The organism is Asticcacaulis benevestitus DSM 16100 = ATCC BAA-896, assembly GCF_000376105.1.
Lineage (GTDB): Bacteria > Pseudomonadota > Alphaproteobacteria > Caulobacterales > Caulobacteraceae > Asticcacaulis > Asticcacaulis benevestitus.
This window is the reverse complement of the sequence record NZ_AQWM01000009.1, coordinates 57,672-113,925: the sequence shown is the minus strand read 5'-3', so window position 1 is coordinate 113,925 and position 56,254 is coordinate 57,672. Positions and strand designations below refer to the sequence as shown.

Genomic DNA, 56,254 nt, shown 5'->3' with positions numbered 1-56,254 from the left:
CATGGGAAACAGGGTGACGTTGGTGTTCGGCCAGGCCACGCAGGTGGTAATAGTCGACATCGAGGATTTCGCAGGCGCGCCCGGCGATGATGGCGGTACCGCGAACACCCGGACGATCGGCCGACAGTTCGATGGTCATTTGGTCTTCGACGACATCGACGATCTCGTCGACGGCGAGGCCCATGGCGTAACCCTCGCCGGTGAAGACGAGCAGCGGCTGGACGTGGGCTTCTTCGCGCGAAGAGGACAGCAGGCCCGAGAAATCGCTGCTGACGGTTAGGATCGGCATGAGCTTGCCGCGATATTGCAGGGCGGCGCGGCCTTCCATCATTTCGATCTTGTCGGATTCGATGTGTTCGAGGCGCGTGATGTGGGCCAGCTCGACCGCCTTCGGCGCGCCGGAGCCCGCCCTGAAGAGCAGCATGGCAACCTTTTCGCTGCCGGCATGGGCGGTGGTGTCTTCGGTGTCTTCCGAGGCTTTTTCCTCCAGCATATTGCCGGCGCGCTCACTCATGGCGTTCGGATCGAGGATCAGAACGACCGAGCCATCGCCCAGGATGGTGGCGCCCGAGAAGACATTGACATCGCGCAGGATGGTGGCCAGCGGCTTGACGACGATTTCCTCGGTATCGAGCACATCGTTGACAACGAGGCCGTAACGGCGCTCACCGACCTGGATGACCATGACGAAGGTGGCGTCTTCATCCTTGGCGGCTTCGAGTTGGAGCGTTGGGCCAAGCTGAACCAGCGGCAGAAGCTTGTTGCGCAGACGCAGGACGAGGGCGTCGTTGATCTTTTCAATCTTGTGCTCGGCGTTCTGGCCGGTGCGAACCAGTTCCATCACCGAGGTTTGTGGCACGGCGAATTTCTGGCCGCCGGCGCCGACGATCAGGGCCGAGACGATGGCCAGGGTCAGCGGGATCTTGATGGTGAAGGTGGTGCCGGAGCCCGGCACCGACAGCAGATCGATCTGGCCGCCGATCTGTTCGATATTGGTGCGCACCACGTCCATGCCGACGCCGCGGCCGGACAGGTTGGTGACCGCCGCCGCCGTCGAGAAGCCCGGTGCGAAGATATAGCGCTGAACCTGCTGGTCGCTCAGGGTGTCCAGCTCGTTGCGGGTAACCAGACCCTTTTCGAGCAGCTTTTCGCGGATGCGTGGGGTATTGAGGCCGCGACCGTTGTCGGAAATGCGGATGACGATATAGCCGCCTTCGTGGAAGGCCGACAGCTTGACGGTGCCGGTGGCGGGCTTGCCGAGGTCGATGCGCTCCTGGGTGCCTTCGAGGCCGTGATCGGCGGAGTTGCGCACCATGTGGGTCAGCGGATCGCGGATCAGTTCGAGCACCTGACGGTCGAGTTCGGTGCCTTCGCCTTCCATGACGAGGTCGATCTTCTTGCCCAGTTCGTAGGAGAGGTCGCGCACCAGGCGGGGCAACTTCTTCCATGCGGCGCCGATCGGCTGCATGCGGGTCTTCATCACGCTGTCCTGCAGTTCGCCGGTCAGGGTGGACAGGCGTTGCAGCGGGGTGGCGAAGGCGGAATCTTCACGGGTGCGGCTGATCTGCAGGAGCTGGTTGCGGGTCAGCACCATTTCCGAGACGAGCGTCATGAGGCCTTCGAGCACATCGACCGAAACGCGGATGGACTGGGTTGTGGCGATGCCCTGGGCATCTTCGCCGCCGAGGCCGGCCATGGGCTCCGGTGCTTTGGCGGGGGGAGTGGGGACGGCAGGTTTTATGGCGGTAACGGGCGGCGCGCTCGGGGCCACCGGCTGGCTGACTTCCACGTCGGACGTCGCCTCATTCATCCAGTCCGGTGATTCGGCGGCGGCGAAGGCGGCTTCGAGATCGGCTTCTGAGACTTCACCGAGGCGCAGAGCGCGACCGGTGGCGGGGTCGATATCGCCGGCTTGCAAGGTTGTCGGGGTGTCGTCGGGGCCATCGGCGGCGGCAAAGGCGGCTTCGAGATCGGCTTCGGCGACTTCGCCGGGGCGCAGGGCGCGGCCGGTGGCGGGGTCGATATCGCCAACGCCCAAAGCGCCAGCACCGAGCGCGGGGCCATTAAATACAGCGGGTTCGATTTCGCCATTGATCGGGCGATCGGGCACTTCGACGGCTTTCACGGTCGACAGATCGACGGCCTGGCCCTCGGCCATGGCTTCCAGTTGGGCGATCAGGTCGTGATCGTCGCCATCGGGTTCGTTACCGGTAGCTTCCAGACCAGCCAGGATGACCTTGATGCGGTCGATCGAATGCAGGACGAGGGTCACGGCGACGGGGGTCACGTCGAGCTTGCCATCGCGGAAACGACCGAGCAGGGTTTCACCGGCGTGGGCCACGGCCTCAAGGCGCGACAGGCCTAAGAAGCCGCAGGTGCCTTTTACAGTATGGACGAGGCGGAAAATATTATCGAGCGTCTTCCGTTCATTCGGATTTGCTTCAAACCTGACCAGTTCGCTATCGACGACCTCAAGGCTTTCGGCGGTTTCGGTCAGGAATTCGGAAATTAAGTCGTCCACAATATACCCCGTTGTACTAAGGGTCCGCACCAGAATCGGGATTCCGGGCAGGACCTGTCTTGGGACATACTGAACGGCTTTGGTTAAGGGGCCGTTGCTAAAACCTTACCAAAGTCTGAATTTTGCAATTAATGCGGGAAGTGGCTGGCGGTGGTGTCTGACGTCACAAAGGTAAGGCGCACAAGGAAAAGCGAGGATGCGCATCGCCATTATGCCGACTTATCTATGTGCCCTGCCAGACAGGACGCGTTTTTTTTAGCAACAGAAAGCGTGTCAGGCGTGTCGTGTCTATAAAAGCGCGCAAAACATCCGCACCTTATTCCTGTTCCGGCTTTGCGCCTATTGGCGGCCGACCGGCAGCGGATTGGCTTTTTTCGCCGCCGGTTTCAGCGTCGTCGGCGCACCCTGTTCGCGGGCATCTGACATGACGTCGGCGCAGTTGGCATTCTTGGCGTAATCGAGATTGACGAACGGCAAGATTGTATTGAGCGCCACGGCCAGCCCGCCCTGCACCACAGCCGCGCCGGGATCGACGCCAATTTTCGGCGCCGACAGATGGCCGCCCACCACGATAGGTACATTGACACGGATCAGGCGGAACTTTTTCGGCTTGCCCTTGAAAGCCAGTTTCAGGCTCTCATCCTGCAGATTTATGCGGCCTGAGCCATTCACCCGCACCACGCCGGTATCGAACACGATGTTCTGGCCCCGCATGACGCCATTCTGCACACGGAAATCGGCGATGGCGCAGCGCACATCGGTCTCGTGTCTGTCCTTCGACAGCAGCATGAACACGCCCTTGGTGGCATTGACGCCCATCAGTTCGGCGAAGCTCTGGCGGATCGTGCCGCCGGGCATGACCAGCGTCATCTGGCCGTCGGCGGTCGAGGCCGCCTTGTGGACCGAGTTGCCGGTGCCGGTGGCGCGCACCCGCGCATTGAGAATGCCCTCGAGCGGCTTCGATCCGCCGACCGTCGGCAGGAAGTCCTGCACCGCCAGGCCGGTCAGGCGCATATCGATGGTGTTGATCTGGACGTCTTTGCGGGCATCGATGCGCGCCGTGCCCTGCAGGCGGCCACGCGGGAAGCTGAAATCGATCGGGTCAAGGATCAGCAGGCCGTGGTCGAGATTGACGTTCAGGCTAACCTCACGCAGCGGCATGTCGCTATGGGTTTTAACCGACATAGCGCGATAACGCACCTTGGCGTCCATATTGCGCACGCGCTCGATATCGAGCGTGGCGTCGGGCAGCAGGCGGCGCGCCACGGCAGCGGCGGTCGGGGCGGCGGAAAGTTCGGCCTTTTGCGGCGTATTGGCGGAGGTGGCGCCGAACAGCGAGCCGAGATCCTTGAAATCGAGCCGGCGCGAACGTAGATCGCCGGTCAGATAGGGGCGGCCTTTGGTGCGGGTATCGACCTTCATAGTCCCTTCGAGATCGCTGCCGCCGACGCGACCCTTGATAGCCTTGACGTCGTAGATCAGCGCATTGCGCGTCACCTGGGCGGCGATCTTGTAGGCCGGTGTATTGGGCAGGGTCAGGCCAGTCAGATCGTAGAGGTCTGCCAGATTGCGGCCGCTGACCGTCACGGCGCCGTCAATCTGACCGAGATTGAAGGGATGCAACACGCGGCCTTTCGCCGTGACGCGGGTATCGCCTGCGCGCACGACCATGTCGAACGGGTAGGGCACGTGGGTGCGGACATTGAGCAGCGGTCCGCCGGTGGCGCTGAGGTCAAAGGCGCGGCCGTTCAGCTTGCCGTCGCCGGTCAGATCGAACGCCTGACGCCCGCCTGCCGCCTTTTCATGGGCATTGATTGTACCGGTGAAGTTGAACCGGCTCTTCGCATGGGTGACGGTCAGCTTGCCGTCATTGATGATGAAATCCTTGATCGGTGGCAGCTTGGCCGGCTGGCTTTTGGCCTTGCCGTCACCGAAGTTCCAGTTGGCGCGGCCGGTCTTGTCCGAATAGAGAATGAGGTTGGGTCGGTCGATCTGCAGGCGCGGCAGCACGATGCGGCCGATAAAGACCGGCATCAACTCGGCGGTGACCGCGACCGTGTCGATCTCGGCGAGATTGCCTTTCAAGCCGGCGCTGGCGCCCCAGTCCGGCTGGCCGATACGGAGACCGCCTATCGTGGCGCTGGGGGCGAAGCTGAACAGATGGACGCGCAGATTGCCATCGATATGCACCGGGCGATACAAACGGCCGGAGGCGATGGAGGCCACCATCGGTCGCGCCCAGTTCCAGTTCGGCTGCGCCAGGAATAGGATTATGACACCCAGCACCAGCACGACGGCGGCGAGCACGCCCTGAACCCAACCGGGCAGATGACGCAGACGTCTCCACAGGGCATGGCTGAGGCGATTCGTGCCCGCTATAAAAGCCTGCCAGCAGGCAGTGATCGCCGTCTTCGCGCGCTCTAAATGGGATGGTGGCGAAGCGTCAGGCGCCGGTTGCGGCGCCTGTGTTTCCGGCTCATCTGGTTGTTTTGGCTCGTTCCGCAAACGCAGGTCCCGTCAGAAGCATCATGATGCTCCCCCGAGCCTGGCTGTCACAGCGTAGGATGGCGGCTGTTAGGAATCGATGTGAATCGCGCCGCGGCCTGATCAGGCCGGGAGGAAGATTTTGAACGACAGCGAATCGACATCGGTGGTGTAGTCGAGCGTGCCGCGGGCTTCGTGAACCACGCTGTAAAGCCAGTGCGGCTGAATCCACTGGCCGTTGAGGCCATCGCCCAGCGGCAGGCCGGTCAGGCCTTCGATGGCTTCGGCCTTGAGGCGGGCACGCGGGCCACGTGATTCGGCGGTGATGGTCATGCCGTCATCGCTCTTGACGGCTTCCAGCTTCGCCTTGCCGCCGGTCGGCAGCGAATTACCTGCCAGCAGGCCCAGATTGAGCAGGGCGCGCGAGGCCGGCTTGTCGAACAGCATCTGCGGGTCGATGGCGAAGTCGAGTTCGGCGCGCATGGTCGAATACATGTCGCCGAGGATTTTCTCCAGTTGGCTGCCGCTGAAGGCTTCCGAGCTGGTGGCGGCGCCGAAAGCGACGCGGGCGAAATGGACCAGGGTCACCATCTTCTTGGCCGAGGCAGCGATCAGGTTGAGCGCCTCCTGCTTCATATCCTGCGCGGAAGGATCTTCGAGCAGGTCGAGGCCCGACATGATGGCGCCGGCCGGTGAGATGAAATCATGACACAGCTTGGCGACCAGTTGGGTGGCCAGATCGTGCGAACTGATATTGGCCGACGCCGGTGCGGTATCCACATCTGTCTCGACGGGTGCGCTGGTTTGCGCTGTCGCTTCGCTGTCAGAACGCGTAAGGTTCGGTGTTGACAGATCATCCATGCTCATCATCTTATCCCGTCTCGTCGGTATCGGCTTCAGTTTAGCGTGTCTCACCCGAACTGTGAGGTGATTTGCCTTAACGGGGAAGCCAGGAAGCGCTAAGATGTTTTTATAAGTCTTAACGAGAGGTTAACCAGAGCGCACGCGCGCAGGTTCGATCCCTTAGAAACCGTCATTTATAACAAAAAGCCTAACCGGAGACTCCCTCATGGCTGATGCAACCAACCCGCTTGCCCGCAAAGGTCGCGGCAAGATTTTTGATTCGATTCTCGACACCATGGGCGATACGCCCCTGATCCGTCTGCCGCGCCTGTCGGCTGAATATGGCGCGAAAGCCACCGTGCTGGCCAAGCTCGAATTCTTCAACCCGATGGCCTCGGTGAAAGACCGCATCGGCGTCTCCATGATCGAGGCGCTGGAAAAGTCCGGCAAGCTGAAGCCGGGCGGCACCATCATCGAGCCGACCTCGGGCAATACCGGCATCGCCCTGGCCTTCGTGGCCGCCGCCAAGGGCTACAAGATCACCCTCGTCATGCCGGAATCGATGTCGATCGAGCGCCGCAAGATGCTGCTGCTGTTGGGCGCCAAGCTCGAACTGACCCCCGCTGAAAAGGGCATGCGCGGCGCGGTCAACCGCGCGCAGGAATTGCTGGCCGAAATGCCGGAAGCGGTGATCCCGCAGCAGTTCGAGAACGAAGCCAACCCCTATATCCATGAAATCTCGACCGCCGAGGAAATCTGGAACGATACCGATGGCGCGGTCGATGTGGTCGTGTCGGGCGTTGGCACCGGCGGTTCGATCAGCGGCATCGGTCATGCGCTGAAAAAGAAGAAGCCTGCGGTGAAGATGATCGCCATCGAACCGGAAGCCTCGCCGATCCTGTCGGGTGGCGAGCCCGGTCCGCACAAGATTCAGGGTATCGGCGCCGGCTTCATTCCGGGGATTCTTGACCGCGGCATCATCGATGGCATCGAAACCGTGTCGAACGACGCGGCGTTTGCCATGGCGCGTAAGTCGGCCCGTGTCGAAGGCCTGCCGGTCGGTATCTCCTCCGGCGCGGCGCTCGAAGTGGCTTTCCGCCTGGCCAGTCAACCGGAATACGCCGGTAAGACGATCGTGGCGATCATTCCGAGCTTTGCGGAACGCTACCTCAGCACGGCTTTGTTTGACGGGCTTTAAGTAAGTCAGACACCCCACCACCCCAGTAAATTGGGGCGGGTAAGATATGAAACCCTTATACCTCCCCATCTCTGATGGGGAGGGGGGCCGCAAGCTCTTGCGCAGCGGTGGTGGGGTTTCTTAGTTTTCATCGCACGGCCGGTTGTTATACAAATGATTAACGGATGACGGCCATGATGCCGTCATGTCGAACGCCGTGCTCTCACCCCGTATCCATCAAGACGCCGTTGCCGAGGCGGAAGCCGGTGTGGCGGGCGAAGGCGCTGAGGGCGCCGGATCCGCTGAGCTGGTCAGAATTTTCGACGACATCATCGCCGAAGCACCCCAGCCGGACTTCAAGGCGCGCCATGTGCTGCTGCGCCGTCTGGCCGACGTCGTTTGCCTGCCGGAAAGCCGAATCAACGCCTTTGAACGCGCCGTCACGGCGGATTTGCTGGTCGAAATGCTGCGCGAATCCGCGCTGGTCGACCGTATCCGCGTGGCGAAGCGCGTCAGCATCCTGGCGGAAATTCCCAATTCTCTGATCCGTATGCTGATCATCGACGACGCCGAGGCCGCGCGTCCGCTGATCGAGGACTGCGAATCCCTGACCACGGCCGACCTGCATTACTGCGCCCGCTTCGGCAATCGCCAGCACCATCTGATCCTGGCCACGCGCAAGGAACTGGACAGCATCCTGTGCGAATTTCTTGTCGATACCGAGGACGTGTCGATCATCGAGGCCCTGCTGAAGAACCTGCGCGCCAGGTTATCGCAACCGGCGCTGGAAGCCGCCGTGGCCATGAGCCAGAACCATCCGCAGCTCATCCCGCTGATCATGCGTCGCGCCGAATTGCGCCCGTCATCGGCCTATGTGCTGTTCTGGTGGGCGGAAACCGATGTGCGCCGCCTGATCCTGACCCGCTTCGGCGTCAACCGCGAAATCATGCAGGATATGGCGGGCGACGTCTTCGCCATGATGGCCACCGAAAAATGGCAGGACCCGTTGGCGCGCAAGGCTCTGCAGTTTATCGAGCGCCGCCAGCGTAATCGCGAGGCGCTGGAAAAAAGCCCCTACAGTTCATTGGAAGCCGCCATCGCCGAGGCTGCGAAGCTGGGCATGACGCGCCATATGGCCGAGGAAATATCCTACATGGCGGGCATCAAGCCCTCGACCGGCGCCAAGCTGATGCGCGATCGGGGCGGCGAAGGTCTGGCGGTCCTGTGCAAGGCCACTGGCCTGTCGAAGAAGGCGCTGCGGGCGCTGTGGAAAGCCCTGCGCCGTCCGTTGCGCAATGCCGAAGGCCAGATGCACCCGCATCTTGCCGAGGTTCTGATCACCTACGATATCCTGGCGGTCGATCGCGCCCAGACGGTGCTGCGTTACTGGAACTGGGCGCTGTCATCGGCCCTGACCCACGTCATGCTACGCGCGATCTCCAGCGGCGAAGACGTTGATCTGGAAGCGCTCAGCGTGCCCCAGCGCGCGGCCATGCTGGCTTTCGCTCAGGATCTTAAAAGTTAAACCAGGAACGCATGGCCGTATTTTTAGCGCTATCGCTGTCGCTGCTTGAGCGCAGGCGGCTTTCACGCAGGCCCCAAAGGTTAAGCCAACAGCAAGAGCTGATTCGTTTATTGGGCGAGCTGTATTGCCCTTTATAACATTCAAAGGGCCATTTTCAGGTTTCCGGTAAGTAATTATACAGCCTTAACTGCACAGCCTCGCTTTTTTTTGAAATGAAGGCTTGAATATTGCAAGACGGTGGCTTAGGTAAAGAGCACATATTTCAAAGGATGAATGAATGGAAAGCAAGACTGATACCTTGGACATGACGGCGGACATCGTTTCTGCGTTTGTCGGTAATAATTCGGTGCCGGCCAGCGAATTGCCTTCGCTGATTCAGAGCGTCTATGCTGCATTGAACTCCATTTCTTCCGGTGAAGAAACCAAGATCGAAGCACCGAAAGAGCCGGCTGTTTCGGTCAAGAAGTCGATTTCTTCTGACTACATTGTCTGCCTTGAAGACGGCCGCAAGTTCAAGTCGCTGAAGCGCCACCTGCGCACCAAGTACGGCATGAGCCCCGAAGACTACCGCGCCAAGTGGAACCTGCCGAAGGATTACCCGATGGTCGCCCCGAACTACGCCAAGGCCCGTTCGGACCTGGCCAAGCAGATGGGCCTGGGCCAGGGTGGCCGTCAGGTGACCCGCAAGCCGCGCGCCGCCAAGGTTTAAGCCTTTTCCGGTTACGTTTTATAAAAAAGCCTCGGTCGCAAGACCGGGGCTTTTTGTTTGCCTGATGCGGTCCCTCTGCCGACAAGCGGGGAGCTCACTTTATTCTTGTGCCTCCCCGCTTGTCGGTGAGGGGGCATTGCGTAGCGATGGTGGTGGGGGTTCTTTACTTTTCCCTGCTCCAATTTTTTGATTCAACTCGTTTTTTTATGACGCTACCGGTATTATTTCCTGTGGCCAATTTGACTCTGTAAGGTAGCGTTAACCCTTTTTTGCTTGCCAAGGAATCACCAGTTAAGAGAAGGTGAATTTGGGTGATTCGCGGGCCGGGACTGTTTTTTTACAGACTCGATTCAAGTGTTCGCGTCTTGTTCCATTTTTGAGTTGTATACGCGAAATGTTGTTTTCTTGGCTTCCCAAGTGAAACCTGATTTGGCGAAGGGGCAGACGAACTTATACTGATGGCTGGATTAGCTTCCGAAATGTTAGCGGCCTTACGCTCCCATGAGGACATCTTTCGTTATTGGAAGGGTTTGCGTCGTCGCGGCAAGTTGCCATCGCGCCAGGATCTCGATCCGGTGGCGATCAAGCGCCGCCTGCCCACCATCAGCCTGATCGACGTGCTCGAGCCCCATCCTCACAATCGCCCCGAACTTTTCCGTCAGCGTCTGGCCGGCACTGAGCTGTTCAGCGCCTATGGCGAAGAGATCACCGGCAAGATGCTCGATAACATCTATACCGAACCCGAGGCGCAATACTGGGCCGAACACCTGACCTTCGTGGTCGAAACCGGCAAGCCCAATGTCGGCCTGCATTCGATGGCGTGGCGTGGCGCGCGCGGTCTCAGCCTGTTCTGGCTGCGCCTGCCGTTGGCGTCCGATGGCGTCAATGTCGATATGATCCTGGGGCACGACGCCCTGATCGGCAAGATCGATCTCCTGCAATCGGGCATACGCTCCGCCTCCTGATCCAGGCTGTTGCCCCTTTTCCTCCCCCTTTTTCGCATCACGGCCCTTTTATCCCCGCCTTGCCGGTATCTCAATGGGAGCGCAACCTTTGAGGCTTAATAAATTTATAACGCCGTATGCGTGTTTAAAAAAAGAAATAAAGCCTATTTATATTTTCTAATAGGAAAGTTATCCTCTCATTTTGGAGCCCGCCTATCCTGTGTCCGTGGCCTGACCACAGGCAGATGAGGAAGGGAAAATGCGATGATAAAAGCTCAAGCAACGACCATGATGACGGCCGTGACGGCGGGAAACGGCAGCAGCGTACAGCCGCTCTGCACCGCCGGGATGGGTCAGATCCGGGCGCAATTCATCATGGATCTGGTGGCGCTGGCCACCGGTGTGCCGGCGGCGCAGATCCGCTCGGAAACCCGCAACAATGCCCGTGCGGCGCGGGCGCGCCAGATTGCCATGTATCTGGCCTATGTCAGTTTTCAGTGGCCGCTGGCGCGCATCGGCGCCGCCTTTGGCCGTGGTCGCACCACGGCCGGTTACGCTTGCCGCCTGGTCGAGGACCTGCGCGATGATCGTGGTTTTGATAGCCGTCTCGATCGTCTCGAAACCTGTCTGAAAAACGCCCCGGACCCGTTCGACGTCAAACTGCTCGGCACCAACCTTATGGAGATGGTGGCCTAAGGGAGATGTTTTGAATCTCTCTTGCGGCCTCTTCAAGATGTGCCAGATGGGTCTCGACAATGTTCCAGATGATCAGAGCTTCGACGCGCTGGTAATCGTGTCGCAGCACATTGCCAATGCCGGCGATTTCCGTCCACGGTACATTCGCCATCATCAGCTTGGTCTCAGCCGGAATGTGCCGGCTGGCTTCTGAAATGATCTCAAGGCCGCGCTCTGTCGCCTTTTGCAGGTGCCAGGTCGCGGCAAAGCTCTCAAAGCTATGGCCTGCCAAGGTTTGGCGGATGCCTTCGATGGCGTCGAGAATGTCCTGCAGACGCGCATCGAGTGTTCTGGCCATGGTTTGACGCTCAAAAAACCTGGAGGGCGGACTGCTCGATGCCGGCCCGCAAGGCGGGGTGCAAACTGCCGCGCGTCATGACATCGGCTGGATTTTGCAGCAGATGGCTCAGGTGGTTTTGTACACTGATCAACTCGATCAAACTGAATTTGGGATCGTTAAAATCAAAAAACAGATCAATATCGCTATGCGCTTCGGCTTCATCGCGCGATACGGATCCGAACAGATACAGGCGCTCAACGCCGAGCTTTTTGAGCTCAGCCTCATGGTTGCGCAGGGTATGAAGAACTGCGTCGCGTTTCATGCCGCCATATTAGGGCAAATTGCGCCCGTCGCCTAGCTTTTCGGCGGGCGGATAACGAAATCGCTGAAGCTCGACAGGCCTTCGGGCGTGTGGTGGATATCTTCCAGCGGATTGTGGCTGAGCGTGGCGTTCTGCGCCGCGCGCACAAAGGCTTCCAGCGATTGCACCACGCCCGCCGGCTCCGGCTGAACCGGCACCGGCATGGGTAGTTCAGGCTGTTCCTCAGGTTTTACGACCGGCAGGCTGACCCGCACGGTGGTGCCTTCGCCAAGCTGGCTGCTGAGCGTCATGGTGCCGCCCAACAGGTGCGCCATCGACTTGACGATGGAGAGCCCAAGCCCGGTGCCCATGGCGCGCTGCTCAGGCGTGCCCGATTGCTCATAGGGCTGGCCGATACGGCTGAGATCGTCGGGTGCGATGCCGATGCCGGTATCAGCGATCAGGATGTCGACACCTGCTTCGGTCGGGCTCAGGGTCAGCGTCACATGGCCGCCCTGGGGGGTGAATTTCACGGCGTTCGACAGCAGGTTAAGGCAGATCTGCTTGATGGCGCGCTTGTCGGCGGTCACCATCACCGGCATCTGCGGCATATGGCTGATGATGTCGATGGCCTTTTCATGCGCCTGTCCGCGGATCAGCCGCAGCGCCGCCGACACCGACTCGCGCATGTCGAACCCTTCCAGCGTCAGCTCGTATTTCTGCGCTTCAATCTTCGACATATCGAGCACGTCATTGATCATATCGAGCACATGCTGGCCGGATTCCCAGATAAGCTGGGCGTATTCGGCATATTTCGGCGGCATCTCGCCGAAAAGCTGCATGCGCATGATATCCGAGAAACCAATTACCGCGTTGAGCGGCGTGCGCAGTTCGTGGCTCATGCTGGCGAGAAATTGCGTCTTGCCCTGGTTGAGGCTCTCGGCCTCGACGCGCGCCGCCTCCAGCGAAGCCTCATGGGCATGCGACAGCGAGCCATCTTTCATCACACCATAGAGTCGGTTGTCCTGGCCCCGGCGCAAACTCAGCAGCACATAGTGGTCCATGGCGGCGTGAGGGGTGAAGCCGATATCGGCGCGGCCTTCCATAATGGCCTGTTCGATGGCCGCCTTGACGACGATACGATCGGGCACATGGGCCGAGGCCGACAGGCCCAGTTGCAGCAGGGCTTTCAGATCGAGACCCGCCGGCGCCTCGCCATAGGCGGAGACGACGCGGCCATCACCATCGACACAGATGAGCAGGCCCGGTTGCTCGGTCAGCATGTTGAGCAGGCGGGCGCGGGCGTCTTCGGCGTCAATGGCGCGTTCCGAACGCATACGCAGGGCGGGCAGCACGGCCAGACCGAGGCCCGCCACCATCGAGACATTGGCGATGACCGACAGCCAGAAGCCTTCCTGATCATCGGGCAGGCGGATGCCATGCCACATGCTGACCATGATGGCGAACAGCGTGACGCCAAAGGCCAGCGATGCGCCGAGCGTAATCAGGGTGCGCTGGTTGAGCACCACGGCGGCCAGCAGGGGCAGGGCGCACCACGCCGCCAAAGGCCCGGCAATGCCGCCGGTCAGGGCCACGGCGATAAAGGCGCAGCCGGCCCACAGCCACATCAGCCCCTGGCGCATCACCTGGCTGTCGCGGCTGAGCAGCATGACGCAGGCCGCGCCCGGCACGGTGATGGCCACCATGGCGCCGACGACGAACAGCGAGGCCGGCAGGAACAGCAACCCCAGAAGGCCGAGCAGCGTATAGCCCGACCAGCACAGGTGCCAGACCATGACGCTCAGGCGCAGGGACTGCAGGCCGCCCTGGGCGGGCGGGGCTTCGTCCTGAAAATAGGCGTTGAGCGACACGCGGAGAGTTGTCCTTTGAGCTGTGAGACGCCCCCACAGGAGTGATGAGCGGTAAACCTTTGGATTTTAGCCATAAATGCTGAAATGCCCAAACCTATCTCTTGATACGGGAAGAATCGTTTCCAAGATGCTGCCAGCCGGGTCTTTTTCACAGCTATCGTCGTCCGTGTAACCTATACTTAAGACCGTGCGGCTAGACTGCAAGCTTAAGTTCGCGTCATGAGCCGCGCGAAGTTCAGGGTACTTTTTATGTCTTTCCAGACGTCCATATCAGGGGCGTCCGCTCAAGGCCAGACCGCGGAAACGCCGAACTGGAACCTTGAGGCGGCGCAGCAGGCCGACAAGGATGTCGCCAAGCGCGCCTTCCTGCGCATGGTCAGCCACGAACTGCGCACCCCGCTCAACAGCATCATCGGCTTTTCGGATATCCTCAATCAGGAACTCTATGGCCCGCTGGGCTCGCCGCAATATGTCGAATATGCCGGCATTATCCGCGACAGCGGCAACAAGCTTTTAAATCTGTTCAACAACTTCATCGATATTGTGCGGCTGGAAGGCGGCGGCGATCTCAAGCCGGCACCCGAACGCGTGCTGCCGGCCCTGCAGGACGCCATCTCCAGGGTGCGCAATCTCGCCACGGCGCGCGCTGTCACCCTGTATAACCGTATGCTTGACGACGAGCTGATGGCCGTTTCCGATCCGCGCGGCCTGGCCTCGTGCCTCGATCATCTGCTGCGCAACGCCATCGATTTCACCGCCGAGGAGGATACGGTCGAGATCAATGCCCGCCCGACGGCGGATGGTCATGTCGACATCACCATTTTCAACCGCGGCAATGCCCCCGATCAGGCCGATATCGAACGCCTGATGCGTCCGTTCGAGCAGGGCGATAACGCCGTCAACCGCGTCCACGAAGGCGCCGGTCTGGGCTGGGCCATCGTCAAGCTCAACGCCGAGGCCATGGGCGGCGCCTTTGGTGTCATATCGCGTCAGGGTGAGGCTTTGAAAGCGATCCTGCGTTTGAAGGCTGCCTAGGCGGGGCTGCCGTCTCTATTCCCAAGCGATCAAAGCAAAAAAACACTTTCTCGCAGATGCGAAACGTGGTATGACAGCGCTGTCATTAGTTGTGTAAACGGTCAGCCCGCAAGGCTTGTCCGCAGGATTAGAGTTATGAACGTGTTTAAAAATATGGTTGTGCGTCTGGTTGTGAGCTGGGCAAAAGCCCACAGAATGCCCGTTTCTGAGTAACGGCACATCGGCCAGCTAGATACCGCGCTCATCCGTAAAGGGCTGCGCAGATAACGCTTAGTGCGGCTTCCCGCCCGACATCCTGACCTTCGAGGCCAGGTCGATCAACTGGCCGGTACTCATGGCGCCTCGCCCATCGACCTGCCAGAGCGGTGACGCCTTCAGGGGCGTTATGCTGAACCCTGCATCCCGCAGTCCATCGACGATTCTGGCAACAGCATCCGTCATAGTTCAAGCCTCCTTACAATTACGCTTTACAAACTCTGCTTAGCATGAGTCGCGCAAATGACGTAAAAAGGTTAATAGCGGTTAAGGCTTACCCACAAGGGTGTAACGGCCGGAATATCTGTGTCCGGAGGCAGCTATTCCGCCGGTGGTTCCCACAGCTCGATCGGGTTGCCTTCGGGGTCGTGGATGCGGGCGAAGCGGCCGGTTTCCGGCGTGTCCCACGCGGGGTCTTTCACAATCGCAATGCCGGCGTCTGACAACTGAACCAGCAAGGCGTCAAGGCCCGTGACCCGCAGGTTCAGCATATAGGCCTTCGCCGCCGGGAAATAATCCGTGGTCCTGGCGAAAGGCGCCACGATGGTCGGGCCCGCCGACTGCTGCCAGTCATAGCCGCCGACGCCGAGGTGCTTTTGATACCAGGCCGAAAGCGCCTTGGGATCGTCCGAGCGGAAGAAAAAACCGCCGATACCTGTTACGGGCATAGTCGTGTTCCTTATCGTGCGTGTTTGGCAAAACGGCCAGTTCGATAAACCTACATCATTTGAGCAAATTTCAAAGAGAGGCTGTGACGAGGGGGCGATCGTGAAATCTGTGCTGATCTGGCTTATCTGTGGATCACCCTTCCTGCACATCGCCGCTTGAACCCCGCGACGTAAATCGACATATAGGCGCGAGTCTCACCACGCCTGTCTGATCGAGAGCGCACCCTTATGTCCGAATTTCAAGCCCGCCTGAACGACCTGCTCGGTGAATTCGAGTTGTTCGATGACTGGGAGGACCGCTACCGCTACATCATCGACCTCGGCAAGGATCTGACGCCCCTTGAAGACACGGAAAAAACCGACGCCACCAAGGTGCTCGGCTGCGCTTCGCAGGTCTGGCTGATGATCGATCCGGCGCCCGAAGGGATACTGCGTTTTCGCGGCGAGTCCGACGCGTTTATCGTCAAGGGGCTGATCGCGGTGCTGGTGCGGTTGCTCGATGGTTTGCCGTATAACGAGATTCGGGCCTTCTCGATCCGTGACACCCTGACGAAGCTCGGCCTTAACGAAGCGCTGTCGTCACAACGCACCAACGGCCTGATGTCGATGGTCGAGCGCCTGAAACGCGCGACCGCCTAAAGCGCTCTAAAGCGCCGTATTGGGATGATGGTTGGTATAGCTCGACGGCAGGGCGACATAGCTTAGGCCGGTCAGGAAATCGCCGACCTCGAAGCGGGCATAGAGCGGCCCGTCGGCAGTGTTGAATTCCACCACCATATCCTCGCGCGGATCGAGTTTGGCGATCGCCATCCAGGCGCGGGCGGGAAAATCAAAGCGCAGGGCATTCTCCGGCACCTGCTTGCCGACGAAATCACCGGTCAGCGAGAAGCCGGCCAGGTTGGTCTTCACCTCCGGGTGCAGGGCCGCGGTCGTCTCGGCGATGTTGCGCGCCATGAAGCTCAGCGAACTGTAGTCGTTGAAGCCGAGCGGCATCTCCGTCGTCAGGCCATAGGGGGTGCGCTCGATGCGGCCGACTGTGACGATATCGGTGTTGCGCACCAGAAGGCGGGCGCTGTAGGGGCGCACACCGTCATGGAAGCCGGCCATCAGGGTGAAGCTGTTCTGCTGCAGGGTGCCGTAGAGCCCGAAGGCCAGATCGGCCTTATCGGTGTTCTGATACTGCACCAGCCGCCAGGCAGTGTCGTCGGTAAAGGCGCGGTTGGCGGTCCATTCGGTGCGCCCACTGTTCCAGGCGACATGCGGCAGGGCCATGAAACGACGGTAGCCGCCGCGCGCGATCTCGGCCTCCGAGGCCAGTTGCGGACTGGCGCAATCGGTCTGACCGGCGGCGATGCGGGCCTTGTCGAGCCATGGCGCCAGATAGGCCATGCTGAGGCCGGCGCGCAGGGCATCGTTGCGGGCTTGCAGGTAACCGGCCTTCAGCGCCTGCGACGTGGGGGCGTCTAACAGGCGGCAGCGGGCATCGGCCTGCATCATGTAATAGCGCTTGACCACCGGCAGCGTATAGTCGTCCGCCGTCCGGGCCAGCAGGGGCGCGGTGAAACCGGCCAGCATGACCGAGGACGCAAGGACGAGCTTTTTTAACAACGGGCGGAGGGTCATAAACGGCTTTACAGGGGCGCTAAGGCATGGCTTTACGGAAGATATCGGGTGCCAATATAGCCGATCTGGCTTTAAACGGCGTTTCCAAGCAAGGTTAGCCAAATGTTACTTTCAGCCGATCTGTGGGTCAGCGCCTTGTTGCGGCGGGTGTCGCAGGCGGGCAGTTTCGCCTATATCGCGCGCCGCGGTGACAAGTCGTATGGCTCGGTGCTGGTCAAGGTACTCAATCTGCGCACCCGCGATCTTTACGTGCTGCGCGAGGCGCAAAAGGGCGAGGAAACCGTGTGGATGCGTCCGGTCGAGACGCTGAACGAGGCCGATCTCGACGCCTGGATCGCGCGTCAGGCCAAGTATGATCCGGATATCTGGGTGGTCGAGATCGAGGACGCCGAAGGCCGGCATTTCCTGACCGAGACGGTGGAGTAATCCTATCCTCTCCTTCGAAGCGGGGAACCTATCGCCAAAATGAGCTGAATAGGCAGCAATCCGGCGGATATCCGTGTCTTTCCGTGTCGCATCGCTTGCGATGCGCATCCGTGCCTTATCCGTGTTCCCGCTTAATCTTCTGAGCAGGGTAGGAATGACGATCAAGACAAGAGGAACACGGAAAGGCACGGATGCCTTTTAATGCCTCAGGCGAGGTCTCAAAGACTATGCTCGCCTGCGGGCGCTTCCCAGATCAAAGTGCGGCGCGTGGCTTGCCAAGGGCAATTGTCTGAGTTAATTGTATATGATATAATTTGTTCCAGAAAAGAAATGCCACGTGTCCAGGAAATTTTTCGCCGAAACCCGCCCGCATCAGTGTGAAACCAGTTGTCCTTGCGCCACCGATGTCAGCCGCCGCACCTTTTTTGCCGGCGTGACGGGCGCTGCGCTTTTCACTTCTATCGCCCCCTTCGCCACCGCCTCGCGCGCCGAGGATAGCGCTGTTAATCTGGCAAAGGTGGCCAAGCCCTCCACCTCCTATAATTCCGGCGACACAAGGGTTTCCGCGCTCAATGACGGCAACAGCCCCGCCAGTTCCGCCGATGCGGAAGCCGGCATGTACGGCAACTGGCCCAAGACCGGCACCGAGTGGGTGCAATACGACTGGAGCCAGCCGGTCACCACCAACAAGATCGAGGTCTACTGGTGGATCGATGGTCAGGGCGTCGGCGCGCCGAAGGCCTGCCGCATCCTCTACTGGAACGGCACGGCCTATGTGCCGGTAAAGAACGCCAAGGGTTTGGGTACTGAAAAAGATACCTTCAACGTCACCACCTTCGACGAAGTTAAAACCGACCGCCTGCGCCTCGAAATTATCTCCGACGGTACGCTCTCGACCGGCATCATCGAATGGCGCGTCATGAGCTCCGGCGCCATCCCGCTGTTTGCCCCGGCTGTCGCGGCGGGTATTGACCGCACGGTGGTCATGGGCGGCAAGACCTATCTGCGCGGCAAGGCCGAATGGCTGACCTCGACGGCCGACGCCGGCACCTTGTGGCGCAAGGTCTCCGGCCCCGGTGACGTCACCTTCGCCGATCCGAAGGCCCCCGTTACCAGCGCGCAGTTCTCGGCGCTGGGTGATTATGTGTTGGAGCTTGAGGCCCACACCGGCGGCCAGGTCAGCCGCTCGACGCTGGCGGTCCATGCCCAGGCCGCACCGCCGGCTGAGCGCCTCGATGTCGTCTACACCAAGCGCTACAGCATCGACAGCCCGCTGTGGAACACCCGCGCCAAGACCCTGATCGTCAACTGGATTCCGCACGTCATCGACTATTGCGAACGCACCGATCTCAAGATCGGCAATGGCGGCATCGATAATTTCATCGAGGCGGCCAAGGCCAATCGCGGCGAGCCTCACGCCCCGCACAAGGGCTATGTCTTTTCCAACGCCTGGGTGCTGGAAACGGTCGAGGCCATTTGTATCGCCCTGATGGTCGATCCGCAGGGCGACAAGGACATGATCAAGGCGCAGGCCCATATGCAGGCCACGCTGGAGCGCTGGATTCCGATCATCCTGGCCGCGCAGGAGCCCGACGGTTACCTGCAAACCGCCAAGACGCTGGCGACCAAGCAAGCCTGGCCCGAGCGCTGGTCACCCGATCATCGCTCGGATCATGAAGGCTATATCGCCGGCTATTTCATCGAATCCGCCATCAACCACCACACCCTGACCAATGGTCAGGATCTGCGCCTCTATAACGCCGCCAAGAAGCTGGCCGATTGCTGGGTCGCCAATATCGGCCCCGGCAAGAAGGAGTGGTTCGACGGTCACCAGGAAATGGAACAGGCGCTTGTCCGCTTCGGCCGTTTCGTCAACGATGAAGAAGGTAGTGGAAAGGGCGACGCCTATATCGCACTGGCGAAGTTCCTGCTAGAATCGCGCCGCGGCGGTCAGGAATACGACCAGAGCCATCTGCCGCCCGAGCAACAGTATGAGGCCGTCGGCCACGCCGTCCGCGCCGTCTATTTCTACTCGGCCATGGCCGATATCGCCGCCGAAACCGGTGACCGCGATTACCAGAGCGCCGTGGCGTCGCTGTGGGACAACATGGTCAACCGCAAATACTATGTCACCGGCGGCGTCGGTTCGGGCGAGACCTCGGAAGGCTTCGGACCGGACTACAGTTTGCGCAATGGCGCCTACTGCGAATCCTGCTCAAGCTGCGGCCTGATCTTCTTCCAGTACAAGATGAACCTGAGCTACCACGACGCCAAGTACGCCGATCTCTACGAGCAGACGATGTATAACGCGCTTCTGGGCTCGACAGATCTGGAAGGGCGCAGCTTCTGCTACACCAATCCGCTGGTCAATACCGAGCGCACCCTGTGGCACGTCTGCCCGTGCTGCGTGGCCAACATCCCGCGCACGCTGTTGATGATGCCGACCTGGACCTACGTCAAGGACAAGGCCGGCCTCTATGTCAACATGTTCGTCGGCTCGAAGATCACGGTAGAGAAGGTGGCCGGAACCGATGTCGAGATGGTGCAAAAGACCGATTATCCGTGGAATGGCGCGGTGGCGATCACCGTCAACCCCAAGCAAAGCAAGACCTTCACCCTGCATGTCCGCGTGCCGAACCGCCACACCAGCGCGCTCTATACCGCCGTGCCGGCGATCAAGGGCCTCAAGGGCTTCACAGTCAATGGCCAGGCTTACACGCCGCAGATCGTCAACGGCTACGCTTTGGTCACGCGCGAATGGAAGGCCGGCGATACGGTCGCCTTCGAGATTCCGATGGAGCCGCAGCGCATCTATGCCGATGAGAAGATCGAGGCCGATCGTGGTCTGGTGGCGCTGGGCTACGGTCCGCTGGTTTATAACGTCGAACTGGCCGACCAGAAGAGCATCACGCAGGCCTTGAGCAACGCGCGGATCAAGGCCGAATGGCGTCCCGATCTGTTGGGCGGCGTGGTGGCCCTGACCGGCAAGTGGGCCGATGGTTCGGCCATGTTGGCCATCCCCAACTATGCCCGCATGAACCGCATCGGCGGGGCGGCGAGTGAAATGGGCGCCGGCGATATCGACTACGCGCCCGGCACCAAGACCGCTGCGGCCGAGGTCGGGCCGCGCCAGCGCTTCACTGGCCTGCAGTCGCAGGTGTGGATCAAGGCGCAGGCATAAAGCGCCTGCAAAGCCGGGGAGGTGGTGTTTAGACCACCTCGTCCGGTGCCAGGGCGCAACTGTGCGCGCTGTCGCTCATCTCGATCTGCACCGTGGCGTGGATAATGCCGTGGTGGTGCTCCAGTTCCTCGGCCAGCTCATGCAGGAAGGCGTCGCCCGGATGACCGCCGGGCATGGTCAGGTGCGCGGTCAGGGCCACCTCGGTGGTGCTCATGCCCCAGATATGCAGGTCGTGGACATCGGTGACGCCCGGCAGGCCGCACAGAAACGCCTTCACCTTGTTGAAGTCGATATGCGGTGGCACGCCCTGCAATGACAGCCGCACCGAATCGCGCAGCAGGCCCCACGTCCCCCAGACGATGACGAGTGACACCACGATGCTGAGCGTCGGATCGAGCCACGCCCAGCCGGTCAGCAGCATGGCGAGACCGGCGATCACCACGGCCGCCGAAACCACCGCATCGGCCGCCAGATGGGCAAAGGCCGCCTTGATATTGAGATCGGATTGTCCTTGGGCGAACAGCCAGGCGGTGAAGCCATTGACCAGAATGCCGGCGCCGGCCACCCACATGACGATGTCGCCCTGAACGGTTTCATGGCCGGAAAAGCGTTGCACGGCCTCCCAGATGATGCCGCCGACCGCCACCATCAGCAGGACGGCGTTGAAAAGCGCCGCCATGATCGAAGCGCCGCGGAAGCCATAGGTGAAACCGGCGACCGGCTTCTTTTTCGCCAGCCACCACGCCGCCCAACTGAGGATCAGCGAGATGACATCGCTGAAATTATGCCCCGCATCGGCCAACAGGGCCAGCGAGTTGGCCTTCAGACCATAGACGATCTCGGCGACGATAAAGGCGGCGTTGAGCGCGGCGGCCCACAGAAAGCGCGTGCCGAAATCGGTCGGGGCGTGAGAATGGCCATGCCCGCCGTGGGAATGGCCATGGCCATGGTCATGAGAATGGTCGTGAGCGTGATGATCGTGCGCCATGGCGGTTTCCGGCAGGGTAAAACCTGACGCTAATCGTTTTTTACGATCGCCGCCAGAGGTGATTTGAAAATGCGAAAAAATACAATGACTTAATGTTATAACCTACAGATCATAGGCAGGGCATTTTGTTCGCGTTAAGGTTGTAAAAAGCGCTGAAAACGCGGACTTAAGCTGCGGCTTCTTTGTGCACAGCATCGAGAAGCCGGTCAAGTCGCTCAAGCCCTATCTGTGGGTGATCGAGGAAAAGTGGATCAGCCTCAAGGCGCGTCTTTTCAAGACTTCCGCCGCCGCCGATTCGTGATAGCTGTAGCGGGCATCTGATCCTGTCCGAGGCCCGCGCCATGCGTTTAAAGTCAGTCTTTGCCACCATCGCCGTTGCCGCCGCGCTGATCGCTTCGCCGGTTCTGGCAAAAGCCCCGCACGTGGTCTGGGTGCCGACCTGGTACGCCGCCCCGGAGCCTTCCGGCAGCGCGGCGGTGATTAGCGACATGACCCTGCGCCAGATCGTGCGGGTCAGCGCTGGCGGCAGTTCAGTGCGTCTGCGTCTCTCCAACGCTTACGGATCAGCGCCGCTACGCATCGATGATATCCGTATCGCCCGCCGCGCAACCGGCAGCCGCATCGATCCGGCCACCGACAAAGCCGTCACCTTTTCCGGCCATGCCGGCGTGACCATTGCGCCCGGCGCCTATGCCCTGAGCGATCCCCTGCCGCTGGAGGTCTCAGCCCACGCAGCGCTGGCCGTCAGTCTCTATGTCAGCGCCCCGACGCCGCTGCTCACCGTCCACGATATCCAGCGCGGCGCGTTCTACAGCGCTCCCGGTAACCAGACATCCGCCGCCGATCTGCCCGATACAAAGACCGATATCGGCATCGGCAGCGCTTTTCCGTGGCTGGCCGAGATCGAGGTTTCCGGCAGCAAGGCCGAGGCGGCCCTGATCACCTTTGGCGACTCGATCACCGACGGCTACGGCATCACGCCTGACAGCGGCGCGACGTGGCCGGAGCTTTTGAGCCGCCGCCTGCATGATGCCGGCATCCCTTTGAGCGTCGTCAATGCCGGCCTGAGCGGCAATCGCCTGCTGCACCACGGCACCTGGGCGCGTTTTGGCGATGGCGGTCTGGCGCGCTTCGACCGCGATGTGCTGGCGCAACCCAACGCCGCCGCCGTCATCGTGCTGATCGGCATCAACGATCTTGGCCATGCGCAAGGGCCTGGCTCGGCGGGTTATGTCTCGGCCGACGACATGATCGATGGCCTGAAGCAAATGGCCGAGCGCGCCCACGAACGCGGTTTGCGCATCTATGCCGGCACGCTTTTACCCTTCGAGGGCACGGTGTTCGAGGGCTATTATTCGGCCGAAAAAGAAACGCGGCGGCAAGCAATCAATACATGGGTTCGCGGACAGAGCCTGTTCGACGGCGTGTTTGATTTCGACGCCGCCACGCGGATGAGCGAGGCGGCTTTGCGCCTGCGGCCGGAATTCGATGTCGGCGACCAATTGCACCCGAACGACACCGGGACAGCCGCCATGGCCGGCAGTATGCCTTTGAGCGCCTTTGACTGGGCGAAGAAATAGGTCATTCGGCACGGACAGGATCGCGTAGCCTCTGACGCCAAGGATCAGGCGTTTTTCCGCACGAGTTCGCCGTAGATATAAGAGGCCGTCACGCCGCCATCCATCAGGACATCGCTGCAAGTGATAAGGCCGCCGTCCGGCCCCTTTCCGTATGGAATAAAGATTATATAGGCGTCATAGACTATCCGTAATGCGCATTTGAATCCACTTGGTGCGGCGGAGGAATACTCAATGTCAACCATCGCCGAACGCACAGACTTACCGAGGGTGCTTCTGATCGAAGACATGTCCGGCGATGCCGCCATGATGAAGCTGGCCTTCCGTCGATCCGTCATGCCGACGCACGTCACAGTCGCCACCTCGGCCGAGATAGGGCTGGCCATGCTCAGGCAGGAAGGTGCTTATACGGCCACGGCCTTGCCTGATATCATCCTTCTCGATCTGAACCTGCCGAAGATGCGCGGTCTGGAATTTTTAAGCCGCGTCAAGGCTGATCCCGCCTTGCGTATCATTCCCGTCGTCGTCCTGAGCAGTTCGGACGCCGCCAGCGACTTGGTGGCAGCCTACAACGATTATGCCAATGGTTTTGTCATCAAGCCTATCAGCCTGGATGATTACGATAACATCGTGCAGATCATTGAGGACTACTGGTTCAGCCTGGTTCAAACCCTTCCCAACTCGGATAAGGTAGAAGCGCCGGTAGCACGGACGGTAGTGCTGAGTTGATAAGAGACGGCAGGCTGCTCAAGCATACTAAAACCCATGAATCTTCATGGGTTTTGGCAAGGGCGACCGCTCGCCGCGCACGCCATAGACGCGTGCTGACGCCTCGCGCCTTGAGCCCAATGCAGGCGACCTCTTACGAAAAAGCTTAAACACCTTTAGGCGTTTAAGCTGCCATGCGGTGCCAGACCTCGGTGTCGATCTTGCCGGCGTCGAGCTGGCCGATTTTCTGCTGCTCATACAACATGCCCAACGCCATTTCGTTGATCGACTTGAAGCTGGCGTCGACGCTGTCGGGTGTGCCGCTGTTGGAGGTCGGGAAAAACTGGGCGGCGTTGACGCGCGGCATCTTCATATGGATAAGATAGGCCAGGCGGCGGGCGCGTTCGGGATTCTTGCGGTGCGTCGCCGGGTCTTCCGCGAACATTTCCTTACCCAGAAGCGCGATGTAATCGATGCTGAGCGCTTCGAAGCGATCGGCATCAAGCGGGTTCATCATATGCGCCGAGTCGATATCGAGGATAAGGTCATTCAACAGAAAATACAAAACGCTACCTTTGGCCGTGACCGGCTCTTGAGTTGTGGTCGAGGTACAGACTAACTCAAAGGTTTTGTATTTCTGTTGAAAGATAAGGTGAACCGACGATTCACCTTAATCAGACGGTCACGCCCGCTTGTACGTCATCAAAAACACCGCCAGCGCCAGCAGCGGCGCCATGCCGCCGGCCATCGCCACATATTCCCAGCCGCCGCTTTCATAGAGCGGACTGGAGACGGCCGAGCCAATCGCCCCGCCGGTGAAGATGCCGGCCATGTAGATGCCGTTGACGCGGCCACGGCTCAAGGGATCGAGCGCATAGATGGCGCGCTGGCCCTGCACCATGTTCATCTGGACGCAGAAATCGAGCGCTACGCCGAGCAGGGCCAGCACGATGATGCCGCGCATCGACGGCAGGAGGGTGATCAGCATGGCCGCGGCCCCGACCGCCAGCGCGCCGAAGGTGGCCTTCACGGTATGGCCGGCATCGGCCAGACGCCCGCTTAAAGGCGCGGCCAGGGCGCCGGTGGCGCCGACCAGGGCGAACAGGGCGATCTGCGTTTGAGTGAGGTGGAAACGCCCGGCCAGTTCGAGCGGCGCCACGGTCCAGAACAGCGAGAAGGCGCAGAACATGCAGGCCTGAAAGAGGGTGCGCAGACGCAAGGCCGGATGCGCCCGCCACAGCAAGGTCAGGGAATGGATCAGCCGCGCATAGGTCGTCTTGTGGTCGGGCTGGTGGCGCGGCAGGGTGAGGGCGAGCAGGCCGCCCATCAGCACCATAAAAGCGGCCGCGGTGAAATACACGGCGCGCCAGCCGAAATGATCGGCGATCAGGCTGGAGAGCGGCCGTGACAACAGGATGCCCAGCACCAGTCCGCCCATGATATTGCCGACGATCTGCCCGCGCTTCTCATCGGAGGCCATGTGCGCCGCCAGCGGGATCAGCACCTGCACAGCGACAGTGGCCAGGCCGATCAGCAACGACACGATCAGGAACAGCGCGCCATTGCTGGTCAGGGCCGCCGCCAGTAAGCTCACGAAGGCGCCCGTCAGCAGGATCAGGGTCAGGCGGCGGTTTTCGGTCCGGTCGGCCAGCGGCACGATGAACAGGAGGCCAAGGCCATAGCCGATCTGGGTCAGGGAGACGATCAGCGAGGCGGTATGGTCGGACAGGCCGACATCCGGCGCGATCAGGGCGATGATCGGCTGGGCATAGTAGAGATTGCCGACGGTGACGCCGCACGCCAGGGCGAACAGACCGACAAGGCCGGGCGTGATTTTTTGTGTGTTTGGCATCACAATCTTCCCCCCTCGCCCCTTTTTAGGGGAGAGGGTGGCTCGATATATCGAGCCGGGTGAGGGTTTCAGATGGTAGAATTACCCCGCACCCCGGCCTTCTCCCCTAAAAAGGGGCGAGGGGGAAGGAAAGGGAACGGAACATTTTGCGGATATAGAACTTCGGCTGTTACGGAACAAGCCGTAAGAACCGGTAATCTGTCTTGATGAATCCTGACCTTTACTTGTGATATGTTTCAAGTTTACGTGAGCGTTAGCAATCCTGTCACCATGTTGTGGTATACGTGATTGGCAGTGACTTCTGAAAAGGCGTAAAACGGCAGCATGACCTTCGAGCAAATTAGCGATAAACTGCAGCATTATCCGACGCGCTGGGCCCGCCATGCCGATCTGATCGTGCATATCGTTGGCTTGGCCTTCGCCCTGTTCGGCGGTGGCGTGGCCCTGGGCCTGGCGGTCAGTCACGGCCTGCTCGGCAAGGTGGCCGCCATCACCATCTATGCGCTCGGCATGATCGCCATGCTGGCCTTTTCGACCGCCTATAATTTTGCCGTGCCGCGCTGGCAGCCCCTGCTGCGCCGTCTTGATCACGCCGGCATTTTCCTGATGATCGCCGCGAGTTACACCCCCTTCACGACGCAGGCGCTGAAAGGTGGCTGGGCCTTGTGGATGAGCGTTGGCGTGTGGTCGCTGGCCGTCATGGGCATACTGGCCAAGCTGTTCCTGCCTGGTCTGGGTAAGGGGTTCTGGATCGTGCTCTATCTCATTCTCGGCTGGCTGGTGGTCATCGCCATCAAGCCGATGGTGCAGGAAGTGCCGCTCCCGGCCATGATCCTGCTGGCGCTGGGCGGTGTTGTTTATTCCGTCGGCACCATCTTCTACGCCATGAAAAATCTCAAGTTTCGCCGCGCCATCTGGCATGGCCATGTGCTGACCGGCGCTGTGCTTCATTATGTTGCTATCCTGACCGGTGTCATATTGGTCGGGGGCCATTAACTACACTTGATAAAGTGTGACATTTATAATAAGATTCCGCTTAACAGGGTGGAGTGTCAAAGAATGTCTCCTTTAGTCGTAATCGTTGTTGCGTGGTTTGTGGCGATTTGTGCGTGTTTGATGGCGTTTGCCCATCGAAACAAGCATAAGAGCTAAGCAGACACGCGTTCGGCGCTTTTCATAAACGCACAGAGTTCGTGTGCGCCTGTCGTGACACGGGTCTATTGCCCGGCAGTTGCGCCTAAAACTTTGACTTTTCAGCCTTGACGCTTTATCCGCTCAGGCATGTCAAATACACCCGAAACCGAAGCGCCGCGCCGCAGAACCTTTGCCATCATCTCCCATCCGGACGCCGGTAAAACGACGCTGACCGAGCACCTGCTGCTGGCCGGCGGATCGATCCGCGCCGCCGGTCAGGTCCGCGCGCGGGGTGAAAACCGCCGCACCCGTTCCGACTGGATGAAGATCGAAAAGGAACGCGGCATCTCGGTGTCGTCCTCGGTCATGACCTTCGAGCACGACGGCAAGATGTTCAATCTGCTCGATACGCCGGGCCACGAAGACTTCTCGGAGGACACCTACCGGACGCTTACCGCCGCCGACGCCGCCATCATGGTGCTGGACGCCGCCAAGGGCATCGAGCCGCAGACGCTCAAGCTGTTCGAGGTGTGCCGCCTGCGCGATATCCCCATCATCACCTTCATCAACAAGATGGACCGCGAGGCCGAGGATTCTCTGGCCCTGCTTGATGAGGTGGCCTCGAAGCTGCAACTCGACCCGTCGCCGCTCTACTGGCCTGCCGGTTCGGGTAACCGTTTCCGAGGCATGATCGAGCTGAAAACCGGGCTGTTCTATCCCTTCACCAAGCGCGATTCCGGCGCCGAATACGATCAGGGCCACGATGATCCCGTGCCGGTCGATGAAGCTGTGGCCAAAGGCTGGCTCTCGGCTTCCGAACTGACCGAGTTGAAGGACAATGCCGAACTGCTCGAAGGTGGCTTCAAGGCGTTTGACGAGGCGGCGTTCCTCGAAGGCCATATGACGCCGGTTATCTTCGGCTCGGCGCTGCGCCACTATGGCGTCAACCAGCTTCTGGCCGCCATCGGTGGCTTCGCGCCGCCGCCCAAGGTGGTGAAGGTCTCGAAGGCGGGCGTCGATACGGTCGTCAACCCGATCGACAAGGAGGTCACCGGCTTTGTGTTCAAGGTTCAGGCCAATATGGACCCGAACCACCGCGACCGCATCGCCATGCTGAAGCTGACCTCCGGCAAGTTCCAGCGCGGCATGAAGCTTAAGGTGCAGAACACCGGCAAGCAATTGTCGGTCAACGCGCCGATCATGTTCTTTGCGTCTGACCGCGAACTGGCCGAGGATGCTTTCGGCGGCGACGTCATCGGCATCCCCAACCACGGAGTCCTGCGCGTGGGGGACAGTTTGTCGGAAAGCGGCACGATCCGCTTCGCCGGCCTGCCCAACTTCGCGCCGGAAATCCTGCAGCGCGTGCGCGTGAAAGATCCGCTCAAGGCCAAGCATCTGAAGAAGGCGCTGGAATCCCTGGCCGAAGAGGGCGTGACCCAATTGTTCCGCCCGAGCATCGGGTCTGACTTCATTGTGGGGGCCGTCGGTCAGCTCCAGTTCGAGGTCATGGCTGATCGCCTGGCCAATGAATACGGTCTGGATTGCGTGTTCGAGCCTTCGCCTTACGCTGAGGCGCGCTGGCTTGGCGGCACGGCGGAAAAGGTCGAGGATTTCGCCGGTAAATATCGGGCGCAGATGGGCTCGGATATCGACGATGCGCCGGTCTTCCTCGGCAAGTCGGGCTGGGAGATCAACTACGTGTCCGAACGCTTCCCGGACGTATCGTTCCAGCGGACGAAAGAGCGGGGATAGAAAAAGCACCCGGCAGGCGCTCGACCTGCCGGGTGAGGTTTAGCGCCGGCTTAAGGGTAAGCCGACGCCAGCAGATTGAGGGCGGCGCGCAGGATCATGACGGCCAGCACCAGCCAGGATGCGCCGAACAAAACCATCCGTGCACTGATGATATTGATCAGCGACTGCCACAGCGAATGCGCGAGGCGTAAGATCACATAGAGCCAGGCCAGCGCCACAAAGAGTGGATCGGCCTGCCCCAGCAGCACAATCACGATAACGACGGCGTAGAAGAGGGGCGGGGCTTCGGTCAGATTGTTGTAGTTGGCGGCCGGATTGAGCGCCCAGTTCGGCAGCTTGCGCATGGTGGCGTAGGTGGCGGTCGACGTGGTGATGCCTGCCTGTTTCATGGCCCACAGGCGGCTGACATAGAGCCAGACCATCATAGCGAAGTGCAGCGCGCCCATGGCGAGAATGGCGGCCAGCATCAGGTTCGCGGCATTTGCCATAACATCCCTCCTTGTATTTTTGTACTGAAATGCATAAATTAAGTTTCGAGGTCGCCTGTCAAGAGTTTTATGCAAAATGGTACAAAATATATCCGATAAACCGCGGGGCCGCCCCAGGGCCTATGATCGCCCGACAGCGCTGAAATCGATGCGCGAACCCTTCTGGGAAAAAGGCTTTTCCGGCACCTCGCTCGATGATCTCAGCGCGGCGACAGCGATGAACCGGCCGAGCCTCTACAATGCCTTCGGCGATAAATCGGCCGCCTTCATGGAGGTGCTGGAGGACTATATCGCCGAGACGCGCGCCCTCTATGTGGCGGCTTTCACCGCCGATGTGCCCCTGCGCGAAGGCCTGAGGCGGGTCTATGATACCGCGATCCAGATCTATGCGAGCGAGGACGGCAAAGGGCGCGGCTGCTTCATGATCAGCGCCGCCCTGATCGACAGTCTGCGTGACCGCGAGATCGCCGAAGTTGTTCTGAAGGCTCTGCACGAGCTCGACCGCGCGTTTCGTCGCCGCCTGAAGATAGCGCAACAGAAGGGCGAACTGTCGCCCAATGCCGATATCGACGCTCTGGCGACGGTGGCTATTACTCTCAACAACACCTTGTCGGTGCGGATGCGCGCCGGCGAGGATATGGCGACTGTGCGCAAGTTCATTGACCAGACGATCGGTGTGATTTGCGGGTAGGGGAAGAAGGTTTATCCACAGATTGCACAGATTAACACGGATTTAGAAGCGCTTGAGGCGTCTGAACCGTCTCTCGAACACGTTGTGCAGGACCAGGTAAGCAAAGGCGCTGACGCGCATAAATCTGTGTTAATCTGTGCAATCTGTGGATTCCTAACTTTCCTTCCGACTGGCGGGAAAGGCGGCGCGTACCTATTTCTGCACAAATAGAGAGACACGCATGAGCACAACCTTCAAAATCGGCAATGACATCGCCATCAACCGCCTGGGCTATGGCGCCATGCGCATCACCGGACGTGGCGTCTGGGGCGAACCGACCGACCGCGAGAGCGCCTTACGCACCTTACGGCGCCTGCCGGAACTGGGAGTTAATTTCATCGATACCGCCGATTCCTACGGCCCCGATGTCTCGGAAAAACTGATCCGCGAGGCGCTATATCCCTATGATGGTCTCCTGATCGCCACCAAGGCGGGTTTTACGCGCTCAGGCCCGGATCGCTGGACGATGAACGGACGCCCGGACTATCTGATCGCGCAGGCGGAAAAGAGCCGCGAGCAATTGGGCGTCGAACAGATTGGCCTGTGGCAATTGCACCGCATCGATCCGCGTGTGCCGGCGTCCGAACAGTTCGATGCGGTCAAAAGCCTGCTCGATCGCGGCGTCATCCGTCATGCCGGCCTGAGCGAAGTTTCGGTGGCCGATATCGAGGCGGCTCAGAAGGTCTTTCCGGTGGCGACCGTGCAGAACCATTATAACCTCGTCCAGCGCGGCTATGAGGACGTGCTTGATTATTGCGAGGCCAACGGCATCGGCTTTATTCCGTGGTATCCGCTGGCCGCCGGCGATCTGGCGCAGAGCGGCGGTCCGCTCGATCATATCGCGCGTCTGCACAAGGCTTCGCCTTCGCAGATCGCCCTGGCGTGGATGCTGAAACGCTCACCCGTCATGCTGCCGATCCCCGGCACCTCGAAGGGGAAGCATCTGGAAGAGAACGTCGCCGCAAGTAAGATCACACTGTCGGATGATGAGTTTGCAGCGCTCAATCGTGCGGGATGCTGAACGCTAAAGCGTGGATAACCGCCAACTCCGGCACCTCCCTTGCATTTGTCCTTCCATCTCCCGGCAGAGCGTATCGTCCTGATACGTTTCCCGACCGGAAGGGCGATGGACAAGCGATGTTTGAATTCGGCCGTGAACTGAGGCGCATATTTCGTAATTCGGGCCGGATGGACTCCGACTCCAGCCTCTATGAGCTGCTGAACCTGCAATTGCTGATCACGCAAGGCCGCCAGCTTGATATCGAAGGCGGCCGCGTCTCGACCAAGGACCGCTTCGCCCCCTATCTCGAAGCCGCGCAGATCTGGCGCGAATATGGCCGCCGCACCGGTGATCCGGTGGCGCTGCGCCGCGCCGCCGCCGCCGCCGAAAACGCCGGCAAGGAAGCCAAAAACGCCGCCCAGGCCGCCATCGCCGCGCTCGAACAGGCCCAGACCTGCATCCTGTCAGCCGATCTTTTCGAGACCCACGAACTGTTAAGCTCAGCCGAAGACCTGCTGGCCGGTGGCCGTGCCGCTATCCAGGATGACGAGGCTGTCCGTGCCCGTTTCAACCGCGTGGAAGCACAACTGGCGGCGCGTCTGGCGGTCAAGCAGGGCGTCGGCGAAGACCTGGAACTGGCCCTGCTGGCCATGTCGCATATCGACCGCGCCGTTGAGCGCGCCGACAAGCGCGTGCAGCACAGCCACGCCAACTGTGACAAGATCGATGCGGCGCAAGCCCGTTTCGAGCGCGGCGACCTGCTGATGATGGTCGGGCTCGATCGCTGCGATTCCTCGCTCATGCTGGCCGTGATCAAGGATTTTGAGGCCCTGCAGTCGCGCCTCGATCCGGCCTATGAGCCGGTGACCTATTCGCGCGTCGTGCTGCGCCTGGCCATGGCCTACATCTGGAAAGGCGAGATCGAAGGCCGTCCGGACGTGATCAGCGAGGGCATCGCCCTGCTCAGCACCGAAGACGAGCCGGTCGATTTCGAACATTCGCCGCTCGACTGGGTGGCGCATAAACAGGCGCTGGCACTCGGTCTGCAGGCGCTTTCGGAGTTGATTGTTAATGACGATCTGCACGAAAAGGCGATGCAGGTCTATGGCATGGCGCTGAAACGTCCGTTGCAGAAGGGCCTGAGCCTCCGTGGCCAGCTTATCAACAACCGCGCCATCTGCATGGTGAAACACGCCGAACTGAAGGGCGACCTGAAGGCGCTCGACAAGGCCGAGGCCGGTTTCAAGGCCGAACTACGCGTCCTCAAGCCGGACGCCGATCCGATCGGCTGGGCCATTCTGCAAAGCAATCTGGCGCGTCTGTATATCTCGCGCGGTGATATCACCGGCTTTATGATAGAGCGCACCGAGGCCGCCTATGCGTTGGAAGCGGCGCTCGAAATCTTCGAGGAGCACAAGCTGAAAAGCCTTGCGAAAGCCGCGAAGAGCCAGTTGGAGCGCGTGAGGGATCAGGGCTGAGGGGTTCTTAGAAGAAAGTAAGATACCCCACCACCACGCCCATGAAGAATGGGCACGGTCCCCTCCCCGGCAAGCGGGGAGGTATAAGGGATTACGGCGCCTGCCAAACCCTACGGCGCTTGCCAAACCCTACGGCGCTTGAAAGTGCATGCCGTCGGGAGTAGGCCAGACGCCGCCCCAGCGCCAGCCCTCGGTGCGGAAAGCCTCGATGACATAGCGGTTTTGCGGCAGGGCGAAATTCGGCGATGTGTCGCCCAACGCGTTGCGGTTGGGGTCGAAATCGACGGCGCAGCCATAGGCGTGCGTCGATAAAGCGCCGCCGCTGCGGATCGCCCGCCAGTTATAGCCGCCGCCAATCGACGACAGGCCCAGCCGGTCGATCTCCGCCTGACTCTCGCCCGACCGCATCCAGATAGCTGCCATGGCGCGTTGCAGCGATGGCGCAGCCTGCCGGTGCACTTGCAGGCTGCGGATGGCCAGTTTCGGGTCCCACGCCGTATGGGCTCGCCACGGCAGACGCACCATGACCAGATTGGCTTTTTCCCATTCGGGATTGGCCTTCGCCACGCCACCCTCCACCAGACTCGGATCGCCATAGGTGGTACTGCAGTCGCTGAAACCGGACCCTGTGGAGGCACGCAGGATGGTCAGGCCGCTGCGCTGCGTCGAGCAACTGACGAAGGCGAACACGGCGCAGCCGGCCACAAACCAGGCCAGGCCTTTGACAAACGCGCGCAAGACAGTGTGCAGGGTTGTAAACTCCGCTGTTCCGCCGAACGTGATGAGGGGTAGGGTTGTTTTAATACATGGGCTTGATGGTCTTATTATGACGTAAAACCGCATTGTCTCTTGATGGCTGTGGGGGCAGTTTCGCGCTCCAGAAGAGGAGCACGATCATGACCCAAACGACCTCGAAAGGTATTGCGCGCGACAGCGTACTCAAGCCAGGTGACGATCATCTGACGGATGCCGCCGGCGTCGATATCGATTCCACCGACATGCCCGAGGACGGCGTGATTGCGGTGCACGATACGGACGAGGAATTGCTTGATGCGGAACGCCAGACCCCGATCGCCGACACTTCCCTTTCTGGGCCGAGGCCGGTGCGCTGATGACCTACGCCATCGATCGCCTGATTTTAACGCCCGACGATATAGACCTGTCGCGCTCGCCACTGGCCGGGCACTTGCCAAAAAGCGTCCTTGGGGAAACCTATGTTCTGGGCGCCTTCAATCCCGGTCTGACCCGCCTCGATAACGGCAATCTGTTATTGCTGGTGCGGATCGCCGAGGCGCTGAAAAATCCGATCTTCGATGGCCATGTCCATGCGATCCGCTGGGACGAAGGGCGTTATGTGCTCGATGCCTGGCCGCTCGATCTCGTCGATACCGCCGATCCGCGCGTCTTCAAACTGCGCGGCGGCGGCTGGAAGATCATCGCCCTGACCTCGCTGTCGTGGCTACTGCCGGTGGAACTGAAACCCGACGGGCTTGAGGTCGTGGCCATGCACTACGACAAGGCCGTGGCGCCGCAGGACAGCCTGCAATGTTACGGTATCGAAGATCCGCGCATCAGTAAGGTTGAGGGGCGCTTCCTGATGACCAGTTGTTCGGTCAGCCCGGAGCGCCATTCGACCACGCTGTACAGTTCGCCCAATGGTCTCGACTGGACGTTTGAGGATATCGTGCTGGATCACCAGAACAAGGACATGCTGATTTTTGAGGGCAAGGTCGGGGGTGAGTATTGGGCCCAGACGCGGCCGCTGGGGTATGTCTATTTCGCCTATCCGCCCGGCAGCGAGTGGCGCGCCGGCCCTTCGATCAATCTGGCGACCTCGAAGGACGCGCTTTACTGGAAGCCGCACCGCAAGCCGGGGATCAGGCCACATTCGGCGACCGTGGCAACGGCGCGCATGGGCGGCGGCACACCGCCGATCCTGACGCCGGAGGGCTGGCTTAGTCTGTGGCATGGCGTCGAGCCGAAGGAACTGGTCGGTATCTATCGCACCTACTGGTCGTTGCTGGATAAGGACGACCCTGCCTGCGTGGTGCGCACGGATCATGCGCCACTGATCGAGGCCAGTCCCGATCTGACCCGACCGATCGAGCACCAGATGTATCTGCGTGATGTGGTGTTTACAACGGGCATCGCTGATGCGGGTGACCACTATATCGTGGCGTCGGGTGAGGCGGATCTGGCGTGCCGGATCACGCATATTCCGAAGTCGGTTTTCGCGGCGAACTAGGATTTTAAGGAATCCACAGATTACACAGATTGAGAATTGACGCGGACAAGCCGGTGCTCTTCTTAATCTGTGTTAATCTGTGTAATCTGTGTAATCTGTGTAATCTGTGTAATCTGTGTAATCTGTGTAATCTGTGTAATCTGTGTAATCTGTGTAATCTGTGTAATCTGTGTAATCTGTGTAATCTGTGTAATCTGTGTAATCTGTGTAATCTGTGTAATCTGTGTAATCTGTGGATTATAAAACCTATCCCACCGGCTTCATCCGATAGTGCCCGACGCCCCATTCGCGGCCGCCGTCATGGCCCCACAGGCCGGCGGTGGCGAGGAAAAACAGACGCCAGCGCCGGCGCCACAGGTTGGCGTCCTTGCCATAGACCGCTTTCAGGATGGGCCAGATATGCTCAGACTGCGCGTCGAAATTATCGAGCCATTCCATGGCGGTGCGGCGGTAATTCTCGCCCGACCAGCGCCATTCGGCCTCGACCGTGAACAGGTCCGGGAAGCGGTGTGGCAGGTCACGCGCCGGCATGATGCCGCCGGTGAAGAAGTATTTCCCGATCCAGTCGTCGGCGTTTTCAGCGTGGTTGAAGCGGTAGGAATGGCGGCTGGAGGTGAAGACGTGCAGGAACAGGCTGCCATCGGCTTTCAGCCAGCCGCGGGCGCGTGCCAGCAGGGCCTGCCAGTTCGACATATGCTCGAACATCTCGACCGAGACGATGCGATCGAAGGTCTGGTCGATGGTGAAATCGTTCATATCGGCGGTGATGACGCGAAGATTAGGCAGTTTGCGCAAAACCGCCTGACGCTCGATATAGGCGCGCTGGGACTGCGAATTGGACACCGAAACGATGCGCGCGTTCGGATAGGCCTTGGCCATATGCAGCGACAGGGAGCCCCAGCCGCAGCCGAGCTCCAGGATGGTCTGGCCGTCGTGCAGATCGGCGTGCCGGCTGGTTTCCAGTAGGGCCAGGGTTTCAGCCTCATCAAGCGTGGTGCCGTCATCGGCATAGAGGCAGCACGAATATTTGCGCTGGGCGCCCAGAATAAGCCCGAAAAACGCGTCGGGAATTTCATAGTGCTGGGCGTTGGCGGCATCCGTATGGACGGCGACCGGATAGGCGTTCATGGCGGCTACGAAGGCCTCTTCCGGCATGGCGGCTGCGGCGATCTGGCACTTGCTGCGGCCGACCAGCCAGTCAATGGCGGCCAGGGTCAGGCCATTGGGCAGGGGCGTGCGTTCGGCGAGCGTGGTGGCGAGATTCATAGCTTTTCCTTTTTGGGACGTCCGGGGAAAAAGGCGTTGGTGCGGGCCTGGTAGGCGCGGAACTTATCGCCGCGCGTCGCCAGCATGTGTTTTTCGAGCGGCGGTATGCCAGAGACATGGACGAGCAGGATATACATCTGGATCGGCGCCAGCAGGGCCAGCCAGCCGAAGGGTTGCGAAAGGGCGATCAGCGCCCAGCCACACCAGCTAAGCCACTCAAAGAAATAGTTGGGGTGGCGCGAATACTTCCACAGGCCGGTATTGGCGACGGCTCCCTTGTGCGCCTTGCCGAACGCCTTGACCTGCGCATCCGCCACGCCTTCGCCGATCAGGGCGATGACCAGAATGACGACGCCTAAGATATCAAGCAGGGCCGGGAAAGGCGCAGGGTTGATGGCGGCGTAGCGCACGGCCAGCACCAGCACGAAGGCGGCCAGGGCCTGCGCCTGCAGCATCCCGAACAGATAGACCGGCCAGTCCTTCGGGTGCTCTTTCTGGATAGCCGCGTAGCGCGGATCGTCCTCGCCCGAATGGGTGCGGCTGGCGATATGCAGGCCAAGGCGCAACGCCCATACGGCCACCAGAACGCCCACCACAAGGCGGCGGGTGTCGTTGGCGCCCTCGGCCGGGAGCAGCGTGGCGGCGATGCCACCGGCACCGACCGCGAAGGTCCACAAGGTATCGATCCAGCCGCTTTTCTTGGTGACGAGTTGCACCACGGTGGCGGCCATCATGACGAGGCTGATACCGGCGGCGAGACCGAGCAGGACAAGCGTGTTGGTGGTGAGCAGAGGCATGCGGGTTTCCATGTGGCTTATGACGGATACGGCGGAGGGGAGGGGCTGGTTCATGCCGCGGTCAAAAATTTCGCCGTGATCCGGATGCCGTCTTCCGCCGTATGGACTGTCAGGGACGGCGGTTAGAGCGCCGATCTAACTGGATCAGATCAGCGCTCTCATTCTTTGCCTTTATGCGCTTTTTGACCCGAAAAGTGCGTCACACTTTTCGGAAAGCGCTCTAACGGAGAGACATGATGATAAAGACCCTGATCGCTGTCGCGGCCGGCCTGGCCCTGACAACCGTGAGCCTGGCACCTGCGGCGCATGCCGAGCCTTCGCCCGAAGGCAACTGGTCGCGCGGCGACGGCAAGGCGAAGGTGAAGATCGCGCCGTGCGGTGACGATCTCTGCGCCGTCAACACCTGGATCAAGGCCGGCACCAAGGACGAAAAGACCGGCGACAAGCTGGTCATGACGGTGGCTCACAGCGGTGACGGCCACTGGAAGGGCAAGGCCTATGATCCGCAACGCAAGCTGACCTACCGTCTGTCCATGACCGTGGCCGAGAGCCGTATGACGACGCGCGGCTGCGTGCTGGGTGGTCTGGTGTGCAAGGGCGTTGACTGGACGCGGCTCGACTGAAGCATAGCTTCTTGATGGAAGGCGCAGCGGGTCACGGCGGCATCTTTAGCTGTAAAGGCCTAGACAGGAGGCTCACAAGGAGCCCTGCTATGGAAGACCCGAATCTGCCGCATGATCCGCCGCCGCCAGTGCCCGTTCCGGCGCCTGTTGTGCCCGACGTTCAACCCGATGTACCGATGCCGGTGCCGGAACCCATGCCCGATCCGGACGCGCGCGACGATCGCTGACCCTTAATCGGGTAAGCGACGCGCTGTGGTGATGGTCACCGGTTTGGCCAGCATCTGGTCCTCCAGACCATCCTCGTCGCGCTTGCGGTCGGTGCGGCCGCGCAGGATGCGCCTGACCACATCCATGCCGCTGACCACATGACCAAAGGCGGCATAGCCCTCGCCATCGGCCGAGCCGCTGCCGCCGGCATCGAGATAGGTCATGTCGCCGACCGAGATGGTGAAATCGATGGTGGCGGTGCCCGGCGCGTAGCGCGACATGGAGATGGTGCCATCGGTATGGCTAAGGCCGGTCTGCTGTGTCGATTCATGCCGGACCGGCGGATAGGGCGGCGTGGTGATGGCGGCCTGAATAAATCCCTCCGCCTTGCCGACCTTCAGCGCGCGCCAGAAATGGCCATCGTCAAGTTTGCCGGTATCGACATAGTGCAGGAAGTTGGCGGTGGTGACCGGCGCTTTTTTCGCCTCGAGTTCGAGAACGATCTCGCCTTCACTGGTCATTAGGCTGATCTTGACGGTGTCTGGCGGCGGTGCGGCTGCCGGCGTGACCGGCTTTGGCGCCGGCTGGCTGGCCGGTTTGGAGCAGGCGGCGACGATAAGAGCCAGGCCGGTTGTCAGAAATGTGCGTTTGCCCAGCATCGACCGGCTCCATGAGTGAACCATGACTATCGAAGATCGCGCGCGGCATGACAAGATGGCGAAAAAGGCAAAAAAACATGACAGCGCTGTCATTATTTGTTTGCGTTAGCGCTAACAGCCTGCTATGGATTGGCTCTAGGCCTTTTTCGAGGCCTTTGCCCTTCCTGGGCGTTTCCTCCCTGTAAACTTGGCCGCGCCGTTGTGCGCGGCTTTTTTTGCCCAAATTACAGGTAGAGCGGTGGCTTGAAGCGATCCCAGTAGCCTTCGCTGGTAAAGCCTTCGGCATCGATGTGGTCTACGGGCACGTCCATTACATCCTGTTCGATGATATCGTAACCGGCTGCGCTGATCGCCAGCGCCGTTGCCATGCGTGTATCTATGCTGTCGATACCCGTGTCCTGGTCGCGGCGGAAAAATCTGTAAACGGCAATATGGGGCATCAAAACACCAGGGGGGCAAAACATAAGTATAGTCTGAATGACAGTAAATACAGGCGAAAGGTGGAGCAAATGGCCACGCCACCTCAAAAAAGCCAAGGCTGGCAATGGCATACGCCCCGGATACGGTTTTACGCCGGCCCCTTGCTGATCAGCGGCACGGGCCTCCGATCTATGGCTTGGGGTTCACTTACTGTCACACACATCGATGCCACTTATTTATATGTCTACAGCCCAAAAAAAGAACACTATTGGACTGGACATATAATGTATACATCGCGCCCACGAAGAGTTGCGTGTCACATGCTAATAGATGGTAAACGGAGTTTTGCGTTGATATAGTATGCAAATGATACCGCTTGGGGCGCTGGTGCGTTTATTGACAAACTTGCGCAGTAAATGGATGGTTAAGTTAATTGGTGTAAATTGGTGCTCTACTTAGGACAACTCGCAGTCGAAAAAAGAGAGGCAAATGATGACATTTACGCCTCTCAGGAGAATTGTTCTTTTGGTGTTATTTTTCTGCGTATTCCGTCCTAGTCTTACCCTTAACGGATAGTCCTTCTCTTTATCCGTTCTGATGTTTGCGATAATCGAAACCGTGAGCGGCAGGGCACGCCTGCAGCCGGGAACCCTTCATGGTGACAGATACAACTGACGGTGAGGCGGTTTGGGCCTATGAAGGCGATGATTTCGCCTCATGCCACAAACTGCTCAACAGTCTGTTCGAGTGGCACGCCGCGCCACTGACGCCAGAACTGCCTTTCACCTGGAAGCTCAACATCACCATCCTGCGCGGGCCAGAGGGCTCGCATGGCCGGATGATGGTCGGGCATTTCACGACCAGCACCGCCTTTCGCCAGACATCGGTGGCGGATAATTCCGATTTCGTTATCCTGATTCCGTCACATGGCCGGATCGAGCTGAACTTTCCTGGCATGAATATCGCTGTTGGCGAGGGCCAGGCGGCCATTTACCAGCCCCTGTCGGCCGCGAGCCTGAGCTATTTACCCACCGAGAGGGGGTATGAGGGCTGTTTCGTCAAGATGAGCTTCGTCTGCGCTCAGCAGTTCCTGTCAGAGACTCTGCATCACCCGATCGAGCACAATCTCAATCTCAGTCCGATCCTGGACATGACTGAGGAACGGCATCAGTTTTTCGCCGGCATCATCGCCAGCCTGCGCAGCCGCACCTTTTTGATGCTGAGTCAGACCCTGTCGGCCTCGCTGCAAAAGCGCATCATCGAAACCTTCACGCAGCTTCTTCTGGAGACGATCCCGCATCGCTACAGTCAGCGCCTGCAATCGCAGCAGGCCATGCCGCTACCAAACCATATCCGGCTGGCGCAGAAATATCTGGAGCGGCATGTTCTGGAGACGCCGCCTATCGCCGATGTGGCGCGGGTCGCTAATGTCAGCGTGCGCACGCTGGAGGTCAATTTCCGCACCTATCTCGATATGACGCCGCGCACCTATCTGCGGGTCTTGCGTCTGCGCATGGCGCGGCAGGCCCTGTTGTCGGCGGAAGAGAGACGGCCTATCGCCGATATCGCGCGCAGTCTGGGTTTTGCGCATATCAGCCGGTTCTCGAAATATTACGCCGATCTGTTTGGCGAAACGCCGTCGGATACGCGCAGAAATGCGTTTGTTTAGGGGTAACTCAGGGCTGGCCGGTGAAGCGTTTGTCGATCTTGCGGGCGAGGCTTAAGGGGTAGGCTTCATATACAGTCAAAATTGCAGTTTCTGGATGGTATCTAAGGTAAAGCACCCAGTCTTCGCCGATTTTGGCAATAGGTTGTTTGTAGCGACAAGCTTCGGGTGCGTCATAATTGACGAAGGTGTAGGACGTCGGGACATTTCTTCCCTCGACGATCTGATTTAATTTGGCGCTGGCCCGCCATGAGGGGAAGGCATCGTCTAATTGCTGAGCGTCTGTTATTGTCGCAATAATAACGGCGCCATAGGCACTATTCACTCTCGTATATTCAGATCGATACATTCGGCAGGCACTGACGGTTGTCGGGACGCTCAATATTATCAGCGTGCTAAAAACGCAGGTGAGTGTTTTGAACATATCGGTGCTCCGTAAAAGCAAGAAACCCCACCACCACGCCTCTGGTGAGGCGCGGTCCCCCTCCCCAGCGAGTGGGGAGGTATAAGAAAGGGTAGAGTATCCTGCACAATCCCCAAATGTGAAGGCATCGTGCCGCACATTTGGCAAGCGCGACCGCGCGCCGCCGCCGTTGCGGCGTATCTATTATGAAAAAAGCTTAATCGCTATTTGCTCCGCAAATAACGATTAAGCGGCATGACCTTCGGCGCGGCGCATGCGCCAGAAACGGATAGTGCGCAGGGCCGTGTCGCGCGGCAGTTCGGCATAGAGCCTGGCATATTCGCTGGCCTTGCCCATGGCGTTATCCTGATCGGCCAGCATGATCATGGCGTAGGTCAGGAAGAGGGCCTTATCGAGATCGGCGGCCTTGCAGGCAATCGCCAAGGCATCGATTTCCTTCTTCTCAACGACATGACGCGCGGTCAGGAAATCGATATCGGCCATCTGCGACAGGGCGACCAGGAAATAGGTCGGGTTGGGATCGCGCATATATCTGGCGAGCAGGGCGGGGGTCAGGCGCGAATTGCTGCGCAGGGCCTCGACCTCCTGCGTGATGCGGGCATAATCTTCGGGGAAGCTGCCATAGGCCACGGCCACTTTTTCGCGGCCGCGCGACAGGGCCTGTTCGAGCATGGAAGGGTCGAGCTTGTCGTTCTCCTGCATGATGCGTTCGCGCAGGCGGGCCTCGACCACGAAATACATGTCGTTGACCAGATCGACCGGCATGTCGCGGCGGTTGACCACCACTTCGTGCAGGGCCGGATTGGCCTGGGCGCGCTGGATGGCTTCTTCATTGGAGGCGCGCGACAGGCGGGCGCCGTCGTTGCTCAGCAGGCTGTGCAGGGTGTCGTCGTCGCCGCGGGTGACGATGACGCCGGATACGCTTTCCGACACCTCCTCGCGCTTCGAGACGGCGCGCAGGTGGTCCTGGCCCTGCGTCTGGACGATGTGCATCAGGTCGTTTTCGCTTAGCGCCTTGGAGCGCGTCAGGATCGGTTCGGCGACAGCGATATCATCGCTCGCCAGGCGGCGCAGCAGGCCCATCGGCGCATTGCGGACCTGAGAGATCTTGGTCGATATCTCGGCGCGGACCATGGTTTCCATGTCGGCCGATAACTGGCTCATCACCGTGTCGTAGAGTTCCATCTCGGTGCCGTTGATCTCTTCCGGATGGCTCATGAAGATTCCGGTCACCTGACGCAAGAGGTCGCGGCGGCGGGAGCTGGAGGGCTCCTTGGCAAGCTCGATCAGATCAATCAGAGGCGAGGTCGGGACACGGGACATTCTTATACCTTGTCTGGGTGGTTGGGCGGCTGCCGTTCTGGCGGGGCGCTTTCGGATGTATCAGTGTGAGGCGGATTTTTTATCTGTGTCGGCGGTCTTGCCAGGGGTGTTGTCAGTATCGTCGTTCGGATCGCCGCCCTCTTCGCCGGCTTCGACCGTATCGATCGTTCCACCCAGCAGGGCACCGCTCGCTTCATGCGTGGCCGGGATCGGATCGGGCCTCAGGCCATACTGGCGGTGCAGGCTGTAATAGCGGGGTTCGTCGGCGGCGCTGGTATATTGTTCACCGGGGATGAAAACGTGGTCGGTTTCGCGCACGGCCATCGAAACGCTGGGTTCCGGCGCGGTGGCGACAGCGGGTTTTACGGGAGTCTTTTCCGAAGCCTTTTCGTTGGGCTTCTTGGCGCCCGGTTTCTTCTCGTCAGGTTTGGCGATGGTCGCTACCGTCTGGCTGGGCTGGGCCTGGGCGGCACGCGCCGATTCAATGCGCGCGGCATACTTGCTGGTGGTCGGAACCTGATAGCCGGCCTCTGGCTGTTTAGGCGCGACCGGCGGCGTGGGCACGGACGCGACGGCAGGTGACGTGGCGGGTTTTAGCGCGGTGGCAGGTTTAGGCGCCGGAATAGGCCTTGAGGCGGCCATCTGCTCAGCATGTGACGTGGCGGGCTTTGGCTGAGGGGGCGCGACCACCGGAGCCGGTGCGATATAGGGGGCTTCATCGGCCATGCCGGGATCGTCGGCGAGGCCCGGGTCTTCGCGCTCGACCGGTGGCATGGGCACGACTTCGACCGGACGCGGCGCGCTCAAAGGGACCGGTGTGGAGATCGAGGCGGCCTGGGCGGTACGGACTGGCGCCTGCGGCACGGCCACGAAGGTGTGTTGCGCGGCTTGCGGTTGGGGCGCCTGTGTTTGTTGAGGCTGTGTTTGCTGAGACTGGGGTTGCTCATTCCGGGGCACGGGCTCAGGCGCCTTGGCGGGCCAGCTCAGGGCGCGGGCGTAAGGGTCACCGACCTGACCATAGGGCGAGGGCGGCACCGGATAGGGTCCATTGCTGGTGTTGACCACATTGACGGAAGCGATCTGAGCCGAGGCGGGCGCGCCCTTGCTCTGCCAGTTGAGATAGGTACCGGACGCATGGGCGAGGCCGGCGCACGGGAGCGCGATCATCGTCACGGCGATGGCGCTCATCAGCGAAGAAGCGGCGTGGCGGGCAGGCTTGGTCATGGCGTGCGAATGAATTCCGGTCGGCATGTAAAGGTTGCAACCTCTCAAACCTAAGCCATTCAGTTTAATTAAGGCCTAATAAGCCGTGAAATTCGCCATTATCGCGTAATTTGGCTAGGGATCGTGCGGGGTTTTCATACCGCGCTTTCAAGATCTTTCCGGACGGCAGGGCCAGAACCACCTGATCGCTGACGGCTGCCACGCCAGAAGATTGAACCGCAGGCCACCACCAGCAGGTCAAAATTGCGCTTCGCGCCATTTAACCAGTTACGGTAAAGGGCCTTCGCGCCTGCGTGGGTGATGATCAGGTTTCTGCGCATCAGCATGGGGCGTCCTCTTTGAAGCGCCTTTATGGTTTGCAAAAAACACTGATCCTCTAAACCCTAAGTTCGGGCTTATAGCACAAGAGTTATGACGCCTGCCCCAGGGCGGCGCGCTTTTCTTCCAGTTCCAGCCATTCCATCTCGCCGTTTTCCAGCGAGGTGCGGGTATGGGTCAGTTGCCGGGTGGTTTGTTCGAAGGCCTTGGGCGCCTTGGTATAGAGGTTGGGATCGCTCAGGATCTCTTCCATCTTGGCGATTTCGGCCTGCCATTCGGGCATCAGACGCTCCAGATCTTCGAGGCGCTTCTGGTCCTTATAGGACAGCTTCTGAGCCGGCTTCTTGGCCAGGGTCGTTACTTCGACCGGCTTTTCAAACAGCACAGAGGGCGCTTCGCCTTTGATCTTGATCGATTCCATACGCGAAATCGCCGAGAAGAAATCGGGGTTCTGGCCGATGAAATCCTGCCAGCCACCGGGGGTTTCGGCCGCACCGCCCTTGCCGTTGAGCGCTAAGGTAGAGGTGGCCAGACGGTCGATGAAGTCACGATCGTGGGAGACGAGGATCAGGGTGCCGTCGTAATCGGCCAGCATGTCTTCGAGCAGGTCGAGCGTGTCCATGTCGAGATCGTTGGTCGGCTCATCGAGCACCAGCATGTTGGTGGCCTTGGCGAGCGCGCGGGCCAACTGGAGACGATTGCGCTCCCCGCCGGAGAGCGATTTCACCGGCTGGCGCAACTGGTTGTCGCGGAACAGGAAGTCCTTGGCATAGGCGGCGACGTGCTTCGGCGTGCCCTGCACCATGATCGAATCCGAACCGGAATTGGCCAGCACGTCCCACAGGGTCTCATCGCCTTTCAGGGCGTCGCGGCCCTGATCGAGATAGGCGACCTCCAGATTGGTGCCGAGCTTGATCTCGCCGGAATCGGCCGCCTGCTGACCGAGCAGGAGCTTGACGAGGGTGGACTTGCCGGCGCCGTTAGGGCCAACGATAGCCAGGCGGTCGCCGCGCATGATGCGGGTCGAGAAATTGTTGAGCAGGGTGCGTTCGCCGAAGGCCTTCGAGACATTTTTCAGCTCGGCGACGAGGCGACCGGAGGTGCCGCCGGAATCGATGCTCATCTCCATGGTCTTGGAGCGCTGCATCAGGCGGGCGGAGGCATCGGCGCGCATGGCGTTGAGGCGGGCGGCGCGGCCTTCGTTGCGCGTGCGGCGGGCGGTGATCGAGGAATAAAAGGTCTTGGTTTCGCGCTCTATCGCCTTTTGCAGACGCGACAGCGATTCTTCGGCGTCCTTCATCACCTGCTCGGACCACGGCTCAAAGCCGGAATAGCCCTGATCGAGCTTCATCACCTTGCGGTCATAGAGCCAGAAACAGCGCTGGGTGGTGCGCTCCAGGAAGGTACGATCGTGGGAGACGATCAGGGCGGCGCCGCGGAAACTGCGCAGGCGGTCTTCGAGCGTCTCGATGGCGAAGATATCAAGGTGGTTGGTCGGTTCGTCGAGGAACAGAAGGTCGGGCTCTTCGGCGAAGGCCTTGGCAAGCGCCGCGCGGCGCTTTTCCCCGCCCGACATCGAGGTGGTCGGGGCGTTGGGGTCGATCTCGAAGGCGTAGAGTTCGGCCTCGGCGGTATAGTGCTCGGCGCCGCCGGAACAGGCCCAGTCGAGGATGGTGGCGCCGAGGGGCTCAGGCTCCTGCAGCACGAAGGCGTAGCGCACACCGGAACTGACGACGCGCTCGCCGCTGTCGGCCTCGATCAGGCCCGACATCAGGCGCATCAGGGTTGACTTGCCGGCGCCGTTCTTGCCGACGAGACAGGCGCGCACGCCACGCTCCAGCGCGAGGTCGACGCCGTCGAACAGAGGGTTCATGCCGTCCATCAGGCGGACGTCTTTGAGCGCGAGCAGCGGCGCTTTTGTTGCGGGTGTTTTGGCCATGACGGGGATGTAGTGCGTCAGGGCTTATTTTACAAAGGAAATTTGCTATTGCCACGAATCGTCATGTTTCAGACGTAGGATCATCAGCATTCCGGAGAGGGCGAAGCCGAGAAGGGTGAGAGATGTGCCATCTGCTCCAAAGGACTGAGATGACGGTTGTCATGTGTCTGAAAGCAAGCCAGACACCCCACCACCACATCTCACCGCTTCGCTTTTCGTGCGGTCCCCCTCCCCGACAAGCGGGGAGGTACAAAAAAAAGATCAGTGAGCAAGTCATCCGGCCATCCTTGATCCTCCCCGCTTGTCGGGGAGGGGAACCGAGAGCGGAGCGAACGGTGGTGGTGTTTCTTGCTTTAAATCATTGCGCTACACTGACTCATGCCTCATGAACGCAAGATCGCGCGGGCGCGCCAGTTGCGCAAAACCATGACGGAGCCGGAACGGCTGCTCTGGGCGCGGCTCAAATCACGCTCGCATGGGATAGTCTTCAAGCGTCAGCAGGCGATCGGACCCTATGTGCTCGATTTCTTTTGCTATCAAGCGCAACTAGCTGTCGAAGTCGATGGCGGTTTGCACGATCATGAACGCGATGCGGCCAGAGACGCCTATGTCGCCGGTCTTGGCATCGAAACCTATCGCGTTACGGCAGCGGAGGTTTATCGCAACGCCGATGCGGTGGCCGATGGTATCTGGCTCAAAAGCCAAGAGAAGCTGCGGGTGTAATTACGGCTTCTCCGCCGTGATTTCGCAGTCGCGGTCGCCGTTCATGCGGCTGACCCAGAGCGGTTCGATATAGCGGTCGCCGGCGCGGAAGCCCGGCGCGCAGCCTTCCGGCGTCGAGGCGGTGGCGTTGCGGCCATTCATATCAAGCGACACGGCCAGAGATTGCGACTTGCCGCCGCGACGGCTCCACATGGCGCGATTCCCGTAAGGTGCGCCGTAGCCGTAACCATAGGCGTCATCGTAGCCGTAAGGGTCGTAGCCGTAGCCATCATAACCGTAACCATAGACGCGGTTATTACCATAGTCGGTTTGGCCGACGGCGATGCCGAGCAGGCCGTTTTCGCCGACCGGAATCACCGAGGAGACATAGGCGCTGCGGTAGCCGCCGGTGCCGACGCTGACGCTCACCTGACCGTGGATCTGGCGCGGATTGGCGCGCGTATCGACCGCGGCGGGCGGATCATAGCGGGTGTCGTTCGGATCGATGCGCTTAATCGGCTGGGTATTGGCCAGGGAAGCGATGACCTGATCCTGCGTGGCGGCGGGCTTGGGCGCCTGTTCGGCACGCAGCTTAGCCTCGGCCACGGCCTTGTCCTGCTGTTCTTGCGTCGGCAATTTGGCGCGCGCGGCCACCACAACCTCATCGGCCTGGACAGCGCCTGTCAGGCCTGCGCCAAGGCACACAACCGACAAGGCAAGAGCGATACGGGACGTAACCATGAACAGAACCTCCGACAGCGCACACTGAACGCCATCTGTAGCCGAATTATGGCCTTATTGTAGCCCATAGGCAAGGCGGCGCCGGCGCATCGGATCTATCAACCCATCACAAGTGCGCTAATCGTGCGTGCAAAATCATCCGCATGGCCCTATATAGCCGCGCATGAACGATACGGATGCGCAAAAACCCTTCTGGGAAACCAAAACCCTGGCCGAGATGAACCCGCAGGAATGGGAAGCCCTGTGCGATGGCTGCGGCCTGTGCTGCCTCGTGCGTTTCGAGGACGAGGACACGCTCGATGTCATCCCGACACGGGTGCACTGCAAGCTCTTCGATACCGATACTTGCGCGTGCTCGAACTATGCGCAGCGCAAGAAGCACGTGCCCGACTGCATCAAGCTGACGCCAAAAAACATCGAGGCTCTGCAATGGATGCCGCTGTCGTGCGGGTATCGTCGTCTCAACGAAGGCAAGCCGCTGCCGCGCTGGCACCATCTGATCACTGGCGACCGCGAGACGGTGCACCGCGCAGGGGTTTCCATCCGTGGACAGACGATCTCGGAATTGGCGCTGGGCGAGCCCGAAGAAGCGCTCGATTTCGCTGCCTGGGACCTGAATGAGGACCGCTCGGACTGGCCTGACGATATCGACGCGCCGTTACGCGATTGAGCGCCGCACCGACCGAGGTTGAGGCCGGCCTGATCGCCGCGTGCCTGGCGCCCTATTGGGACGTGTCGTGGGGGCTGCTGGCGCCGCTGGTGCATTCACGCGACTATAACCCCGCCGGCGGCTACATGCATTTCCTGCTCGATGACGACGAGCGGCTGCAAAACCTGCTCGATGTGCTGACCGCGCACAAGGACGATTATCCCTTCGGCGTCACCTTCTCGCTGGCGCATTATCAGCTCGGCGGCGGGGCTATTCTGTGGTTCCCCAACGCGCAGGAGGACTTCTTCTCGCTGGAGGTCTATGGTTACGAAGACCACGACTGGCCGGCGGTGATGACCGGGGGGTTCAGCGATTTTGAGATACATGAGGACTGACGATGACGCACCCTGTTGAAATGCCGGAAGAATTCACCCAGTTGATGAGCGATATCAACGATCCGGCCGTGGCGAAGGTGGCGGCCAATCTTGGCATCGATGTCGCCGACTATTTTCTTGATTACGGCCTGACCGATCCGAAAGCGCAGAAGCGCCTGAGCGCCTATCTCGATTATATCCTGACGCACAAGGACAATCAGGACAAGGCCGGGCCGCTGTGGCGCGAGTTGGACAAGGTGGCTGAGTTTGGTGGCGTCAGCCGCGAACTGAAGTTCTTCGCCAAGATGCGCGATGCGATCCGCAAACGCCTGAACGCCAAGGAACCAACCGGCAAGGGTGGCAAGACGCGCCGTCGTTAAGGTTTCTTTTACCATAAATTAACGCCATCGCACGGTTTCCGGCTTTTGCGCTTATCGCTAATGGTGCAAGCATCACGTGGGGTTTTGGGGCTGCTGGAAAGGCATCGCCATGAAGCGTTTGATTGCAAGACGTCCACTCATCTTCGCCCTATCGATCGGCGCCGCGCTTGGGCTCAATGCCTGCGTGGCCTATGATGGTGGCTACGGCCGGCATTACCAGGCCTACGACGTCTATTACGACAACCATTACGGGCCGTTGCGGGACGGTTACTGGAACGACGACGGCTGGTTCTATTATCGCGATACGCTGTCGCGCGAGTGGCGGCGCGATGATGGCCGCCATTTCCGCCGAGATGCGGCCGACGGTTATCATGCGTCGCGGATGCACGACCGGCGCGATGAGCGCGGCAGCCATCGAAGGATACGTGAGTGAGGGGCGAAATTTAGAAAGCAAGAACCCCCACCACCAACGCGCAAGGGCGCGTCGGTCCCCCTCCCCACCAGAGGTGGGGAGGTACAAGAAAACAGGCCGTCTCGTGAAATCGAGGCGGCTTTTTTGTGCAAATAATCCTCGCACATTCGGGGTGGTTTAGATTGGGGGCATGGAACGACTCCCCGACGATCAGCCCATTGATTTAACCGCATGGCGGCAGGAGATGCGCTTGCGCGCCGTGGCGCAGGTCGACCGGCTGATGACGGTATTCGAAGGCCTCACGAAGCTAGACATGCCGCTTGAGGTCGAGCGTGCCGCCACGGCGCTGAAAGCCATCGATGCGGTAGCCGAACAGATTTTCGGGGTCGATTTAAAGGCCGATGATCCGTCATCCGCCGACACAGATTCAGAGGAAGACGAGATGAATGACGACTTGGCCGGAGACACCCTGGTGGGACGAGATTGGCGCGCAGACCTTGAACGCAAACTCCATCGCCTTGCGGAAGCCCGAAGAGATCACAGCCTGGGTGGCGAGCTTGCCGGACGGCCCGGAGCCGCCGGACCATGTAAAGCCGTGGACGTTCTGGGCGAACGATCATCCGCCCCCCCCTAAGGGGGACTGGCATAGCTGGCTCTTTCTCGGCGGGCGCGGCGCGGGCAAGACGCGGGCCGGGGCCGAATTGCTGGCCGCACAGGTCCGGCGCGGCGTGCGCTGCGCCCTGATCGGCCCCAGCCTGCACGATGTGCGCGAGGTGATGATCGAGGGGCCTTCGGGGCTCGAGAGCCTTGCGCAAAAAGGCAATCGCCCGACCTATGAGGTGTCGCGCCGGCGTTTGCGCTGGCCCGATGGCGGGGTGGCCTACGCCTATTCGGCGGAAGATCCGGAATCGCTGCGCGGACCGCAATTTCACTATGCCTGGGCGGATGAATTCTGCGCCTGGCGGCATCCTGCGCAGACCCTGGCCATGTTGCGGATGGGGTTGCGGTTGGGCGAAAAACCCGGTTGTGCCTGACGACGACTCCCAAGCTGATCACGGCGCTCCGTACACTGATGAAAGAGCCGGGCGTGGCGGTAACGCGCGCGCCGACCTCACTGAACGCGGGGAATTGGGCGAAAGAGTTCCTGCAGGGCCTCCACGGTCTCTATGGCGGAACGCGGCTGGCGGCGCAGGAACTGGAAGGGCTGGTGGTCGATGACGATCAGCGCGCCCTGTGGCGTGCCGATGATCTGGGGCGCTGTTATGGCGCGCGACGCCTGCGGGATCTTGGTCGCAGGACGGTTGGGCGCAGCGCGTGGCGGAACAGGTGGGCGAATATGGCGCGCACCGCGTCATAGCCGAGGCCAATCAGGGCGGGGAGGTGGTGCGTTCGCTGCTAGCCATGTCGGGCTCCGATGTGCCGATCGATCTGGCGCATGCGCGGGCCGGCACCGGGCATTGGCCCAATGGTCGGGTGGGTGCGGGTGATGCGCGCCATCTGATCAGCGCGATCGCCGGTCAGGCAGGTCTGTCATTGGCGCAGATCGATCTGTCCGAAGTGAGCGGCAGCATCGGCGGCTATGTGATCGAACAGCCGATGCGCACGCCGCGTTATGGCGGTGATAGCTGGGAGGCCGAACCGCCCCTCTGTGAAGACTATGAGCGCTATCGCGTGCAGGTGTTTGATGGCGCGGATATGGTACGCGAGGTCGAGGTGGATGGGCCCTCGTGGGTGTACGGCGGAACGGAACAGGCGGTGGATTTTCCGGGCGGATTTGGCAGCGGTGCGCGGGTTGAGATCGCTCAGAAGTCACAGGTCTGGGGTTATGGCCCGGTTTTGAGTGTAGGGTTGGGATAGGGAAGAGTGGCCCCCTCCGTCTCGACGCGCTGCGCTTGCTCGACACCTCCCCCCGCTTTGCAGGGGAGGAGGGCGTGTGATCTCCAAAATGCATTCATTGAATTTTGGCAAGCGCGACCGCGCGCCGCGCACGTTTGCGCGTAACCTCTTATGAAAAATGCAAGAGGCAAGCGTCGCCAAGGCGATGCTTGCCTCTTGAAACGATAGGGTTTAGGACACACCTCTATTGCGGAGGTATGTTTTACAGTGGCAAATGATCCCTATTCTGAATTGGGCGTGAAAAAAGGCGCCAGTGATGCCGAGATTCAGAAGGCCTTTCGTAAACTGGCCAAGGAACTGCATCCGGATACCAACCGTGACAACAAGGTCGCCGAGGAGCGCTTCAAGCGCGTGACGGCCGCCTATGATTTCCTGAAAGACGCCGACAAGCGCAAGAAGTTCGACCTTGGCGAGATGGATGCCGATGGCCGTGAAATCCATCGGGGTTTCAGCGGTGGCGGCGCGCGTGCCGGCGGTTCGCCGTTTGGCGCGGGTGCAGGCCGCAGCACGCAGTTCGAAGGCATGGACATGGACGATATCATGAGCATGTTCGGTGGCGGTCTTGGGGGTGGCGCCGGTGCACGCGGTGGTGGTCCCTTCGGCTTCGGCGGTGCGGAGCGTCAGGCGCCCCCCGCCAAAGGCCATGACATCAAGATCAAGCTCGATATCGACCTGCTCGACACCATCGTCGGCAATACGCGCCGCGTGCTGTTGTCGGATGGCCGCACGGTCGACGTCAATATCCCCAAGGGCAGCCGAGATGGCCAGACCCTGCGCCTGAAGGGGCAGGGCGGGGCCTCGCCGTCCGGACGCGGCGCGCACGGCGATGCGCTGGTTGAACTTAGGCTGAAAGCCCATCCGGTTTTCCGCATGGACGGCAACGACCTGCATATGGACCTGTTTGTCTCCCTGCCTGATGCGATTATGGGCGGCAAGGTGCAGGCGCCGACGCCCGATGGCCCGGTCAGCGTCAATCTCGCCAAGGGTTCCAATTCGGGCGCGATCCTGCGCCTGAAAGGACGCGGCGCCTTTGATGCCAAGGATGGCAGCCGTGGTGATCTGTTCGCGCACGTCGTGCTGGCCATGCCCGACAAGGGGCTGGACGGGATGCCTGAGGACTTGCGCACGGAGTTCGTCAGCCTGCTGGAGCGCTGGCGCGACCAGGCCGACTATACGCCAACGGTTTCCGCTAGGCGTAAATAGGCGTGCGATCTGACGTTGAGTCAGGTTCAAAAATTTCCTTTTTGAAATACCTGTTCAGATAAGGTTCAGGTCTGTACATCTATAAACGACCCATGAAACAGATTTGGCCCCTTCTTTGTGTTGCTCTGATCGCCGCGCCCGTGGCGGTTGAAGCCGCGCCTGTGGTGCAGACCTCGTTGTTTGGGGACGCGCCTGCCCAGGTGATCCGCGCCGGTTTTGTGCCCAATATAGACCAGAGGCGCCCCGACGATAACAGCGGCAGCAATCGGCGCCGCAACGACGACAACCATCGGGATGACGATGGGCCGCAACGGCCGCAACGCGATCGAAACCCGAACCGCGACGAAGGTCCCCGTCAGGAAAACCGCGACAACCGGATCAATACCGCCATGGCGATCGCCCGCAGCAGTGGCGCACGCGTGCTTGACGCCGGGCCGCAGGGCGGGTCTATCTTCTGGGTGCGGGTGGTTACTGACCACGGACGGGTCGATCTTCTGGTCGATACCGATTCCGGCCGCATTATTGGAGAACGCTAAGTTGCGCATACTGTTAGCCGAAGACGATCCCGACCTGTCGCGTCAACTGAAGGCCTCTCTTTCCGATGCCGGCTATGTGGTCGATCATGCGCCCGATGGCGAGGAAGCGCATTTCCTCGGCGATACCGAGCCCTATGACTGCGTGATCCTCGATCTCGGCCTGCCCAAGATCGATGGCGTGTCGGTTCTGGAAAAGTGGCGGCGCGACGGCAAGACGACGCCAGTGCTGATCCTGACGGCACGCGGCGCCTGGAGCGACAAGGTGTCGGGCTTCGATGCTGGCGCCGACGATTACCTGACGAAACCTTTCCATACCGAGGAACTTCTGGCCCGTCTTCGCGCGCTCGTGCGTCGCGCCGCCGGCCACGCCCAGCCGATGCTGGTGTGTGGCGGCGTGCGGCTTGATCCGCGTGCGGCACGCGCCTCGGTCAATGGCGAACCTCTGCGCCTGACCTCGCTGGAATACCGCCTGCTGCATTACCTGATGATGCACCAGAGCCGCGTGATTTCGCGCACCGAGCTGGTCGAGCACCTTTACGATCAGGATTTCGACCGCGATTCCAATACGATCGAGGTCTTTATGGGTCGTCTGCGCAAGAAGATCGGCACCGACCGGATCGAGACTGTGCGCGGGCTTGGCTATAGGCTCAAGCCGCTGCATGACGAGATCAGCGATCTGTGAGTGAGGATGGCACCGCTCCTCTGGTCGTGGCCGTCCGCAAACTGTGGCGTCGGCTGACGCGTAAGGATTCGCTGGTCACCCGCCTGATCGGGCTGGCATCGCTGTGGTTCTTCTTCGCGCTGGTGGTCACCGGCATCGCGCTCACCGCCTATTTCCATCAGGTGACGATGCACCGCTTTGAGGTCGGGGTCGGGCAGTTCGCTGACAATCTCTTTTCGGTCACCAATATTGATGACACTCTGGGGCCTTCCGGCATTGATACGGCGCGCTTTGTCGATGCGCGTTCAGGTATCATTCATTCCGGGCTGTATTGGCAGGTCGGCGAGGTCGATGCCAAGGGCGCTCTTGTCGGCCCCGTAACCTCGCGCTCGCTATGGAACGAGCAGTTACCCCTGCCGCCCACGGTGCTGAAAAAAGCGCGCGGTTCTAACAGCACCAGTGTTTTTTATGATGGCCTCGGGCCGGTGGGTGAGCCTTTGCGCGTCGCCGTCATCTATTCGATGGTCGGCAAGAAGGCCTATGTCTTCATGGCCGGCGAGGACTCCAGCCCGGTCAATAAGGACGTGCGTACCTTCGCCCTGCTGACCGCGGCGGCGCTGATCCTCCTGGCGCTCGGCTCGTTGGCTGCCATCTTCCTGCAGGTGCGGGTCGGTTTGCGACCGCTGTTCGACCTGACCGACGAAATCGCCAGTGTGCAGGGCGGCCGGCAGCAACGTTTGTTGAAAAGTTACCCGGCCGAAATCACGCCGGTGGCGACGCAGCTCAATGCCTTTCTCGACTATTCGCAGGAGGTGGTGGAGCGCCAGCGCATGCACGTCGGTAACCTGGCCCATGCGCTCAAGACGCCGCTGTCGGTGCTGATGGCCACGGCGGGCGAAGCCGAGGGGACGCTGCCCGAAACCATGCGCAAGCAGGCCGAAACCATGCGGGCGCAGGTCGATCACCATCTGCGCCGCGCCCGCGCCGCCGCCCGCTCTCAGTCCATGGGCGAACGCACCCCGGTCGAACCGGTGCTCGATGAACTGGCGGTCATGCTGGAGCAGGTGTTTCACGACAAGGGCGTCATCATCGACTGGCGCGCCCCCGATGATCTGGCTTTCCGGGGTGAGAAGCAGGATTTGCAGGAAATCGCCGGCAATCTGCTCGAAAACGCCTGTATCTGGTGCAAGCGCAAGGTACGCATCACGGCGGTATTTCATGATGCCGACCAGACCATGACGCTGGGTATCGAGGATGATGGTCCGGGGCTTGATGAGGCGCGTTTTCACGAGGTGCTGAAACGTGGCGCGCGCCTCGATGAAAGCATGCCGGGATCGGGGCTTGGCCTCAGCATCGTCGATGAACTGGTGCGCGCCTATGGCGGCCAGTTGCAGTTCGAACGCGCCGCTTTGGGCGGGCTGATGGTTCTGGCCAGACTGCCGGCCAACCGGGAAGCTTCTGTTTTATAAGCATCGCCCGTTCGTCAGGACAAAATTAACCAAAGCCTTCCTATGATGCAGTTCCTGAAGGTATTGTGGCGTAAGGATTTTTCACAACCCATGAGCGTCCCGTGAGCGCCATTGCTGCAAATCGCCTGACTATGCTCAGGGGGCTGGTCAAGACCTTGCCCGCCTCGGCCCTGCGCTCGCTTGAAATGGCGCTGGGTTTGAGCAATGACGCCAAGATGACTGAGGTGCGCAACCTGATCTCGACCGAGATTGAGTTCCGCCATGTCCGCGAGGCTGTTTTCGAGCCGTTCATGCCGTTGTTTCGCGGCCGCGACGATGGCCTTGATCATATCGAGTTCGAGCCGTGGATCGTTAACAACCTGTGGAACGAACTGGAAAAGCGTGAGCCGGACCTGCAGGCGCAGGCGGGTTTCGTGCTGCGCAGCCTGCGTAGTGACGACCCGACACCGGTGGTCTTTTTTCGTCTGGTCAACGCCGCCGCCGAGATCTGCCGCGACACGCCGGATGTCATCCTGCCGCGTGGCGGCGGGGATGAGGCGCACGCCGAGATCGCTGAATTCGCCAACTATCTCGACCTCCATCGCCTAGCCAGGCAGGTGCTCGCCAAGCTTTACGATTTCATGGGACGTATCGACGCCGAAAAGGCCGCCGCCCTGCGTTTGCTGTTCAAGGATGCCTGCGAGTTCGATGCCGAGAGCGGTTACCGCTTTCTGGAAATCATTTTCGCCAATCTCGAAGACGGCGCCCATATCATCAAGTTCATGGCCACCGTGTCCGACCGGCCCAAGGATCGTTTCCTCGCCGCCTCCGAACTGGCCGATTTTGGCACCCGTATCCTCGATCAGATCGAGGACCAACTGGCCGAACTCAAAGTCTTCATGGGCGGCAAGAATCAGGACTGCGACGATCTCGAAACGGCCGGCGACCGCGTGACCCAGTGTCTGGGGCAACTCCAGTTTTTTGGGCAGTATATCGAACTGGCGCGTGACGGACCCTGGGGCAAGCGCGTGCATCAGGCCAACCGTACCATCGCCGATCTGGTCGAGCAGCAACTCAAGAACGCTGAAAAAAAACTGGAAAAGGTTTTGGTGCGGCGGCGCGAGCGTGTCTATGGCCGGGTGAAGACCGAGGTGCCCGATATCGCCGCCTATCCTGCCGAAGAGGCACTGAACAATGTGCGCCAGACGCACAACTTTATCCGCAAGGTGCGCAATATCGCCATGGCCGGCGGTTTTGCCAGCCTGCACACCAAGACGGTGCTGGCCCTGGAAACCATGCTGGACGCCTATTTCACCGAGTTGCTCACCCTGGCCAATGACAAGGAGCCCTATGATCAGGAACAGCTTCTGGCCATGTTCGAGATGGTGACCGGCCTGATGGAATCGCTGTGCGGCGAGGAAAAAGCCAGCGTGGCGCGACGCCGTGTCGCATCCTCCGATCTTTTCAACCCCTCTCGCAGCGTAGCCTGACTTTGCGGGTGCCGCGACCCTGCTGGCGCGGACGTGTAAAATAAAGCCCTCTTGGCATTGCTGTAAATTGCTCTATTGAGGCGTGATGCTCATACTTGTCCTGACCTGTGTGCTGATAAGCGCCGCGCTGATCGCCCTGGCGGCGCTGTGGCAGCGCTTCAGCGTGCCGGCGCCGGAACTGGCGCATGAAAAGGCGCTCTATAGGGGTTTTGTTGCCGATGTCGAACGGCGCGTCGCCGCCGGTGAGATCGATGCCGAACAGGGGCAGGAAGAACAGGCGCAGGCCGCCCGCGCCTTGCTGAAGGTCAGCGATACGGCGGAAGAGACGGCAAGCTTCAAGCCGCTCTATGGCTATGTCGCGCTGGG

Annotated in this window: 60 protein-coding genes (2 of these 60 only partly in view); 36 read left to right on the top strand and 24 right to left on the bottom strand. The window is 60.4% G+C overall.

Annotated elements, in window-relative coordinates:
* The 3 genes from B060_RS0111895 to chpT form a co-directional block, all read right to left on the bottom strand.
* On the bottom strand, nt 1-2,521 hold the 5' portion of the coding sequence (locus tag B060_RS0111895; RefSeq protein ID WP_018082012.1) for a chemotaxis protein CheA. 26 nt of this gene lie to the left of the window's left edge; the window shows 2,521 of its 2,547 coding nt (coding positions 1-2,521); it begins with the start codon at nt 2,519-2,521; the stop codon falls past the left edge of the window.
* A gap of 339 nt (nt 2,522-2,860) precedes the next feature.
* Nucleotides 2,861-5,026, bottom strand: a complete 2,166-nt coding sequence (locus B060_RS24365; RefSeq protein WP_236621650.1) for an AsmA family protein — start codon at nt 5,024-5,026, stop codon at nt 2,861-2,863.
* Between the two features lie 102 nt (nt 5,027-5,128).
* On the bottom strand, nt 5,129-5,866 hold the full coding sequence (gene chpT, locus B060_RS0111885; RefSeq protein WP_236621649.1) for a histidine phosphotransferase ChpT: 738 nt from the start codon (nt 5,864-5,866) through the stop codon (nt 5,129-5,131).
* A 208-nt stretch (nt 5,867-6,074) separates the two neighbouring features.
* On the opposite strand from chpT, the gene cysK reads away from it, so the two are divergent.
* From cysK to B060_RS24360, 5 genes are all read left to right on the top strand, one after another.
* A complete protein-coding gene (cysK, locus tag B060_RS0111880; RefSeq protein WP_018082009.1) occupies nt 6,075-7,046 on the top strand; it encodes a cysteine synthase A in 972 nt (323 codons plus the stop codon).
* A 184-nt stretch (nt 7,047-7,230) separates the two neighbouring features.
* Nucleotides 7,231-8,550 carry a DUF2336 domain-containing protein gene (locus B060_RS0111875; protein ID WP_018082008.1) on the top strand — a complete coding sequence of 440 codons (1,320 nt, stop codon included), beginning with the start codon at nt 7,231-7,233 and terminating at the stop codon, nt 8,548-8,550.
* Between the two features lie 277 nt (nt 8,551-8,827).
* Complete coding sequence (locus tag B060_RS0111870) at nt 8,828-9,259, top strand: Ros/MucR family transcriptional regulator (RefSeq protein WP_018082007.1); 432 nt, start codon at nt 8,828-8,830, stop codon at nt 9,257-9,259.
* Nucleotides 9,260-9,717: 458 nt separating this feature from the next.
* Nucleotides 9,718-10,224, top strand: a complete 507-nt coding sequence (gene mopJ, locus B060_RS0111865; RefSeq protein ID WP_026172778.1) for a motility/cell cycle regulatory protein MopJ — start codon at nt 9,718-9,720, stop codon at nt 10,222-10,224.
* Between the two features lie 243 nt (nt 10,225-10,467).
* Nucleotides 10,468-10,899 (top strand): helix-turn-helix domain-containing protein, encoded by a 432-nt coding sequence (locus B060_RS24360; RefSeq protein WP_236621648.1) that lies wholly within the window; start codon nt 10,468-10,470, stop codon nt 10,897-10,899.
* Here the strand turns inward: B060_RS24360 and B060_RS0111855 are convergent.
* The 3 genes from B060_RS0111855 to B060_RS0111845 are packed head-to-tail and all read right to left on the bottom strand — an operon-like array spanning nt 10,880 to nt 13,390.
* On the bottom strand, nt 10,880-11,236 hold the full coding sequence (locus B060_RS0111855; RefSeq protein ID WP_018082004.1) for a HepT-like ribonuclease domain-containing protein: 357 nt from the start codon (nt 11,234-11,236) through the stop codon (nt 10,880-10,882). The two genes, B060_RS24360 and B060_RS0111855, sit on opposite strands and share 20 nt — an antisense overlap.
* A gap of 10 nt (nt 11,237-11,246) precedes the next feature.
* Nucleotides 11,247-11,540 carry a nucleotidyltransferase family protein gene (locus tag B060_RS0111850; protein WP_018082003.1) on the bottom strand — a complete coding sequence of 98 codons (294 nt, stop codon included), beginning with the start codon at nt 11,538-11,540 and terminating at the stop codon, nt 11,247-11,249.
* A gap of 32 nt (nt 11,541-11,572) precedes the next feature.
* Nucleotides 11,573-13,390: a sensor histidine kinase gene (locus tag B060_RS0111845; protein WP_018082002.1), complete on the bottom strand. Its 1,818-nt coding sequence runs from the start codon at nt 13,388-13,390 to the stop codon at nt 11,573-11,575.
* A gap of 249 nt (nt 13,391-13,639) precedes the next feature.
* On the opposite strand from B060_RS0111845, the gene B060_RS0111840 reads away from it, so the two are divergent.
* Nucleotides 13,640-14,425 (top strand): sensor histidine kinase, encoded by a 786-nt coding sequence (locus B060_RS0111840; protein ID WP_018082001.1) that lies wholly within the window; start codon nt 13,640-13,642, stop codon nt 14,423-14,425.
* A 270-nt stretch (nt 14,426-14,695) separates the two neighbouring features.
* Here the strand turns inward: B060_RS0111840 and B060_RS27605 are convergent, their stop codons facing one another.
* Nucleotides 14,696-14,866: a hypothetical protein gene (locus B060_RS27605; RefSeq protein ID WP_018082000.1), complete on the bottom strand. Its 171-nt coding sequence runs from the start codon at nt 14,864-14,866 to the stop codon at nt 14,696-14,698.
* 134 nt (nt 14,867-15,000) lie between these two features.
* Nucleotides 15,001-15,348: a VOC family protein gene (locus tag B060_RS0111830; protein ID WP_018081999.1), complete on the bottom strand. Its 348-nt coding sequence runs from the start codon at nt 15,346-15,348 to the stop codon at nt 15,001-15,003.
* A gap of 228 nt (nt 15,349-15,576) precedes the next feature.
* Between B060_RS0111830 and B060_RS0111825 the strand changes: the two genes are divergently transcribed.
* Nucleotides 15,577-15,987, top strand: coding sequence for a SufE family protein (locus B060_RS0111825; protein ID WP_018081998.1), 411 nt, complete (start codon nt 15,577-15,579; stop codon nt 15,985-15,987).
* Between the two features lie 6 nt (nt 15,988-15,993).
* Here the strand turns inward: B060_RS0111825 and B060_RS0111820 are convergent, their stop codons facing one another.
* Entirely contained in the window at nt 15,994-16,971 is a 978-nt protein-coding gene (locus tag B060_RS0111820; RefSeq protein ID WP_018081997.1) for a hypothetical protein, read from the bottom strand.
* A gap of 102 nt (nt 16,972-17,073) precedes the next feature.
* On the opposite strand from B060_RS0111820, the gene B060_RS0111815 reads away from it, so the two are divergent.
* Nucleotides 17,074-17,397 (top strand): DUF1491 family protein, encoded by a 324-nt coding sequence (locus B060_RS0111815; protein ID WP_018081996.1) that lies wholly within the window; start codon nt 17,074-17,076, stop codon nt 17,395-17,397.
* 337 nt (nt 17,398-17,734) lie between these two features.
* On the top strand, nt 17,735-20,578 hold the full coding sequence (locus B060_RS0111810) for a beta-L-arabinofuranosidase domain-containing protein (RefSeq protein ID WP_018081995.1): 2,844 nt from the start codon (nt 17,735-17,737) through the stop codon (nt 20,576-20,578).
* A 28-nt stretch (nt 20,579-20,606) separates the two neighbouring features.
* Here B060_RS0111810 and B060_RS0111805 read toward each other — a convergent pair whose 3' ends face one another.
* On the bottom strand, nt 20,607-21,566 hold the full coding sequence (locus tag B060_RS0111805) for a cation diffusion facilitator family transporter (RefSeq protein ID WP_018081994.1): 960 nt from the start codon (nt 21,564-21,566) through the stop codon (nt 20,607-20,609).
* A gap of 341 nt (nt 21,567-21,907) precedes the next feature.
* On the opposite strand from B060_RS0111805, the gene B060_RS0111795 reads away from it, so the two are divergent.
* On the top strand, nt 21,908-23,146 hold the full coding sequence (locus B060_RS0111795) for an SGNH/GDSL hydrolase family protein (protein ID WP_018081992.1): 1,239 nt from the start codon (nt 21,908-21,910) through the stop codon (nt 23,144-23,146).
* A gap of 231 nt (nt 23,147-23,377) precedes the next feature.
* Entirely contained in the window at nt 23,378-23,872 is a 495-nt protein-coding gene (locus B060_RS0111785; RefSeq protein ID WP_018081990.1) for a response regulator, read from the top strand.
* Nucleotides 23,873-24,035: 163 nt separating this feature from the next.
* Here B060_RS0111785 and B060_RS0111780 read toward each other — a convergent pair whose 3' ends face one another.
* Both B060_RS0111780 and B060_RS0111775 read right to left on the bottom strand, forming a co-directional pair.
* The gene (locus B060_RS0111780) at nt 24,036-24,416 is read right to left on the bottom strand and encodes a hypothetical protein (RefSeq protein ID WP_018081989.1); all 381 of its coding nucleotides are present in this window, start codon (nt 24,414-24,416) and stop codon (nt 24,036-24,038) included.
* A 117-nt stretch (nt 24,417-24,533) separates the two neighbouring features.
* Complete coding sequence (locus tag B060_RS0111775; protein ID WP_018081988.1) at nt 24,534-25,703, bottom strand: MFS transporter; 1,170 nt, start codon at nt 25,701-25,703, stop codon at nt 24,534-24,536.
* Between the two features lie 324 nt (nt 25,704-26,027).
* Here B060_RS0111775 and trhA point away from each other — a divergent pair, with 324 nt between their 5' ends.
* Both trhA and B060_RS0111765 read left to right on the top strand, forming a co-directional pair.
* Complete coding sequence (gene trhA, locus B060_RS0111770) at nt 26,028-26,699, top strand: PAQR family membrane homeostasis protein TrhA (protein WP_018081987.1); 672 nt, start codon at nt 26,028-26,030, stop codon at nt 26,697-26,699.
* Nucleotides 26,700-26,984: 285 nt separating this feature from the next.
* On the top strand, nt 26,985-28,589 hold the full coding sequence (locus tag B060_RS0111765; RefSeq protein ID WP_018081986.1) for a peptide chain release factor 3: 1,605 nt from the start codon (nt 26,985-26,987) through the stop codon (nt 28,587-28,589).
* 50 nt (nt 28,590-28,639) lie between these two features.
* Here the strand turns inward: B060_RS0111765 and B060_RS0111760 are convergent, their stop codons facing one another.
* Nucleotides 28,640-29,077: an MAPEG family protein gene (locus tag B060_RS0111760; RefSeq protein WP_018081985.1), complete on the bottom strand. Its 438-nt coding sequence runs from the start codon at nt 29,075-29,077 to the stop codon at nt 28,640-28,642.
* A 76-nt stretch (nt 29,078-29,153) separates the two neighbouring features.
* Here B060_RS0111760 and B060_RS0111755 point away from each other — a divergent pair, with 76 nt between their 5' ends.
* The 3 genes from B060_RS0111755 (at nt 29,154) to B060_RS0111745 (ending at nt 32,285) form a co-directional block, all read left to right on the top strand.
* The gene (locus B060_RS0111755; protein ID WP_018081984.1) at nt 29,154-29,768 is read left to right on the top strand and encodes a TetR/AcrR family transcriptional regulator; all 615 of its coding nucleotides are present in this window, start codon (nt 29,154-29,156) and stop codon (nt 29,766-29,768) included.
* Between the two features lie 220 nt (nt 29,769-29,988).
* Entirely contained in the window at nt 29,989-30,828 is an 840-nt protein-coding gene (locus B060_RS0111750) for an aldo/keto reductase (RefSeq protein WP_018081983.1), read from the top strand.
* Between the two features lie 116 nt (nt 30,829-30,944).
* Entirely contained in the window at nt 30,945-32,285 is a 1,341-nt protein-coding gene (locus tag B060_RS0111745; RefSeq protein ID WP_155847842.1) for a hypothetical protein, read from the top strand.
* 129 nt (nt 32,286-32,414) lie between these two features.
* Here B060_RS0111745 and B060_RS26075 read toward each other — a convergent pair whose 3' ends face one another.
* On the bottom strand, nt 32,415-33,023 hold the full coding sequence (locus B060_RS26075) for a M15 family metallopeptidase (RefSeq protein WP_018081981.1): 609 nt from the start codon (nt 33,021-33,023) through the stop codon (nt 32,415-32,417).
* Nucleotides 33,024-33,181: 158 nt separating this feature from the next.
* Here B060_RS26075 and B060_RS0111735 point away from each other — a divergent pair, with 158 nt between their 5' ends.
* On the top strand, nt 33,182-33,397 hold the full coding sequence (locus B060_RS0111735; RefSeq protein WP_018081980.1) for a hypothetical protein: 216 nt from the start codon (nt 33,182-33,184) through the stop codon (nt 33,395-33,397).
* Complete coding sequence (locus tag B060_RS0111730) at nt 33,397-34,530, top strand: glycoside hydrolase family 130 protein (RefSeq protein ID WP_018081979.1); 1,134 nt, start codon at nt 33,397-33,399, stop codon at nt 34,528-34,530. The genes B060_RS0111735 and B060_RS0111730 overlap by 1 nt, the downstream gene beginning before the upstream one ends.
* A gap of 246 nt (nt 34,531-34,776) precedes the next feature.
* Here the strand turns inward: B060_RS0111730 and B060_RS0111725 are convergent, their stop codons facing one another.
* Nucleotides 34,777-35,796, bottom strand: a complete 1,020-nt coding sequence (locus B060_RS0111725) for an SAM-dependent methyltransferase (RefSeq protein WP_018081978.1) — start codon at nt 35,794-35,796, stop codon at nt 34,777-34,779.
* A complete protein-coding gene (locus B060_RS0111720) occupies nt 35,793-36,593 on the bottom strand; it encodes a DUF1295 domain-containing protein (protein ID WP_026172776.1) in 801 nt (266 codons plus the stop codon). The genes B060_RS0111725 and B060_RS0111720 overlap by 4 nt, the downstream gene beginning before the upstream one ends.
* A gap of 233 nt (nt 36,594-36,826) precedes the next feature.
* On the opposite strand from B060_RS0111720, the gene B060_RS0111715 reads away from it, so the two are divergent.
* Nucleotides 36,827-37,216 (top strand): DUF2147 domain-containing protein, encoded by a 390-nt coding sequence (locus B060_RS0111715; RefSeq protein WP_018081976.1) that lies wholly within the window; start codon nt 36,827-36,829, stop codon nt 37,214-37,216.
* An 89-nt stretch (nt 37,217-37,305) separates the two neighbouring features.
* A complete protein-coding gene (locus B060_RS27595) occupies nt 37,306-37,443 on the top strand; it encodes a hypothetical protein (protein WP_018081975.1) in 138 nt (45 codons plus the stop codon).
* Nucleotides 37,444-37,446: 3 nt separating this feature from the next.
* On the opposite strand, the gene B060_RS0111705 is transcribed toward B060_RS27595, so the two are convergent.
* Nucleotides 37,447-38,082, bottom strand: coding sequence for a peptidylprolyl isomerase (locus B060_RS0111705; protein ID WP_018081974.1), 636 nt, complete (start codon nt 38,080-38,082; stop codon nt 37,447-37,449).
* Between the two features lie 224 nt (nt 38,083-38,306).
* Nucleotides 38,307-38,522, bottom strand: a complete 216-nt coding sequence (locus B060_RS0111700) for a hypothetical protein (protein ID WP_018081973.1) — start codon at nt 38,520-38,522, stop codon at nt 38,307-38,309.
* Between the two features lie 635 nt (nt 38,523-39,157).
* Between B060_RS0111700 and B060_RS24350 the strand changes: the two genes are divergently transcribed.
* A complete protein-coding gene (locus B060_RS24350; protein ID WP_018081972.1) occupies nt 39,158-40,171 on the top strand; it encodes a helix-turn-helix domain-containing protein in 1,014 nt (337 codons plus the stop codon).
* Between the two features lie 7 nt (nt 40,172-40,178).
* Here the strand turns inward: B060_RS24350 and B060_RS0111690 are convergent, their stop codons facing one another.
* The 5 genes from B060_RS0111690 to B060_RS0111670 form a co-directional block, all read right to left on the bottom strand.
* Nucleotides 40,179-40,592 carry a hypothetical protein gene (locus B060_RS0111690; RefSeq protein WP_018081971.1) on the bottom strand — a complete coding sequence of 138 codons (414 nt, stop codon included), beginning with the start codon at nt 40,590-40,592 and terminating at the stop codon, nt 40,179-40,181.
* Between the two features lie 225 nt (nt 40,593-40,817).
* Complete coding sequence (locus B060_RS0111685) at nt 40,818-41,915, bottom strand: DUF2336 domain-containing protein (RefSeq protein ID WP_018081970.1); 1,098 nt, start codon at nt 41,913-41,915, stop codon at nt 40,818-40,820.
* 60 nt (nt 41,916-41,975) lie between these two features.
* Nucleotides 41,976-43,139 (bottom strand): hypothetical protein, encoded by a 1,164-nt coding sequence (locus tag B060_RS0111680; protein ID WP_155847840.1) that lies wholly within the window; start codon nt 43,137-43,139, stop codon nt 41,976-41,978.
* A gap of 134 nt (nt 43,140-43,273) precedes the next feature.
* The gene (locus B060_RS0111675; protein WP_018081969.1) at nt 43,274-43,465 is read right to left on the bottom strand and encodes a hypothetical protein; all 192 of its coding nucleotides are present in this window, start codon (nt 43,463-43,465) and stop codon (nt 43,274-43,276) included.
* Between the two features lie 83 nt (nt 43,466-43,548).
* Entirely contained in the window at nt 43,549-45,396 is a 1,848-nt protein-coding gene (locus tag B060_RS0111670) for an ABC-F family ATP-binding cassette domain-containing protein (protein ID WP_018081968.1), read from the bottom strand.
* 378 nt (nt 45,397-45,774) lie between these two features.
* On the opposite strand from B060_RS0111670, the gene B060_RS24345 reads away from it, so the two are divergent.
* The gene (locus tag B060_RS24345) at nt 45,775-46,119 is read left to right on the top strand and encodes an endonuclease domain-containing protein (protein ID WP_018081967.1); all 345 of its coding nucleotides are present in this window, start codon (nt 45,775-45,777) and stop codon (nt 46,117-46,119) included.
* On the opposite strand, the gene B060_RS28225 is transcribed toward B060_RS24345, so the two are convergent.
* Complete coding sequence (locus B060_RS28225; RefSeq protein WP_018081966.1) at nt 46,120-46,839, bottom strand: hypothetical protein; 720 nt, start codon at nt 46,837-46,839, stop codon at nt 46,120-46,122.
* A gap of 163 nt (nt 46,840-47,002) precedes the next feature.
* Between B060_RS28225 and B060_RS0111655 the strand changes: the two genes are divergently transcribed.
* From B060_RS0111655 to ccmI, 14 genes are all read left to right on the top strand, one after another.
* Nucleotides 47,003-47,509, top strand: a complete 507-nt coding sequence (locus tag B060_RS0111655) for a YcgN family cysteine cluster protein (protein WP_018081965.1) — start codon at nt 47,003-47,005, stop codon at nt 47,507-47,509.
* Nucleotides 47,506-47,883 (top strand): hypothetical protein, encoded by a 378-nt coding sequence (locus B060_RS0111650; protein ID WP_018081964.1) that lies wholly within the window; start codon nt 47,506-47,508, stop codon nt 47,881-47,883. The genes B060_RS0111655 and B060_RS0111650 overlap by 4 nt, the downstream gene beginning before the upstream one ends.
* Before the next feature lie 2 nt (nt 47,884-47,885).
* Nucleotides 47,886-48,242, top strand: coding sequence for a hypothetical protein (locus tag B060_RS0111645; RefSeq protein WP_018081963.1), 357 nt, complete (start codon nt 47,886-47,888; stop codon nt 48,240-48,242).
* Nucleotides 48,243-48,351: 109 nt separating this feature from the next.
* Nucleotides 48,352-48,675 carry a hypothetical protein gene (locus B060_RS24340; RefSeq protein WP_018081962.1) on the top strand — a complete coding sequence of 108 codons (324 nt, stop codon included), beginning with the start codon at nt 48,352-48,354 and terminating at the stop codon, nt 48,673-48,675.
* 169 nt (nt 48,676-48,844) lie between these two features.
* A complete protein-coding gene (locus tag B060_RS28015; RefSeq protein ID WP_018081961.1) occupies nt 48,845-49,288 on the top strand; it encodes a hypothetical protein in 444 nt (147 codons plus the stop codon).
* Entirely contained in the window at nt 49,203-49,688 is a 486-nt protein-coding gene (locus B060_RS28010) for a terminase large subunit domain-containing protein (protein ID WP_244874630.1), read from the top strand. Before B060_RS28015 ends, B060_RS28010 begins: the two co-directional genes overlap by 86 nt.
* A complete protein-coding gene (locus B060_RS28005; protein WP_023447365.1) occupies nt 49,679-50,011 on the top strand; it encodes a hypothetical protein in 333 nt (110 codons plus the stop codon). The genes B060_RS28010 and B060_RS28005 overlap by 10 nt, the downstream gene beginning before the upstream one ends.
* The gene (locus B060_RS0111620; RefSeq protein WP_040401792.1) at nt 49,969-50,511 is read left to right on the top strand and encodes a hypothetical protein; all 543 of its coding nucleotides are present in this window, start codon (nt 49,969-49,971) and stop codon (nt 50,509-50,511) included. The genes B060_RS28005 and B060_RS0111620 overlap by 43 nt, the downstream gene beginning before the upstream one ends.
* Before the next feature lie 246 nt (nt 50,512-50,757).
* A complete protein-coding gene (locus B060_RS0111615; RefSeq protein WP_018081959.1) occupies nt 50,758-51,753 on the top strand; it encodes a DnaJ C-terminal domain-containing protein in 996 nt (331 codons plus the stop codon).
* Between the two features lie 92 nt (nt 51,754-51,845).
* Nucleotides 51,846-52,289, top strand: coding sequence for a hypothetical protein (locus B060_RS0111610; RefSeq protein WP_018081958.1), 444 nt, complete (start codon nt 51,846-51,848; stop codon nt 52,287-52,289).
* Nucleotide 52,290: 1 nt separating this feature from the next.
* The gene (locus B060_RS0111605; RefSeq protein ID WP_018081957.1) at nt 52,291-52,971 is read left to right on the top strand and encodes a response regulator transcription factor; all 681 of its coding nucleotides are present in this window, start codon (nt 52,291-52,293) and stop codon (nt 52,969-52,971) included.
* Nucleotides 52,968-54,419, top strand: a complete 1,452-nt coding sequence (locus B060_RS0111600; protein ID WP_018081956.1) for a sensor histidine kinase — start codon at nt 52,968-52,970, stop codon at nt 54,417-54,419. The genes B060_RS0111605 and B060_RS0111600 overlap by 4 nt, the downstream gene beginning before the upstream one ends.
* Nucleotides 54,420-54,520: 101 nt before the next feature.
* Complete coding sequence (locus tag B060_RS0111595; RefSeq protein ID WP_155847808.1) at nt 54,521-55,888, top strand: hypothetical protein; 1,368 nt, start codon at nt 54,521-54,523, stop codon at nt 55,886-55,888.
* Between the two features lie 85 nt (nt 55,889-55,973).
* Nucleotides 55,974-56,254, top strand: the beginning of a protein-coding gene (gene ccmI / locus B060_RS0111590) for a c-type cytochrome biogenesis protein CcmI (RefSeq protein ID WP_018081954.1). The gene runs 802 nt beyond the window's last position; 281 of the gene's 1,083 nt are visible here — the first part of the coding sequence; the start codon lies at nt 55,974-55,976; its stop codon lies beyond the right edge, outside the window.

Coding starts and splice junctions, on each gene's coding strand:
- B060_RS0111730 (WP_018081979.1), top strand. CDS start 33,397: ATGACCTACGCCATCGATCGCCTGATTTTAACGCCCGACGATATAGAC.
- B060_RS0111655 (WP_018081965.1), top strand. CDS start 47,003: ATGAACGATACGGATGCGCAAAAACCCTTCTGGGAAACCAAAACCCTG.
- B060_RS0111670 (WP_018081968.1), bottom strand. CDS start 45,396: ATGGCCAAAACACCCGCAACAAAAGCGCCGCTGCTCGCGCTCAAAGAC.
- B060_RS0111765 (WP_018081986.1), top strand. CDS start 26,985: ATGTCAAATACACCCGAAACCGAAGCGCCGCGCCGCAGAACCTTTGCC.
- B060_RS0111675 (WP_018081969.1), bottom strand. CDS start 43,465: ATGCTGATGCGCAGAAACCTGATCATCACCCACGCAGGCGCGAAGGCC.
- B060_RS0111735 (WP_018081980.1), top strand. CDS start 33,182: ATGACCCAAACGACCTCGAAAGGTATTGCGCGCGACAGCGTACTCAAG.
- B060_RS0111815 (WP_018081996.1), top strand. CDS start 17,074: ATGTTACTTTCAGCCGATCTGTGGGTCAGCGCCTTGTTGCGGCGGGTG.
- B060_RS27605 (WP_018082000.1), bottom strand. CDS start 14,866: ATGACGGATGCTGTTGCCAGAATCGTCGATGGACTGCGGGATGCAGGG.
- B060_RS0111870 (WP_018082007.1), top strand. CDS start 8,828: ATGGAAAGCAAGACTGATACCTTGGACATGACGGCGGACATCGTTTCT.
- B060_RS24340 (WP_018081962.1), top strand. CDS start 48,352: ATGAAGCGTTTGATTGCAAGACGTCCACTCATCTTCGCCCTATCGATC.
- B060_RS0111680 (WP_155847840.1), bottom strand. CDS start 43,139: ATGACCAAGCCTGCCCGCCACGCCGCTTCTTCGCTGATGAGCGCCATC.
- B060_RS0111750 (WP_018081983.1), top strand. CDS start 29,989: ATGAGCACAACCTTCAAAATCGGCAATGACATCGCCATCAACCGCCTG.
- cysK (WP_018082009.1), top strand. CDS start 6,075: ATGGCTGATGCAACCAACCCGCTTGCCCGCAAAGGTCGCGGCAAGATT.
- B060_RS0111685 (WP_018081970.1), bottom strand. CDS start 41,915: ATGTCCCGTGTCCCGACCTCGCCTCTGATTGATCTGATCGAGCTTGCC.
- B060_RS0111745 (WP_155847842.1), top strand. CDS start 30,945: ATGTTTGAATTCGGCCGTGAACTGAGGCGCATATTTCGTAATTCGGGC.
- B060_RS24350 (WP_018081972.1), top strand. CDS start 39,158: ATGGTGACAGATACAACTGACGGTGAGGCGGTTTGGGCCTATGAAGGC.
- B060_RS0111820 (WP_018081997.1), bottom strand. CDS start 16,971: ATGACCCTCCGCCCGTTGTTAAAAAAGCTCGTCCTTGCGTCCTCGGTC.
- B060_RS0111785 (WP_018081990.1), top strand. CDS start 23,378: ATGTCAACCATCGCCGAACGCACAGACTTACCGAGGGTGCTTCTGATC.
- B060_RS0111645 (WP_018081963.1), top strand. CDS start 47,886: ATGACGCACCCTGTTGAAATGCCGGAAGAATTCACCCAGTTGATGAGC.
- B060_RS0111840 (WP_018082001.1), top strand. CDS start 13,640: ATGTCTTTCCAGACGTCCATATCAGGGGCGTCCGCTCAAGGCCAGACC.
- B060_RS28225 (WP_018081966.1), bottom strand. CDS start 46,839: ATGGTTACGTCCCGTATCGCTCTTGCCTTGTCGGTTGTGTGCCTTGGC.
- B060_RS0111795 (WP_018081992.1), top strand. CDS start 21,908: ATGCGTTTAAAGTCAGTCTTTGCCACCATCGCCGTTGCCGCCGCGCTG.
- B060_RS0111700 (WP_018081973.1), bottom strand. CDS start 38,522: ATGCCCCATATTGCCGTTTACAGATTTTTCCGCCGCGACCAGGACACG.
- B060_RS0111725 (WP_018081978.1), bottom strand. CDS start 35,796: ATGAATCTCGCCACCACGCTCGCCGAACGCACGCCCCTGCCCAATGGC.
- B060_RS0111715 (WP_018081976.1), top strand. CDS start 36,827: ATGATGATAAAGACCCTGATCGCTGTCGCGGCCGGCCTGGCCCTGACA.
- B060_RS0111705 (WP_018081974.1), bottom strand. CDS start 38,082: ATGCTGGGCAAACGCACATTTCTGACAACCGGCCTGGCTCTTATCGTC.
- B060_RS0111775 (WP_018081988.1), bottom strand. CDS start 25,703: ATGCCAAACACACAAAAAATCACGCCCGGCCTTGTCGGTCTGTTCGCC.
- B060_RS0111830 (WP_018081999.1), bottom strand. CDS start 15,348: ATGCCCGTAACAGGTATCGGCGGTTTTTTCTTCCGCTCGGACGATCCC.
- B060_RS0111720 (WP_026172776.1), bottom strand. CDS start 36,593: ATGCCTCTGCTCACCACCAACACGCTTGTCCTGCTCGGTCTCGCCGCC.
- B060_RS0111760 (WP_018081985.1), bottom strand. CDS start 29,077: ATGGCAAATGCCGCGAACCTGATGCTGGCCGCCATTCTCGCCATGGGC.
- B060_RS0111610 (WP_018081958.1), top strand. CDS start 51,846: ATGAAACAGATTTGGCCCCTTCTTTGTGTTGCTCTGATCGCCGCGCCC.
- trhA (WP_018081987.1), top strand. CDS start 26,028: ATGACCTTCGAGCAAATTAGCGATAAACTGCAGCATTATCCGACGCGC.
- B060_RS0111805 (WP_018081994.1), bottom strand. CDS start 21,566: ATGGCGCACGATCATCACGCTCACGACCATTCTCATGACCATGGCCAT.
- mopJ (WP_026172778.1), top strand. CDS start 9,718: ATGGCTGGATTAGCTTCCGAAATGTTAGCGGCCTTACGCTCCCATGAG.
- B060_RS27595 (WP_018081975.1), top strand. CDS start 37,306: ATGGAAGACCCGAATCTGCCGCATGATCCGCCGCCGCCAGTGCCCGTT.
- chpT (WP_236621649.1), bottom strand. CDS start 5,866: ATGGATGATCTGTCAACACCGAACCTTACGCGTTCTGACAGCGAAGCG.
- B060_RS0111850 (WP_018082003.1), bottom strand. CDS start 11,540: ATGAAACGCGACGCAGTTCTTCATACCCTGCGCAACCATGAGGCTGAG.
- B060_RS24345 (WP_018081967.1), top strand. CDS start 45,775: ATGCCTCATGAACGCAAGATCGCGCGGGCGCGCCAGTTGCGCAAAACC.
- B060_RS0111690 (WP_018081971.1), bottom strand. CDS start 40,592: ATGTTCAAAACACTCACCTGCGTTTTTAGCACGCTGATAATATTGAGC.
- B060_RS24360 (WP_236621648.1), top strand. CDS start 10,468: ATGATAAAAGCTCAAGCAACGACCATGATGACGGCCGTGACGGCGGGA.
- B060_RS0111825 (WP_018081998.1), top strand. CDS start 15,577: ATGTCCGAATTTCAAGCCCGCCTGAACGACCTGCTCGGTGAATTCGAG.
- B060_RS0111855 (WP_018082004.1), bottom strand. CDS start 11,236: ATGGCCAGAACACTCGATGCGCGTCTGCAGGACATTCTCGACGCCATC.
- B060_RS28015 (WP_018081961.1), top strand. CDS start 48,845: ATGGAACGACTCCCCGACGATCAGCCCATTGATTTAACCGCATGGCGG.
- B060_RS0111875 (WP_018082008.1), top strand. CDS start 7,231: ATGTCGAACGCCGTGCTCTCACCCCGTATCCATCAAGACGCCGTTGCC.
- B060_RS0111755 (WP_018081984.1), top strand. CDS start 29,154: ATGGTACAAAATATATCCGATAAACCGCGGGGCCGCCCCAGGGCCTAT.